Genomic DNA, 42,037 nt, shown 5'->3' on the forward strand with positions numbered 1-42,037 from the left:
CGGCCCCCACGCCACACCGCCACCTCACGCCTAGCTCCGCCCGATCGAGGACCAAGTGGGGGGCTCATGACGGATACCCTTGAGAAGCCTTATTGCGGAGACACGCGTGAGCGCCTGTCACCGATGGAAATTCAACCTTGCCCACCTGACATTCGCACCATAGTGACTAAAGGCTCGCGCGGATCTTCGGATTCGCGATATGGACGCCTCATGACTCTACCCTTGCAGGATCTCGCGCCAAGCTTGCAGAGCGAGGGGAAACCCGCAGCAAAGAAGAAGGTTGGGAAAACCCTCTCGCTCACCGAGAAGATCTACGGGCTTATTCGGACCGAAATTCTTACCTGCGAACTCGAACCAGGCCGGGAATTGTCGGAGGCCGAGCTCGCAACCCGGTTTGACGTCAGCAAGACGCCGGTGCGCGAGGCGCTCGCGACACTGAGATCAGAAGGCTTTGTCCGGACATTCCCGCGACGGGGCTATCAGGTCGTTCCCATCACCTTCGGCGACATGTCAGAACTGTTCGATTTGCGAACCATTCTGGAAGCAGGCGCCGCAGAACTTGCCTGCGCGCGTATCACGCCGGCCGAGATCGACCAACTGAACAGGCTGGCGGATGTCGTCTACGATCGCGCCGAACAAAAGAGTTTGAAGCGCTTCATTCGGGCAAACCGGGAATTCCACGCCGAGATCGCAAAAGCCTCCGGCAATGAACGCCTTCATGTTCTGCTCGTGCGGCAGATCGATGAACTGGAGCGTTTCTTCTACCTCGGAGCGCGTCTGCGCGATGTCAGCTCCCAGACGCAGAGCGACCATCACGCGATTGTTGAGGTTCTCAAAACGCGCGATCCGCAGGCCGCGCGGCAGATCATGATCCGGCACAATGACATCACGCGCGAGGGACTATTCCATGCGCTCGCATCTTCGCGCAGCATCGGACAGATCACGCTCTGACGACGCGTTTCGACAGGGTCGGAACGAAGACGCGGCTCTCCTCTTAGGCCGGAGCCGACGATCTTTCACCGATCGCGAACTCTGTTCCCTGCGGGCTTCGGTGCGTGTCGGTCACGCGCAGGCGCGCGCGGCTCTCGCCGATCGGCAGGTCAAGCAGGCTGACAAGACCCGACCGCATCGCCGGTAGCATCTTGGCCGCATAAACCATCATGGCTGCCGCGCCCTCGGCTGGTGGCGCAGCAGGCTGCACCGTGAGATTGAAGGACCGGCTCGCCCGGATGTCGATGACCTCCCGCGGACTCCGCCCATAGCTGGCGGGATCGAGAAACATCTCCAGTGTCATGCGAAGGACGGGTGCATCGGCCACGTAGCCGATCGCCGTCTGCGTGATGCCAACCACTTGGCCTAGACTGACTTCCCGGTGCGACAACTGGAGGGGCCGCGTCGCGAGAGTCGGCACAAGGTGATCGGTCATGCGGTCGACCGCGAGATCGAGGCATTCCGCCACCGCTGCGATCGACTCGGGGAAGCCCATATGGCCCTCGATCACATGGCTCGCCACCTGGGTCCGAAAGGCCTCTTCATTGAGGCCCAATCCAACGTGACCGAAATCAGACGGCCCGATGCCGCTGACATCGGCCACCCGGAGAATGTCCACCGCCGCTACGTTATGCACCGTGCGGGAGAGCAGGAGGGGAAGCGCCTCGAAACAGAACCCGGGGTTGATCCCGCAGCCAATGACATGGGTGGCCTGCGCGCGAGCCGCCGCGTCCAAGGCCTCGGCGGCATCGCCATAGCGGAGCCAGGGATGGAACATCCATTCGGCCGCCGTGATGACCGAATGGCCCTTTGCGAGGGCGGCGAGGATCTGCGTGGTGACGAGCGACGGGTCTGACGTGGTGGCATGAAATAGCGTGACCGGGCGAGGGTCCGTATAGTCGTCGAGGGTGGCCAGCACGCGGGCATCGCAGCGGCTGGCGGGAACGAGGTCGGAGACGGTTCGACCGACGAGGCTCGGGTCGGTATCGATCACCGCCACGATGTCGAAACGTCGCGACACGCCGATCGCGGTGGCGAGAGCGCGACCGAGGCTGCCGAAGCCCCACAGAATGGCAGGTCTCATGGGCCCAAGTCCTCAAGGTTCAGTCCAAGCGCCGCGCGTGTCGGAGCGAGCTCGACGATGGTGTGAGCGAGCAGTCCGTTGAGGCGGAACGGGTCCGTGGCAAGAAGCCCCTCGAGGTCATCACGGCTAATCCCACGCACCAACATGAAGCCGCCCGTCGGCGGTACAAGCCGGCCCGAAAGGAAGAAGGTCCCATTCGCGTAGTGCGTGTCGATCCACGCGCGGTGCTCCGGGAGACGATGCTGGATCGCCTCACTGGAGGCCAGATAGGTCGATGTGACAAGGAACATGCGCCCGCTCAGCGTCTGAGGACTGCTAATAGATATATCAAAAGAATATTTTTGATATAAAAATAGCCAGAGAATCGAAGCGTGTTGCCATAGGGCGGAGATGATCCAGTTTGCAGGCCGGTCTCGGTCCTCAGCTCGGCTATCTCGCATCGGCCTGACGGAGCTACAGGACGGCGGGTAGCACGGCGTTTGCTTGGTCAGGACAACTCGTTCGGATTGGGTCGCAATGCTAGAATTCTCGCCGATCCTCCCCTTCGCACCGTTGCTGTTCAAGGCAACGATGATGACGATCTTTCTTGCCGTCTCGTCGCAGGCGCTGGGCACCATCGGAGGCTTCCTGCTCGCGCTGGCCCGCCTGTCCTCCTATCGCCTGCTTTCCTATCCGGCCTTTGTATACATCTGGATCGTTCGAGGGACGCCCGCGCTGGTTCACCTCTTCATCATCTACTTCGGCCTGCCGACTATTGGCATCGCTTTCGAGCCCCTGCCGGCGGCGATCCTGGCGTTCTCGCTCAGCTCCGCCGCCTACAATGCCGAGGTCATCCGGGCCGGTCTGCAATCCGTGGCCTTCGGGCAGACCGAAGCGGCCCGTGCCGTGGGCATGACCTTCGGGGGCACGCTTCGACGGATCGTTCTCCCGCAGGCGATGAGGATCGTCGCACCGCCGTATATGTCGAATTTCATCGACCACGTGAAAGGTACGTCGCTGGCCTCCGTCGTCACGGTGCGCGAGCTGCTGCTTACGACGCAACTGATCTACTCGAACACCTTCCGGGCCATGGAGGCGCTGCTCGTGGCGGGCGCGATCTATCTCGCGCTGACGACAGTGCTGTCGGTCGGCCAGATTAGGCTTGAGCGGCACCTCGCCTTCGAGCGACGTCGCCCTTCAGCCCGACGATTGCGGCAACTCGGCCTCGATCCGACGTTGGGAGACGGTCAAGTCTTCGCGGCACCTAGCCTGCCGGGCTCAGCGCCCGATCCCGGACGCCGTGTGCTTGAGATTGCCGCGCTGAACAAGAGCTTCGGCGCCGTGAAGGCGCTGTCCGATATTAATCTTACGATTAGACAAGGCGAGGTCGTGTGCCTGCTTGGGCCGAGCGGCTCGGGCAAGAGCACCCTGCTCCGATCGATCAATCTTTTGGAAATGCCCGACGCCGGGCGCATCGGCATCAACACGCCAAGTGCCAGCTTCGATCTGACGTTCGGAGCCCTGGCCCCGGCCATCGTGGCGCGAGAACTGGTCCGCCTCAGGTCGAGCGTCGGCATGGTGTTCCAGCATTTCAATCTATGGCCCCACATGATGACCATCGAGAATGTCGCGGAAGCTCCGATCTGCGTGCGCCACGAGACAACGCGCCATGCGGGACTGACGGCTGCCGCGATGCTGACCCGCGTCGGTCTCGGCGGCAAGCTGACGACCTTTCCGGACCATCTCTCTGGCGGTCAACGCCAGCGCGTCGCGATCGCCAGGGCGCTCGCAATGCGTCCGGACATCATGCTGTTCGACGAACCGACGTCGGCGCTTGACCCGGAACTCGTCGGCGAGGTTCTTCAGGTCATCGAAGACGTGGCGGCGAGCGGCATGACGATGCTCGTCGCCACCCATGAGATGGGCTTTGCCCGAAAAGTAGCCGACAGGATCCTGTTTATGGACCAGGGCACAATCGTCGAGGATGCGCGCGCCGAAGATTTCTTCGAGCGCCCGCAGCGGGAGCGCAGCGTCCGGTTCCTCGAGGCCATCCTGCGCTGATCGGCGGCACAAAACTTGCAGATATATCAGTCGCCATCTCACCGGCGGTCTGCTGCTAAAAGGGAGCGGACATTCGATGCGCCGGGCCACTTGCGGACTTTTTGACGCTCTCTCCAGGTAGGACTCATGACGATGCCGACAATGACCAGATCCGGTGTGCTGTCTCTCGTTGCGCTGCTCGCCGGCCTCGCGCCGACTCTCGCGGCCGATCTCGCGACAATCAAGAAGGACGGCGTCCTGCCGGCCTTGACCACCGGGAACGACAAGCCGAACGTCTATATGGACGCCTCTGGAGAGCCCGTGGGCTTCGAGGTGGACATGTGCAACATGATCGCCGCCAAGCTCGGGGTGAAGCTGGACCTCAAGGTGCTGGCCTGGGAAGGCCTGCTGCCCTCGATCAGCTCAGGGCGCACCGCCATGATCTGTTCGGGTGTGAATATGACCAAGGCCCGAGCGCAGGCCTTCGACTTCACGGTCCCCTATTCGCGGACCGCCATCGTGGCGATGGTGCCGGCTGCGACCACGAACGTCAGCGGGCCGACCGATCTCGGCGGCAAGGTGGTCGGCGCCTGCATCGGGGCCGACGGCGAGGACGTGGTGCGCGAGATCGGCGGCTTCAAAGACGTGCGGGTCTACCCCGGCGTCGCCGAACTCTTTGCCGATATGCTGGCCAAGCGGGTGGATGTCGCGATCGTCGGCGACAAGCAGGCGGCAGGCTTCATGCAGAGCAGGCCGGGACAATTCAAGATCGTGGGAAAGCCTTACAAGGTCAATCTCGTTGGATATCCGCTCAGCAAGGGTTCTGCCGAAATGAAGAGCGCGGTCGACACCATCATCTCGGACGCCCGGAAAGACGGCACGCTGAACGCCATGGCGAAGAAGAGCTTCGACCTCGATGATTACGACGCGGCGCTCCCTCCCGTCGGCCAGGACGCAAGGTTCTGATCACCTGATACCGTCCTGCAAAAGCCTCAACGGGCTTGGTGGCCCTTCGCCCCCGCAAGGGGCTTTCGAACTGAAATATCGTCTGAAGACATGGTGCGGTTTCCCCCCCTCTCCACAAGGGAGAGGGAAATTTCAGGAAGCTCCACTGAGATGTGTGAACGCCGCCGCCACAAGCGGGAGCGAAGGTCAAAACCCGATTTTCAGCCGAGGGCGACCCGTCGAACTTCATGCGGCTTTGTAAATACTCTTCGACGCAGCCCGCCGAATTTCATTGCGACCCGCGCTCAGGGGTTCGGCGGCCGCCGATGCCGCTTCAGCGAGGAGGGGTCGGTGTCGACTACGGCCCAGGCCGAAACCCTGGCGAAATGCTCCGGTTCGTCAGCCTTCCAGAGCGCATGCGTGATGCCGTGGATCAGCGGTTCGATCCCGTAACGGAGACCCGACAGCGACGCACCCGAATGCGCGTTGGTGACGGTCGCGCCGTAGTTGAAACAATGCACGTGGGCCAGGACCGGGGTCCGTCCCGGCACCTTCTCGACCAAGGAGAGGTCGCGGTTCAGATAGGGGTAGGTCGCGAGCCAAGGGTCGGGCTGCTCCTCGGGGGCTGTGAAGACGTCGGTCCAGGTCGCGATATTGTCAGCCAGCGCGGCGAGTTCCCGCCGGTTGCGGGGATCCATGGAAAACCCACAGCCGATGAAGAGATGATCGTAGAGGGCCGTCGAACCGTCGCTCGCGGACACGCGGATCCCGTCGTGCGTCTGTTCGACGTCGCTCCAGGCGGCGCCCGGATGGAGCGAGAACGTCTCGAAGGCAGCGCAGCGATCCACACCATCCTGTGTCGGCGGCTGACCGAAGGCGAAGATTGTCTGGATCCACCGCCATTTGTCCGCGTCGTCCATCGACGCGTAATGACGGAGATAGCCGGCCTTCTCCAGGTAGCGAAACGGGTTGGCGGTCAGGATCTGGGGGCGCCGCATGTACATCGCGACATGCGCGGCGCCGAGTTCGAGCAGATCCGCCGTGCGATCCCAGGCCGTCGCGCCGGCCCCGAGGACGGCGATCCTCTGTCCTTTCCAGGCGAGGCTGTCGACATCGTCGGTACACAAGGTCCAGGAAGTCGATGGAAGTTTGTCGCGCACCATGGCCGGAACATGCCAACCGCCCACCCCTTCGAGGCCCGTCGCCAGCACGACCTTGCGGGCCGAGACAGGCGTCATGCCGTCGGTGAGGACGCGTACGAAGTCGCGGTCCTGTTCGAAACCACGGACCTCGACATCGTTGCAAACCGGAAGATCGAGCGCCGCGCGATACCAGTCGAGATAGGCCTGCCAGGCCTGACGCGGCCATTTTCCGAGTTGCTCCCACCCATCCTCCCCGAACACCGCCTCGAACCAGCTCCGCGGCGCCAGAGAGGGAATCCCCAGGTCCGGGCCGGTGACGTGTTTTGGCGAGCGCAGCGTCCACATGCGGGAATAGGTGATCCAGGGACCCTCGCGCCCCTTCGGCGCACGATCCAGAACGAGAATGTTGCCGACGCGCTCCCGGAGCAGACCAAAGGCAACAGCAAGCCCGCACTGACCGGCTCCGACGATCACCACATCATAGACATGGCGACCCTCCGGATGGCGGCGCGGCACCACCCACTCATCCTTCGGGTAGATCAGGATCTCGAGGTCGTGGTGCACTCTGCGCGTCAGCGCAACGAGGCGCGCATGGGCGTCGGCGCGCATCTCGGGCGCCGGTGGCGGGAGCAACCCAGCCCGCGCGGCGCGGTGAGGCACTCGCAAACGGACCGTCAGCCCATCGATATTCTCCTGGCACGCTTGCACGATCGTCTCGAAATCCACCACCTTTGGTCCTTCCGGCCGACCATGGTGGCAACATCGAAGCGAGGATGATGCCAACAGCCATCTCGACATTAAATACTGCGTAGAATATCAGTCAATATCTCAGAAGATCGGATGGTTGATAATGGGCGACAAGATCATGTGGGCGCGCCAGGAGGGCACGACCAAGACGTGGGTACATGAAGGTCAGGAGTTCAGCCATCGCCTGATCACCCAGAAAAAGCAGGGTTCGTCGATGTCCTTCCACATCACGACCTACATGCCTCATTTCGACGTGATGGTGGAAGGCGACGGCATCCACGAGGTGATCCTCTACTGCCTGCAGGGATGGTCGCGGCAGATCGTCGAGGCGACCGGCGAAGAGCGCATGTTCCGGCAGGGCGACGCCATGTACCTGCCCGTGACCTATCGCTACCGCCATATCATTGGCGACGCCGGGCTCGTCATCGCGGTCTGCGCCAATCCCAGCAAAGAAGATGGCGACATGTAGCGACTGCGGCGTGGCGCAGCCTGCGCTGCATCACGCTGGCTTTTTTCTTACCGCGACGGCTTCGCCAGGCCGGTTCGGTCTGGCGGGATCGAGTTCGTAGCGAAAGCCGCCTCTCCGTGCGCCCGCGATCGAGGCATCGAGGCAATTGAACAGGCCCGGTTCGGCACCGCAGACATCGTGGGTTGCGTTCACGATCGTGTTCGCCGCTCCGAACAGCGACAGAGCCGCTGGCCGGATGGCGGCCCGGATGTGATGTGCGCCCTCGATGTCGATCGTATCGGCAGCCTCGATGCCGAACCGTTCCGGCTGGTAGTACATCACGAGACGCGTGGTGATGACGGGCTCAGACCCACGCAGTCCGGTCGCGGTCTGCGTGATCCCGATGACACGGCCGGGCTCGATCATGCCGAGGCTGGGCGTCCCCGAATCGACAGGAAACTCCGCCACCTCCGTGCTCCAGCCCTCCTCGATCCGGTCGATGTCGAGGCTGAGATGCTCGGCGATCTTGGCGATCGACTCGGGCGCACCCATGTGGCCGACGATGCGGCCCGAGGCGATCTTCTGGGCGAATTCGTCCGGCCACAACGCGTAGCCGACATGGTCGATGTCGCCAGGGCCGGTGCCCGTGACATCGATCGCTCGCGTGATGGCCACACGTTTCACTCCCGAAGTCGCGCGGGCCAGTAGCAACGGGACGCTGTCGAAGCTGTACCCAGGGTTGATGCCGACCCCCGTGATCGTCACCCGGGCTGCCTTGGCGGCCTGATCGAGGCGATCCGCGAAAGCCGCATGACGCAAGGCGGGGTGAAACATCGCTTCCGAGGCCGAGATAACATTGAGCCTCGCCGCAAGGGCTTCGATCAACTGCCCCTCGATGTGGTCCGGCGCCGATTCGGTGAGATGGTAGAGGAGTTCGGCCTCCGATCCGCATGGCGCCAGGCAGGCCGACAAGCTGTCGTGCACTATGACGTCGCCTGCCTCGGCGAAGGCGGGGTAGAGTTCGGCGAGCCGTCGGCCCACCTTGTCGGGCGCATGGTCTACCGCGCCGACGACATGTATGAGGGGATAGCCGGTGGCGAGACAGTCGATCACCAGCGACCCGAGGGCGCCTAGACCGAACAGAATCACTCCGACAGGCCGGTCTCTCGCGTTGAATGTCGCGGGCTGCTCGCTCTGCATCGTCATGCACGTCGACCTTGCTACAGATATATCGTGTGATATTGCAGTAATCATTGTCTGCACCGGTGTCGAGAGAGATCTCCGACCATTGCGGCCGGCGCTTCGAGCCGGCGCCCGGAGATGCGATAGTCGAACGGATCGAGGATCACCGCGCTGATCGGAGAACAGCATGCAAAGTTTGGACGAGGCCAAGGGCGTCTACATCATCTCGGTCACACCCTTCACCGACGCGGGTGCGCTCGACCTGCAAAGCACCGACCGACTGGTCGATTTCTACCTCGAAAGCGGTGTCACGGGCATCACGGTCCTGGGTATGATGGGCGAGGCCCCCAAGTTGACGGCCGATGAAAGCCGCACCTTTACGCGCCATGTCCTGAGGCGGATCGGCGAAAGGGTTCCCGTCGTCGTCGGCGTATCGAGCCCCGGCTTCGCGGCTATGGGGGCGCTCGCGGAAAGCGTGATGGGTGACGGGGCAGCCGGCGTCATGGTGGCGCCGCCCGGGACGGTCCGGACGGATACCCAGATCCTCGATTATTTTTCCGGCGTGGCCGAGACGCTCGGCGCGATCCCCTGGGTGCTGCAGGATTTCCCGCTCGCGACCGGGGTGCAGATCGCCCCATCCGTGATCGCCTCACTGATCCACGCGATCCCTACCTGTCTAATGCTCAAGCACGAGGACTGGCCGGGACTGAACAAGATCACCACGTTGCGCCAGTCCATGGCGAAAGGCGACGTGCGTCGGATCAGCATTCTGGTCGGCAATGGCGGAGTGTTCCTGCCCGAGGAGCTCGCCCGAGGGGCCGATGGCGCTATGACGGGCTTTGCCTACCCCGAGATGATGGTCGAGGTGTGCAGACTCTTCGCAGCGGGTGCGAGCGAGCGTGCAAGCGACCTGTTCGACGCCTACCTCCCGCTGGCGCGCTACGAGCAGCAACCGGGCGCCGGTCTCGCGGTCCGCAAGCATGTGCTGGCCAAGCGCGGCATTATCGCATCTTCGGCCCTGCGCAAGCCCGGCAAGGCCTTGGCTGACCTCGAGATCGGCGAGGTCGGACGGCTCATCGAGCGGCAGGTCCGCCGCTTGGCGGAAATCGGCTGAAGACCCGTTCGCCATTTGCCCCCTCAGACACCGCGCCTCCCGACTGTTCAGTCGCGCTACAGAGAACAATCATGATATCGTTCGATGCTTTGTTTCCGGAGACGTATGCGCAATCGCGGGAGCGCATCCTCGCCTTGGCGCGGCGCCTCGGCCATCCCGTTCGAACCTATCAAGCACCGGGGAAAGGGCCGGCAGGCGAGACCCTGGCGACCGACGTCCTGTGGATCGGGCCACAGGAGGCGGAGGCAGTCGCCGTCCTGGTTTCGGCCACCCACGGGGTGGAAGGCTTCTGCGGGGCCGGAGCCCAATGCGATACTCTTGAACGGGATCCGGCGGCCAGCCTCCCTCCAGGCGTGGCCCTGCTCGTGGTCCACGCCATCAACCCGTTTGGCTTCGCCTGGCTCAGGCGAGTGACCATGGAAGGGGTCGACCTCAATCGCAACGGAGTTGATTTCGCCGCCTTGCCTCAGAATCCCGGCTTCGACCAGTACAGGCATGATTTCACGCCCCGGAGGCCCGGCAGTCCCGAGGCCGCGGCGGCGACTGCGCGGTTGAACGCCTTTCAGGCCGCAGTCGGTCCGGTCACCTACCAACTGGCACGCAACTCCGGGCAGTACGTCGACCCCAAGAACATCTTCTTCGGCGGCAGGGAGCCGACCTGGTCGCGCCGCACACTTGAGACGATCGTCGCGGATTACGACCTGCGCGCGCGCAAGCAGGTGGCCGTCGTCGACTATCACACCGGCCTCGGACCCTATGGCTATGGCGAGCCGATCTGCGGCACGCGACCTTCCGAACCCGGGAGCGCTCGGGGCCGACGCTGGTATGGCGACAGCATGACAGAACCAATGCGGGGCACATCGACCTCGGTCGTGATCCCGGGCCTTTCGCAATATATCTGGCTCCGGGAACTCGGGCCCGATGCGCTGACCTTCATCGCCCTTGAATACGGCACCTACCCGCCGGCGGTAATGGACGAAGCCACGTCAGCGGAACACTGGCTCGGCAACGAGCCGGCGCTCGATCCGAACAGCGAAGAGGCTCGCACCATCAAGGCCCGGTTCCGGCGCGCCTACTACCCGGACGAGTCGTCCTGGAAAGAGATGGTGATCTGGCGCAGCCGTCAGATCGTCCGCCAGACCCTTCAGGGCTTGGCCGAGGCCATCGTTTAGCCCGACCGACCGTCGAACCACCGCGAGGACCCGCGCGGCAAAAAGCGGCCATCCCCCTCGCGATTGGTGATGACACTCCCGTCCCAGGCGAGTTTGCCGCCCACATAGGTCCGCGACACGTGGCCGTCGAAGATGCGATCCTCGAACGGGCTCCAGTTGAGCTCGTCATGCGCCTCGGCGGCCCGCCATGGTGTCGGCCCAAGGCTGAAGATCGCGAGGTCGGCGTCGGCGCCTACACGGATCTCGCCCTTTTGCGGCCATAGACCGAAGAATCTGGCTGGCCTCTCGCACAATTGCTCCACGGTCGCGCGCGCAGCGTCGAACCCCTGCTTGCGCGCGCCGGTGAAGAAGGCCGGCAGCAGTGTCTCAAGGCCTGGCACTCCCGCCCCCGCATCGAAAATGGATGGTGTGAGTTTGTTGTCGATGGGCCAGCTCGAATGGTCCGAGCTGACGAAAGCCACACGTCCCGCCGCGATCTCCGCCCAGAGCGCGTCGGATTGCCCGGGCCGGATCGGCGGATTGACTTTCATCCGGGCGCCAAGCTCGGCACCGTCCCGGACGGGATCGAACCAAAGATAATGGACGCAGAGTTCGCCAGTCGCACGGAAACCGTCGCGCCTGTAGTTTTCGACCAGTTGAAAGCCCCGATTCGTGGTCAGGTGGACGATATGCGCATGGGCGCCTGCCGCAGCCCCGAGTTCGAGAAAATGCGCCGTCGCCGCAGCCTCAGCAGCCGGCGGTCGGCTCCCGGAATGCGCCGCGATGCCGTTTTGTCCAGCCTCTTTGAGGCGGGCTACGCGGGATCGCACGATCTCCTGATCCTCGTTGTGCAGCCCGAGCGGAATGTGGGTCCCGGCCAGTGTCTCGAACAGATCGAGCGTCAAGTCGGACGGGATCCGCGGAAAGCGCGTCGGGCTGCTTTCGAAACTCGAGATCTTGAAAGCCACGATCCCGCCTTCGATCAGTCGGTCGACCGCGTCGGTCCCCTGCCCCGGCATGACCGTCGCATAGAGCGCCACGTTGCAGTGCGCCCAGGTCTCGATCGCCGCGACTTTTTCCCGAAGGGTCTCAATCGAATCGAGCGGATGGGGGTTGTCGTAGGGCATGTCGACGATCGTGGTCACGCCCCCTGCGACGGCGGAGCGGGTCGTCGACGCGAGCCCGGGCAGGCCCTGAAAGCTGCCCGCATGGGTCTGGCCATCGATCACACCCGGCAGCACGAGGGCGTCCCCCGCGTCATGGTGCGAGGCCGCCGCCGGAGCTTCCCCACAACCGATCGCCGCGATTCGGCCGTCGCGGATCGCCAGCCAGCCACCGGGGAGCACCTCTCGGCCGGTGACGATCGTGCCTGAAATCACGGTATCCATCAGGCGGCTTTGGGTGTGAGCCGAAGGTCCAGCATGGTCGCCGCCATGGCGACGCCGGCCTGCACCGGGTCGACCACGGCCAGGCCCAACTCGGCCTCGACAGCCTCGCGATGAAGACCGAGCCCCGCGCAGCCCAGAATAATGACGTCGGCGCCATCCTGGTCGCGCAGCTTCCGGCCAACCCTGACGACCGTATCGACGATACCTTGCCCCACCAGATGGTCGAGGTTGGCGTCGATTGATCGATCACCGGCCAGCCGGGCGTCAAACTGGAGCGCCCTCAAGTAGCGGAAATGACGGGCGATCGACGAGGGTCCGAGCGACACGACGCCAAAACGCCGCCCGAGGCTGAGTGCCGTCAGGTAGGCGGCTTCGGCGATGCCCACCACAGGCTTGCCGGTCGCGGCACGCGCCTCTGTGAGGCCGGGGTCGGAGAAGCAGGCCACGACATAGGCGTCGGCAGGTCGTTGTGCGATCTCGTCCAAGATGTTGGGAATGACCTGGGCGACATGCGCGTCGCTCGAGATGAGGGCTGGCGATCGCGACAAGGTCGAGCACGCGATCCGATGCTGGGTCGCGGTTCTGACGATGCCGAGACAAGCATCCATCGAAGTCGTCATGGCCACCGAACTGTTTGGATTAATGACGAGGATTTCACCCAAACCGCATCTCCCGACCGCAATGGATCCCAAGCGGCCTATCGCCGACTTGACTTCAGATATATTAGTAAAAATATCATCGGGAAAGGGAAATCGGAACCCATGACGCATCAACCCCCGCGGTCAGACAGGTCTATCGCGATCGACGTGGACAGCCCATTTTGGGCGCTGACCGCGCCACCGGCGCCGAGCACCACACCGCTGCGCGAGGACGCTGCAGTGGACGTGGTGGTGGTCGGGGCCGGGCTTCTTGGATTGTCGACCGCGATCCACCTCGCGGAAAGCGGAGCTAGGGTGGCGGTAGTCGAGGCCCATGAGCCGGGTGCGGGTTCATCCGGACGCAACACGGGCTTCGTGATCCCGAACTTTCCTTCCCCGCTCGGGCCTGCGGCGGCCATCGATGCCTTCGGGGTCGAGGCTGGCGAATGGCTTGTGTCGAATGTCGGCGGTGCCGCCGATTTCCTGTTCCGTCTCACCGAGCGCCTCGGTATCGCCTGCGAGCAGGATCAGATCGGCTGGGCCCAGGCTGCCCATGCGGACGAGATGCTGAACGGCCTCGAAAGCATCGCCAAAGGGTGGCAGGCCCATGGCTTTCCGATCGAACTGCTCGACGCGGATGCCACTGCAGCGCTGCTCGGCTTCACACGTTACAGAGGCTGCATGATGTTTCGCCGCGGCGGCCAGTTAAATCCGCTGGCTTATGTGCGGGGCCTGGCGAATGCTGCGATTGACCTGGGTGTGGCCCTCTACACCCGATCGCCTGTCCTCGGCACCGAGCGGTCGGGACCGGATTGGGTGGTGCGAACGCCTTTGGCCCATCTGCGCGCGGGACAGGTTGTTCTGACCCTGAATGTCGCGACCGATGGTCTGATCAATCTCGGCCACGCACCCTTGCGCATTTCCCATATGCGGCAGACCGCGACCGCTCCCCTGCCCCCGACGAGCCCCTACAAGGGACCAAGCCTGCCGTTTTCCGACACGGCGCCCCATCCCAACTTCGCGCTCCGCACGACTCGTGATGGTCGGCTCGTGACCGGCGGCGATCCCGAACTCGCCCATCGCCGCCTCACCGGCCTCTTGCCGCCCGGCCAATCGATCGAGATCGCCTACACCTGGGGCGGCGACACGGCGCATACTGCCGATCTCCTGCCGCGTTTCGAAGAGCCGGCGCCGGGCCTATTTTCGGCGATCGGCTGCAATGGACGCGGAGTCGCCATGGCGTCGATGATGGGCGCGCTCGTCGCCGAGCACCTGTCCGACCCGCTTCGCTCCAAGGGATTGCTGCTCCGTTTAGGTCGACCGGTCCGAGGGTTCTGACCGCGAACGCCCGCCCTTTGCGCAGCCGCCCAAAAAGGAGGCGGTAAAGTTTCAGCACAATGATCAGGCATTGGAAATTGACACTGATATATCACCGAGTATCCTAGAGGCGGGTTTGCTGCTCTCGACGCGCCCGACGAAGGAAACCTGACAATGCTGACATCGTGCGTGAAATGGGCACCCCTGGCGGCGCTTCTGGCCTTTGCGGGCGGTGCGGAGGCGCAGAGCGCGGCAACGGCCACCGGTCCCCAAGTGTCCATCGATCTCCCGAAGCCGTGGCCCCTCCGCCATTTGGTTGCCACCGGCACGCTGACGATCGCCACCACCGGCAAGAGCGCGGGCGTGACCTTCGTGGATGAGAGCGGCAAGCTCGCCGGTGCCCGCATCGATCTCTGGACCAAGCTGGCCGACGATCTCGGCATCAAGCCCGATTTCGTCGTCATCGACTGGCCCGGCGTTCTCCCTGGGCTCGCCGCGAACCGTTTCGACATCGCCTGCGAGGGCGCTTCTTGGACAAAGGCACGGCTGGCCTCTCCCGACTTCTACATGACTCGTCCGCTCGAAGTGGCGATCAACGTCGGCGTGGCGCTGAAGAGTTCCGGCATCGCCACGTGGTCGGACGCGGCCGGGAAACGCCTTGGCGGCGTGAAAGGCGAGCAGGAACTCAAGGATCTGCTGGCGAAAGCCGGGGCGAAGACAGCCAGCCTCGAATTGCCGGGGGTTCCCGAAGCTCGACTCGCGCTTCTCAATGGACAATATGACGTCTACGGCACCGGCATGCAGGTTGCACAAACCCTGCTGAAGGGCGAGGACGGCGACAAGTTCATGATCCTCGGAGAGCCGACGGCAGTCGACGCGTCCGGGTTCTGCGTCAACAAGAACGAGGGTGACTTGGCCCAGGCCGTCAATGTCCTGCTGGCCAAATATTCGGTCGATGGCACCATGGCAAGCATCAACAAAAAATGGGACATGCCTGACACGACCGCGAATCTGGCCAAGCTCGGCTACTAGGGCACGCGCGACGTCTCCGACATCCGCTTCGCCATGCACCTGAATTTTTCGGTCTGGCTGACCCGCTGGCCTTATCTCTTGCAAGGAGCGGCGATCTCGCTCGAGATTGTCGTCATCGTTCTGCTTCTCAGCACGCCATTGGCGATGATCGCGGCGCTGGGCCTCGGCGCGACCAATCGCGCGATCCTGTACCCAATGATGGCGATCAGCTGGATTTTGCGTGGCATCCCGCCCCTCGTGATCTTGTTCGTCGCCTATTTCGTCGTGCCTCAGTTCGGTATCAGCCTGACGCCGCTCGTCGCCGCCATCGCGGGCTTCACGGCCTACAACACACTCGTCGTGGCCGAGTTGATCGTCGCGGGGTTCCGCTCCGTCGATCCCGGTCAACATGCGGCCATCGCGGCGCTGGGCCTTCCGCCGTTCCGGGCCTATCGAAGGGTGCTGCTGCCGCAGGCGCTGCCGTCGATCATCCCGCCCTACATTTCCTACAGCACCGACATGGTGAAGGGCACCGCACTCGCCGGCTCGATCGGCGTGCTCGAACTCGTCACGCGTGCCAATCAGGTCATCCTCGCGACCAATCGGCCCTTCGAGATCCTCCTCGGCATTGCCGCGCTCTACGGCATCGTCGATGCGGGATTGATGGGGCTGCAGGCTGCGGCCGAGCGCCTGTGGGCGCCCCACGCGAGACGGTGAGGGCAAGCGATGAGCTTCGATCTTGACCTGATCGTCCAAGCGCTACCGGAGCTTTTGCAGAGCGTCCTCGTGACGATCGAGCTCTTCGTGCTGCTGATGCTGATCGCCACCCCGATCTCGCTTCTCGTGGCGCTGGCCAGGGTGTCGTCGATGCTGGGCCTGCGCTGTGCCGCGGCCTGCTACGTAAATGGCATCCGGTGCATTCCCGTTCTCGTAATCCTCTATTTCACCTTCTACGGCCTGCCTCAATTGGGGCTTCGGATCGCACCTTTCACCGCGGCCCTTACTGGGCTCACGATCGGCACCGTGGCCTATCTGGCCGAGGACCTGCGCGCGGGCCTGACCGCCATCGATCCCGGGCAGTTCCAAGCCGCCGATGCTCTCGGGCTCGGCTATTGGTGGCGCACGCGACGCATCATCGTTCCGCAGGCACTGCCGGTGATGATCGGGCCCTACTTCACGCGCGCCATCGTGTCCCTGAAGGCGACTTCCATGGCCTCGATCGTGGCGGTCAACGAGGTCACGGGCGAAAGCATGGCGCTGTTGACCCAGACCTACCGCGCCCTCGAATTCCTCACCTTCGCGGCCATCACCTACCTCACGCTGAGCGCCGTTCTGGCGTTTGCTCAGGTGATCCTTCAACGCAAGGTAGCGCTGCCATGACGACTCGCTACCCTCGCCTCTGGTCGCCGATGGCGATCGGCCGTGTAACGATCCGCAATCGAGTCGTGCTGACGGGCCATGGGACCCGCATGGTCAAGGATGGCGAGGCCACGGCCATGATGCGCGCCTATTACGCGGAGCGCGCCAAGGGCGGGGTCGGCCTCCTGATGATCGGTACCCAGCAGGTCCATCCCTCATCACCCGGCCTCGGCCATCTGCTGTGCAACTACGACGATGCGATCATCCCCAGCCTCGCCGGCATCGCCGAGGCCGTCCATCGCCATGGCGCCAAGCTGTTCGGCTATATCGGGCATTTCGGGGCTTTCGCAGGCGCCACTCCGGCGGCGCCATGGGCACCTTCGGCCCTCTATAACCAGACGCTCGGAAGCCATGCGCACGCCATGTCCGTGGACGAGATCGCCGAACTGGTGGACGCACACGCCAAGGCCGCCCTTAGAAACCTCGAAGCTGGCCTCGATGGTATTGAGGTTCACACCGGTCATGGCTTGCTTTTGAACCAGTTCCTGTCGCCGCTGACCAACAAGCGGGACGACGCCTACGGCGGCACGCTCGACAGCCGGATGCGCTTTCCGCTCGAGGTTCTCGTCGCCGTGCGCCGTGCCGTCGGACCCGACATCCCGCTTGGAGTTCGCATCAGCGGCGAGGAGTTGATCAAGGGTGGTCTCACGGTCGACGAGATGACGATCGTGGTTCAGGGCATGATCCGGGCCGCGGCGATCGATTACGTCGACGTCTCCATGGGCAACGATTCGGACGACATGAGCGCCATGCGGCACCTGCCGCTGATGGACATGCCGTCAGCCCCTTACGCGGGGGTCGCAAAGTCGATTAGAAATGAGGTCGCGATCCCGATCATCCACGGGACCCGGATCGACAGGCCGGACGTCGCCGAAAGACTGCTCGAAAGCGGCGCCGCAGATTTCGCCGGTATGTGCCGTGGCTTGATCGCCGACCCGCACCTGCCGAACAAGGCGCGCGACGGCCGAACCGATGACATCACCCCCTGCGTGGGTTGCGATCAGGCCTGCATCGGCCATCTCGAAACGGGCCTTCCGATCTCCTGCGTCGGCAATCCCGTGACAGGCCGCGAGATTCAATGGGGCGAGATCCATCCGGCGGCAGTGCGCAAGAAACTGGTCGTGGTGGGCGGCGGGCCGGCCGGCATGGAGGCGGCGGCGGTCGCGGCCACGCGCGGCCATGTCGTGATCCTGTTCGAAGGCGAGGCGACGCTCGGGGGCGCCCTGCGGATCGCGGCCCAGGCCCCGAACCGGACGGGTTGGAAGCGCCTGATCGACGCGCAGGCGCGGCGTCTCCTGACCACCGGCGTCGACGTGCGGTTGTCGACGCGCGTCGACCTCGATCAAATCCGGGTCGAAAAGCCCGACGCGATTGTCGTGGCCACCGGGGCGGTGGCGGCGTTACCCGACCTACCCGGAGCGCATGCCAATATCCTCACCGAACGGGCGGTTCTCAGCGGTGCGGCAGTGGCACGAGGCGATGTCATGGTGCTCGATTTTCTGGACTCGGCGAGCGGCATCGGCGTTGCGAGCTTTCTGCGCGATCGCGGTCACCGGGTCGTGCTCGTCACGCAGGCGTCGCGGTTGGGAGACCGGCTGGTCAAGCCCACCCGAACCTGGTTGAGCAAGGTGCTGCATGGCAAGGGGGTGACGGTGCTCACGGAACACAGAGTGGTCCGACTCGATCCGGAAGGCGCGACCCTCGTCCACCTGCCGAGCGAGACCGAGGCGACTCTGTTAAACATCGCAACGGTTGTGGTGGCGGCGGCGCCACGTTCCGACCAAGCCTTGCTGGCTGCGATACGTAGGCTTGCAACGGAAGTTCACGTGATCGGGGATGGGGAAACACCACGCAACGTCGAGGCGGCTATCCTTGAAGGCCACGCTGTGGGTCACGCGCTATGACGCGCGACCGTGCCGCGAAGATATCGCGAGTCGAACTGGGATGACCATGATCGAATTGGCAGCCCTCTCCGAACATGGTGCGCACGAGAGCGCCGTCGTCAACGTTGCGCCGCTGCTCCGAATCAAGAAGCTCGTCAAACGCTACGGCCCGAAGACCGTTCTGCACGGCGTCGACCTGGATATTCCAGCCGGCAGGGTAGTGGCCCTGATCGGGGCCAGCGGATCCGGCAAGTCGACGCTGCTGCGCTGCGTAAACTATCTCGAAGTGCCAGAGCCCGGCAGCGAGATCTGGCTCGACGGGGAGCTGATTGGCCAGGATGCCCGGAGCACTCCGCCCCGTCTGCTCCAAGGCGCAGCGTTGCGACGCCAGCGCAGCCAGATTGGCATGGTGTTCCAGCACTTCAACCTGTTCCCGAACCTCACCGCACTCGAAAACATCACAGAAGCGCCGCTGGCGCACCGCCGGGCCACCAAAGCGGAAGCGCGGATGCAGGCGCAAGCCCTACTCGATCAGGTTGGACTGCACGACAAGGCGGCATCCTATCCCAGCCAATTGTCGGGCGGGCAGCAGCAACGGGTGGCTATTGCCAGGGCGCTGGCCATGAAGCCGAGGCTCATGCTCTTCGACGAGGTGACGTCAGCCCTCGACCCCGAGCTCGTCGACGAGGTATTGAAGGTCATGCTTCAACTCGCGCAAGACGGTATGACGATGGTGGTGGTGACCCACGAGATGGCCTTTGCGGCAGAGGTCGCAGACCGCGTCGTCTATATGGACCAGGGTCGGATCATCGAAGACGGCCCTCCCGGCTCCATCTTGCGCAACCCTCGACATCCTCGGACACAAGCCTTTCTTAAGCGCATGCTGAGGACGGGATGAGTAAGGCGAAGATCGACCAAAAAAAGCCGTTCAGAGTCTGTCCGAAGTCAGTTTTTTGCCTGATCACGCATGAATCTCGGCCAATTTCACGGTTCGATAAAACCTCCGGATTGGATCCATCCCGGCCTAAGTCAGTCGTTTGATGATGGCGGAGAGATCCTGTTCGCGGTAGAGTCTGTATTCGAATTGGGAGAGGGTGCGGGGAGGTGCTTGTCCCCCATGGCATGACTGGTGCTGGTGATAGCGGCTTTGATTGTAAAAGCGCCACCAAAACCGACCCCTGCTCTAAACACCGACCAATCATTGAGACTTCAGCGAACTTCTTGATCACTGAGGGTTCCTTATCGGCGCTGCACCCGAGCCCATGCGTGGTCGTCTCCGGTTGAAAGTTAGCGATCGGAGGCGGTCTTATGCAGTGAGGGCGGCTATCGTGGCGGAGCATCGGAGGCAATCAGAACATGGGTAGCCGCGAGATTTACAGTGCGAAGCTGGTTTGTCACGATTGAGGGGTGATCGGCTCCGTAAAGCTTTCTGAGGCCGAGAACCCTGTTTACGACCCGAATCCTCGGCGCGCGGTTGAAGAGGGCGCGCCGAAGCGTGAGCATCGCGGGCTTCGTCCTGGTGTGAAGGGCGGTCCAAATCCAGGCCACGGGGCGGAGCAAATCCAGGCCAACCCTACAACGGCCGGTGAGCCCGCAACAGATGAAATACGATCATGAACATAAAAGGTTAGCCAAGGGCACAGTCTAATCTAGTATCGTTCGTCTGGAGTCGGACGGGGCTGTTGATTTCCGCTGAGAAGTGACCCAGGCGGCTCGGATTTTTCCATCGAGAATTGACCCATGTTTTCACCTCCTTCCACGCGGTTTGCGTGGGGGGCATCGGAGTGATCGACATGGAGTTATTGAGCGTCATCCGACGCTGGCATTGCCGGGACTATTTCTCCCTTCGAGAGATCGCCCGGCGCACCGGTCTTTCGAGAAACACGGTTCGCAAGTACCTTCGCCAGGATAGCCTTGAGCCTCGGTTCAACACCCCCGGCCGTCCGAGCAAGCTCGACCCCTATGCGGAGAAGCTGTCGGCGATGCTTCGCGTCGAGACGGGGAAGTCGCGCAAGCAAAAGCGCACGATCAGGCAGTTGCACGTCGATCTCGTCGGGCTCGGCTATGGGGGTTCGTATAATCGGGTTGCGGCCTTTGCCCGTGACTGGAAGGCCGCCCGACAGCGCGAGCAACAGACCAGTGGTCGGGGCACGTTCGTTCCCCTGGCGTTTGTGCCGGGCGAAGCCTTTCAGTTCGACTGGTCAGAAGACTGGGCGATCCTCGCCGGCGAGCGGACCAAGCTGCAGATTGCCCACGTCAAACTGTCCTACAGCCGCGCCTTTACGCTCCGGGCCTATCCGCTGCAAACCCACGAGATGCTGTTTGACGCTCATAACCACGCCTTCCGGGTCCTGGGTGGTGTTCCGCAGCGCGGCATCTACGACAACATGAAGACCGCCGTCGATAAGGTCGGTCGCGGTGCTTAGAGGCGCCCTGACCCTCCGACGAGCAGTTGTGCGGCGGCTCCCATCGCTCCGAGATCGGCACCGAGATTGATGACGTTGGCTACGAGCAGAAGAACGACGACAACCCGGAGGAGCCACGCGGGGTAGTGCCGCCGGAGGTTGTGAGCGATGCCGGCGCCGGTGACCGCGCCGATGCGCGCGCAGACGGCCTGAAAGGCCACCATCATCGGCAAGCTGAACAGCATCGTCCAGGCGAGTCCGAACTCGAATTTCGCGCCGACTTGGCTGTAGGTGGCGATGCCGCTCGGGTCGTCATCGGCCGCACCGGTGACGAGACCCGGTCCGAGTTTCTTGAGGAATCCGACCGACTTCAGTGGAAGTCCACTCGGTTTCGGCACGACGGGAATGTTTGTCTCAGGCTGGAGCAGAAATTTTATCGCAGCCTCAGGATCAAGGGCAGCGCACGATCGCCGTGCAGCCGAGCTTGGACGTGCCACCCGATCTTCATCGGGCTTTTCGGGGACGATCGGTCTTCGCTCGAACCAACTTCGCCGAGCGTTCTGTCGCATCTGCTTCTCGCGTTCCGGTTGCCGCCGGAAGGATGCCCTCCGGCGGCCGGCGATCAGACGACCGCGATGTCGTTCTCGACGCCCGTCACGCCTGGGGCGCGCCACGCTGTATCGTCCGCGACCCACTTGTCGTCGAAGGTGGGCACGGTTCCGGTAAGGCGGACCGAGCCGCCCGTCGCGCTCACCGACACGTTGTCCTGGTAGGAAGACCACGACCGGTGCAGGGCGCGCTTGATGTCGGCCGAGATGTCGGTCGCGCTGGGGCGCGGCTTGAGCGTGATCTGGTCGGATACCCCCACCACGCCGGACAGGGGACGCAGGTCGTGCTCCGCCGCGTCCCTCTGATATTTCCAGTCGACCTGTCCGGTGAGGGTGAGCCAACCCTTCTCGACCTTAACCTTGACGGCGTCGTGCGGGACCGAGGTGTCCCACGCCAGTCGCTCGACGGCGGCGGCCGCGATTTCCTCGTCCGTTCGCTTGGTGTCGAAGGGAAGGCGGACTTCGAGTTCCTCGGCGACTGCCTTGACGCCCTTCACGCGCCCGGCCGCCTTCTCGGCGGCGTACTTTTCGGCGTAGGTCAGGACGTGGCCGCTGAGCGTCACGACGCCCTCCTTGGCGGCGACGCCGATATGGGCCGCGATCACGCTCGGCTCCCAGGCGAGTTCGTCCTGCACGGACTTTTGGAGCTGACTGTCGTTGTTCATGAGGTTTCCTCCTATGGAGATAATCGGCGCGCAGGCGCCATGGGCACCTCCCGTCAGGGAGATGCCGAGGTAAGCCGAAGCAACGCGGCCACTGTGTGATGCGGCTGATACCGTGACACCGAACCTAGCCGGATCGCTCGATCGAGGCGTGAACCGAGTTCGCGGAGCGACTATGCGCAAATGCGTTCGCCTAGGTTGGGGCAGGCGTGATCGCGTCCTGCCTCAGGGACCAACACCGCCTGCGACGGCCTGCCGCTGAGAACTGTCGATCGGCCGAGGACCTGGAGCGCATCAGTGCTGCAACGCACGTCGTCGGTTGGAAGGCAGGTTCCTCAAAGGCTACCTGATGACAGGCCTGCACGGCCTGCTCAACAGCTACGGAGCCTTCGTCCGCATATTGGACTCCATGTTCAGCCAGCGCCAAATGGCTGGAGGCGAGTCCGTCGCTCGTATGATCGCTTCGACGTTCCTCCCGCACCCCGGCGCTTTCCGATCCCGTTCATCACCTGCGGCCGGCAGTTCGGCTGGCCGTTTCGCCGGCTGCCAGTTCGATGATTTCCTCCGTGATCCCGTTTTGCCGCACGATTCTCTGGACCGATTGCAGCTCAGCCAGCTGACGCTCGATCTGGCTGTGGGCGGATGTCATCGATTGAAGGCGCGCTTCGTTCTCCGCCGCGAACGCGTGGAGGGCCGCCGTGCAGAGTTCGGCGTGGACGTAAGCCGCCGTCAGTTCGCCGATGAGTACGGTCGGTTCGAGCGTCACGAAGGGGTCGTTCCCCTTGGGGCTGGTCAAGGTGGTCAGGTCTATCGGGAAAAGGCGGCGGCGTTCGACGCGACAGCCGTGCCCGGGCTCCCACCGGCTGAACATCGCGTCGAGACGGTCGATGTCACCGGCGGCGATGCGTTGATAGAGCGCCTCGGCGATCACGTCCGCGAGCTTGGGAATGCCGTCCGAATGGGAGGGCATGGCGCCTGACCATTCAGGCGAGATGGCCCTCTCGCGAGCGACCGTCCCGCCACGCGTTCCTATGAGGTACAACTTGCAGTGGCCCAGATCCGCTCGGGCCGCATCGAGGAGGCGCTCGCTGAAGGCGCCGGCAAAACCCTGTTCGGCGCAGAACACGACCAGCGCGGAGCCGGTCTGCCGATGTGCGGGGTTTTTCGGACGGATCGCAGGCGGTAGGGATAGGGCCTGTCCGATCGCCGCCGCGATCGCGGCCGCATAGCTGTCGACGGAGGCGAGCTGGCCTCGGGCCTGCTGGGCGCGGGCGGCCGCGATGCCGCGCATCGCATTCACCACCGCACCGAGCTGCCGGATGCCGTCGATCCGGGCGCCGACCTCGGCGAGACGCTCGGTCACGCCGGCTTGGCCGATGTCGTGGCCGGCAGCAACGTCTTCACGTAGCGCTCCATCACGGCGCCTAGCGCATGCCTCGTCGCGTCGTCGAGCACACCTTTGTCTTCGATCTCTCGAACCTCCAAAGCGGCGTCCTTGTCGAGCGCATCGCGCAACCCTTTGCGGACCGCGTCCACGGTCGGCAACGGGATCGTATCGAGGAGGCCGAACTGCACTGCGAGCACCAGGGCGACTTCGTCGGCCAACCGCAGGGGCGAATGCTGCGGCTGTTCGAGGATCGCACGGATGCGGGCGCCCCGCGCGAGCTGCTTCTGGACCCGTGTGTCGGGCATGCCGCCGAACCGGGTGAACGCTTCCAGTTCGAGGAACTGGGCGTAGTCGAGGCGTAGCGTCTTGGCCGCGTCGCGAAGAGCACGGGCCTGGGTCTTGCCGCCGACGCGGCTCACGCTGGTGCCGACGTCGACCGCCGGCTTCTGGCCCTGGCGGAACAGCTTGGCGTCGAGCACGATCTGGCCATCCGTGATTGAGATCAGGTTGGTCGGAATGTAGGCGCTGAGATTGCCCGCATCCGTCTCCGCGATGGGGAGAGCCGTGAGCGACCCGCCGCCTTTTTCCTTCGAGAGCTTGGCGGCCCGCTCCAACAAGCGCGCATGCACGTAGAACACGTCGCCAGGATAGGCTTCGCGGCCGGGCGACTGGCGCGTCAGGAGCGCGATCTCGCGATGGGTCGCGGCGTGCTTGGTCAAGTCGTCGATCACGATCAGGGCGTGCTGACCGCGATCGCGGAAATACTCGGCCATCGTCATCGCGGCGAACGGCGCGATCCATTGCAGACCGGGGGAACTCGCGGCCTCGGCGAACACGATGATGCACCGCTCCGGGGCGCCGCCGGCGTGGATGGCGTCGATGGCGCGGCGGATGCTCGAACTCTTCTGGCCCACCGCGACGTAGACGCAGACCATGTCGCTCGATTTTTGGTTGATGATCGTGTCGATCGCGATCGTCGTCTTGCCGATGGCGCGGTCCCCGATAATGAGTTCACGCTGGCCCCGGCCAAGCGCGAAGAGCGCGTCGATCACGATCAGTCCCGTCTGGACGGGCTCGGTGACGAGGTCCCGGTCGATGATCGCCGGCGCCGGTCGCTCGATCGGCTCCTTGCCATCCGCCGCGATCGGCCCCTTGGCGTCGAGCGGCCGACCGCGCCAGCGATGAACACCATCGCGAGGATCGCGAAGATGTAGGCCTGGACGGCCCCGGTCAGCAGGTCGAGCGCCATGAGCGGGATCGGGACGAGGAAGCCGGCAAGCGACAGGACGATGCCGATCACGAAGACGCCGCTCATCACGTTGCCGAACAGGCGCACGAGGAGGGAGAAGGTGCGCGTCAGGCTCTCGATGAAGTTGAGCGGGATCATGACGGGATTGGGCGAGGCGAAGGTCGCGAGGTAACCGCGCAGGCCGCCGGCGCGGATGCCGAACCAGATCACCGCGACGAAAACGAGGAGCGCGAGGGCGGCATCGGTTTCGAGCTTGGCGGTGGGCGGTCCAACTCCCGGAACGAGCGACGACCAATTGGCCACGAAGATGAAAACGAACAACGTGCCGACGAAGGCACGATAAGGTCCCGGCTCCAGCTGCATGGTATCCCGGATCTGGCCGTCCACCGTGTCGACGACAAGTTCGAAGGCGGCCTGCGTCCTCGACGGGACGAGGGTCAGTCGACGCGTGACGAGGACACTGCCCAGGGTCAGGACCGCCATGATAGCCCAGGTGACGATCACGGCCGCCGTGATCGTCACCGGACCGACGTGGAAAAGCGCGAGGCTGGCGAGGGGAGATGTCACCACGTCCTCCGGCGGGTACGGCGGGTCACGACCGCGCGGGCCAGGAGCACGCCGGTGGCCGTCGCGAGCAGCGGTGGCGCGCCCTCAAAGCTGACCAATGTCAACACGCCCCCCAGAACCACGATCCGGCCGAGCATCGCGGCCATGGCCAGCGTCAGCCGGCCCCCATCGGCGAACAGGCGCGTGTTCCACCACAGACCGCCGAAGTGGAGGCCGCCAAGCACGAGGCCCATGGCACAATGGAAGGCGAGACTCAGGGCGATGAACCAGGAAGACCAGCCATGGAACGACCAGGCGCTCATGCGGTCTGCGTCCACTTCCAGGCCGACCAGCAACCGAGCGCGGCCCCGAGCATCAGCAGGGGAGCGGTGCAGAACAGACCGGAGTCGAAGGTGCGGTCGAGCCACCGTCCGGCGAAGACGCCAATCAGCATGGGCACCACGACGATCCAGCCCAGAACGCCGATTTGGGCCAGTCGCCTCGCGACGGAGGGTTCGCCGTCGCGCAGCCAGGCCCGGTGACGCGCGTCGTGAAGCCTGACGCCGGCGAGAAGTTGGTCATCATCGACCTGGTCGGGGAGCGGCGCCGTCATCCGAAGGTATCCGACGGCGTCCGTCCCGCTTGGAGATGACGCACGATCTCGCGAATTGCGCGCAGTTGCAGGCGGGTGCTGTCGACCCGCTCAGTCCGCTCCGCCTCGATCTCGTCGCGGAACCGGCTGACGACGGTCTTTTCGAGCGTCGCGATGTCATCCCCCGCGATCGCCTCACGGATGGCGATGGCGATGTCGCGTCCGGGCGTGACGGTCAGGACGCCGCGCCTCACGGCGCAGCATCGTTGCTTCCCCCCTGCTGCCGTCCAACTCACGACGGAGATCGTCAGGCTGGTGAGATATTCGGCGTGCCGCGGCAGGATTCCGAAGGCGCCGCTCGCGTCCTCTCCCCGGAACGCGAGGACGCTTTCCTCGTCGACGACGGTCGCAAGCGGCGTGTCGATGCGCAGCTTCACGACGGCCGATCCGTCTTTTTCGCGTCCGTCTCCTTCTGCCGTGCCTCGTCCAGGTTGCCGACCATGTAGAGCGAGCTTTCGGCCCATTCGTCGGTCTCGCCGTCCAGGATGGCTCGACAGCCGGCGATCGTTTCCGCACGGGGGACGCTTCGGCCGGGAGTTCCCGTGAAAGCCTCCGTCACGGCAAAGGGCTGGCTGAGGAAGCGTTGGAGCCTCCGGGCCCGCTTGACGGTCTCGCGATCAGCGGCACCGAGTTCCTCGACGCCGAGCAGGGCGATGATATCCTGGAGGTCCTTGAAGCGGGCCAGGGCCTCGCGGGCGCGCTCCGCGACCCGGTAGTGCTCCTCCCCGACGAGGATCGGATCCAGGAGCGCCGACGTGGAGGCGAGCGGATCGATGGCGGGGTAGAAGCCCGCGGCCGCGAGGTCGCGCGAGAGCACGATCATGCTGTCCATGTGGCTGGAGATCGCGGTCACGGCCGGATCGGTGAAGTCGTCGGCCGGGACGTAGACGGCCTGGATGGCCGTGACCGCCGCGCCGGCGACCGACGCGATGCGTTCCTGCAAGGCCGCGACCTCGGTCGCGAGCGTGGGCTGGTAGCCGATCCGGGACGGCAGGCGCCCCAGCAGGCTCGACAGTTCGGCGCCGGCCTGGACGAAGCGGAAGACGTTGTCCATCAGCAGCAGCACGTTCTGGTGCTTCTGGTCGCGGAAGAACTCGGCGATGGTCAGCGCCGTGAGCGGCACCCGCCAGCGCGCGCCGGGCGGCTCGTTCATCTGGCCGTAGACGAGCACCGTGCGGGCCAGCACGCCCGATCCCTGCATGTCGGTCAGCAGCTCATGGCCTTCGCGCGAGCGCTCCCCGACGCCGGCGAAGACCGAAATACCCTGGTACTTCTCGACCATGGCGTGGATCAGCTCCATGACGAGCACCGTCTTGCCGACGCCCGCGCCGCCGAACATCGCGGCCTTGCCGCCCTGGAGAAGCGGCGCAAGCAGGTCGATGACCTTGATCCCCGTCTCGAACACCGCGGTGCTGGACGTCTCGTCTTCCATGGAGGGTGGCGAATTGTGGATGCCGCGTCGGGGCGTCTCCGGCGGCAGTGGCGGCCCTCGGTCCCTGACGGTGCCGACGACGTCGAGGAGCCGCCCGAGCACGGCATCACCGACCGGGATCGAGATCGGACCACCGGTCGTGCGAACCCGCGTGCTGCGAGCGAGGCCTGCGGTGGCCTGCAAGGCAATGCATCGCACGGTAGAGGGATCGACGTGACTGTGAACTTCGAGGACGAGCGGTTCGGGACGGTCCCACTGCACGATGAGGGCGGTATCGATCGCGGGGAGGGCCGCGCCGGCAAAGGTCACGTCGACGACGGCGCCCCGAACCGAGATCACGCAACCTTTCGCCGGACCTTCGTTCATGTCAGTTCCAATTGTTCAGATATGTGGGCCGAAGCGGCGCGCCGCCAGTTGGGCGGGACGCTTGCAGCGGGGAAGACTTCGTTCGAGCGCAGGCGTCGTGCCCGACCCGCCGACGAGTTTCACACGGCCCACATACGCGTCGGAGAATACGTAGTGTACGGGGTCTGCGACCCCGACGTGATCAGCAAAGTCGGTGACCGAGAATGCGAAAACGCTCGGCGCATCCGCAGCGATCGAAAACTCCCAGGCTCGGATGCCGCGATCACCTCTGCAAGTTCGTCGGTTAGGCGTCCGACAACCCCATCGTGAACCTGTGTTCAACCGACAGGCGACCACGAAGAGATGGTTCATGATGTGCCCATCCAAATCCACCGCCCCGATGTCGGGCCTCACCGGAAGAAGTATTTTCGGACAGTAAGTATCGAATATTGCACGAGACGGACGTCGACGCGAAGACGTTGAATCGCTGAACCAGCCGACATCTCCCGATGAACAGCTTCGTCCCGGTGCGGTCCCTTTCCTGTGATCGACCCTGATTTATCTCAATAGTTATCTCTAACCTGAAAAGCACCGAGCGATCCCGGGTAGCGACTGTTCAAAAACGGAACCTGTCCGACTCAGGCGATCGTCGCGTGTCGAGGAAACACTATGCTGGATTGGGATGACCTGAGGTTCTTCCTCGCAATCGCTCGTCTCGGAACCCTTTCGAGCGCTGCGAAGCATTTGCACGTGGCCCAATCGACGGTGGGGAGACGTCTTGCATCGTTGGAAAGCAGCCTGGGCGTCCGCCTCCTGAACCGGACTCCGGAGGGATACTTGCCAACCTTGGCGGGCGACGACGTCCTTAGGCAGGCGGAACGGGTGGAGGCTGAGGCGCTCGCGTTGGAGCGGCAAGTGGTGGGACGCGACCTTCGCATGGCGGGCCATGTCCGAGTCACCTGTGCCGAGACGATCGCCTGCAACCTCGTTGCGCCCTGCCTTGGGACACTGCACGAAACGCAGCCCGACATCATGATAGATCTAATTCCCAACCCAAAAGAACTCAGCCTCTCGATGCGCGAGGCGGACATTTCAGTTCGGCTGCGGCAACCCGACCAACACGATCTCGTCGTACGCCGCATCGGCACGCTCGCCTTCGGACTCTACGCCAGCCCCGGCTACCTCGAACGGCACGGAGAATGCGACTACGACGCTGGCTGCGCCGGGCACCGTCTGATCACCCAATTGGAGGGCATCCAGGACGCGACGCAGACGGACTGGCTTGCCGAACTCGCACCCCGGGCGCGTATTGGCATGCAGACAAGCAGCCACGCCGCCGCGCTTGCTGCCGCCAAGCAAGGTGGAGGCTTGGCCAGCCTCGTCCGCTTCTGCGCGGACGGCGAACCCGGACTCGTCCGTCTCAAGACCCCACCACTCCCGTCCCTCATACCGAGCACGGGCATCTGGCAGGTGGTGCACAAGGACAATCGCGAAACGCCCCGCATTCGAGTCGCCCTCGATCACATCACGAAGTGGGTCCGCCAGCGCGGCGATGAACTCAATCCCGTGCAGGACGAACCCGAGCTTGCCCCGGCGGCATGACGGCGCTTCGTTCGCAGCGTCGATAGCGCCACGCGATTCCATGGCGTCGAGCACGACGCCTCCACCATTTATGAGGTCGAACCGGTGAAGCAGCACGCCCACGCCGTCGCATGAAATAATCACCACGAAGCCAAGGTCTTCCACTTCGACGCCGATCAGATGGACAAGGTGTCCTGCATCCCGCCAATCCCGACATCCATATCCACCACAAGGCGAATTCGATCAGAAGCGGCCATGCCGCCGAGGACAAGGACTATCTGCATGCCGTGGTCGAGGCGATCGGCCCGGCCCGCTACGTCTTGCTGACGGGACCCGGTTTGGCCAAGACTGCATTGAGCTTGTGCTCAACGTCGTGAAATATGCGTTTCCGAACGGCGGGCACGACTCTCGGATACTGGTCACCTATGAGGCGGACGGAGCGGATTGGAAGCTCACGATCTCCGACAACGGCGTCGGAAAGGCTTCACAAGTCGGGAAGTCGTGCGGCGGATTGGGAACGATGATCGTCGACTCGCTCATCCGGCAGTTGGGAGCCACCATGGATGTCGTGAGCGGGAAAACCGGTGTCAGCGTGTCGATCGTCTCGCCGACATTCAAGTTGCTTCTGCCACAAGCAGCATGAACCGCAACTCGACGGGCCACATGGAGGCTTTCGAACGGTCGTCCACGGCGGAGCGTCTTCAGGTCTTGTTGCTGGATAACGGGTACGCGGGACTCACGTCCTTAGCTGCGCCTTGCTGATACGCAGGACGATGGTGACGCCCTTCGAGAGCCATTCGAAGTCGATCGAGCCGCCGAGCTGGCCCGCGACGGCACCGGTGACCAAGCGGCTCCCGTATCCGTCGTTCCCCTTCGGCGCGATGACCTCGGGCCCGCCTCGCTCCCTCCAGGTGATCACCGCCTCCCGGTCGTCGGCGACACAGGAAACGTCGAGCGTCCTGGTCGCGGTCGAGAGGGCTCCGTACTTGATCGAATTCGTCGCCAGTTCGTGAACGACGAGGGCCAGGGCCGTGGCGGAGGCCTCGCCGACGACCAACTCGGGTACGGTGACCAGGACTCGGTCACCGCCGGGTCCGTCGCCGGCATAGGGAGCCAGCAGCAGCGCGAGCAGGTCGGCGAGATGGGCCGCCTTTTCCGGATCGCCGACCACCGGACGAACGAGGTCGTGCGCGCGGTTGAGGGCGGACAACCTCAGCCTGAAGTCCTTGGACATCTCCTTCGAAGTCTCGGTCGACCGTTCGGAAATCATCGCCAGGGCGGAAGCGATCGAGAACAGGTTATTGACCCTATGTGCCATCTCGCCGGCGATCATCTCGCGCGCGTCCTCCGCCATCTTGCGCTCGGTCACGTCGAGGAAGACCCCGAACATGATGCGGCCGACGATGTCCTGGTCGTCACCCCGTTCGCGTGCCGAGACCCACCGCAACTCCTTGCCGCACAGGATGCGGAACTCGACCTCATAGGCGCCGAGGGCTTCCCGCGTCGAGGCGAACGCGGCCCGCACCCTGTCGAGGTCCTCCGTGTGGATGTTCGCGGACAGATCGGTGAATGTGACCGGCCCGTCAGGGACCCCCCACAGGCCGTGGGCACGCTCGTCCGTCGAGATTGCGTCGGTGTCGACGTTCCAGGACCACAACGCGACCCCCGCCGCGTCGGTGGCAATGCGCAGCCGGTTCGCATCCCAGACGGCAGGGGGAGCCTTTTGCGCCGTTTCACGATCCCCGGCGCTCAGCAACGTCCCGAGGGCTTCGCCCAGCGTCACGCTCTTGAATGGCTTTTGCAGCATGGGATGTCGACGGTAGGCCTCCCCGATGCCTTTCGTTCCGTACTCGGTGGAGAAGACGAACGGCACGCCCCGCGCCGCAAGCGCATCCGCCACGGGATAACTCTTCTCGCCGTTGAGGTTCACGTCGAGCACCGCCGCGTCGATCTCCTCGGCGTCGATGATCGCCAGGGCTTGTTCGACCCGCGCGGCAGGACCGACGACCGCGCACCCGAGCTGTCCCAGCATGTCCTCCAACATCCACGAGACCATCACCTCGTCCTGGACGACGAGGATGCGCCGTCCGGACAGCTGCTCAGTCATGGCTCGTCCACCGATCCCCTTTCGGGTTCGGCATCGCGATCTCGCAAGTCACTCCCGTGGCCTCGAAGGCAAGCCGCACCTCGCCGTTCAGGTCCTGTGCCAAGCCACCCTTAATCAGCCGCCGGCCGAAACCCCTGAATGACGGTGGGATGACGGGAGGGCCGCCGCTTTCGCTCCAATGCAAACGGACCCGATCGCCGTTCGGCATGGGTTCGAGCCGCCACGACACGTCGACCGTTCCAACGCTGGTCGAGAGCGCGCCGTAGGTCATGGCGTTCGTTGCCAGCTCATGGAACGCCATCGTGAGGCTCAACGCCTCCTTCGGCCGGAGGGAAACGTCGTTCCCCTCGATCGAGATACGGGTCTCAATCCCCAGGGTCGCTAGCGTCTGGTCGAGGACCTCCCGAAGGCCAACCCTGTCCCAGTTTTCCGAGCCGAGCAGTCCATGGGTCTTCGACAGGGCGAGGATGCGTTCCTCGAAGGCTTCGATGGTCCGCTCGTCCGTCATGCCGCGCAACGTCTGCCCGGCGATCGCCAGCACGGTCGCGAGCGTGTTTTGCGTGCGGTGGTTGAGTTCGTCGAGCAGGAACCGGAGCCGCTCCTCCTCCCGCTTGTGCCACGTCACGTCCACGAACGAGGCGAAATGCTGCACGACGGCGCCGGCTTCGTCGCGGACTGGACTGATGAAGACGGAAACCCAGATCGCGTGGCCGTCCTTGCGGCGGAAGCGGACGGGCGTTTCAAGATCGCGCCCGCCTTCGAAGGCCGTCCGGATCTCCGTCAACGCCTCGGGGTCGGTACCCTGTAAGATGAGGAAGTCGAACTTCTGGCCAAGCACCTCTTGTTCGTCGTAACCAGTCAGGTTGAGGAAGGCCTGGTTGACGAAGACGATCGGATTGTCCGGCGCCCTGGCGTTGCAGAACACCATCGGCATTCGCGTCGTCTCGGCGGCGACAACGAAGGGACCCAGGGTTTCGCGAAACCCTTCGACGTCGGACCCGGCGATCTTCTGCTCGCCGGACTTATCGGCCTGGTCCGGCATGGTCGTCTCCCTCCGCGCCCTTTGAAGGAGGACCGCACGCGTCGAGGGGTTCCTCCCTGTCGAGGAGCCGCAGTGCCGCGCGAAAGATCTCGCTCGCCGTGCGATCGCGGCCGGGGACGACCCACGCGATGACCGAACGTTCCAGTTCCGGCATCAAGGACACGTTCATGGTTTTACGTTTTGGAATCGCGGTGGCTTCCACAAGGAGCCTAGTAAGGGCTGTGCCAAGCGTTGGCACAAGCTTCCGATCCTCTATCGGATCGCTGAGATTCGCTTAGTGACTATGCGTTTTTGCTACGAAGCGGAAGGCGATTGAGAATCCAGCATTGTTCTACGCCAGCCTGGCATCTGGCAACGAGGCTATGGACCACAAACTTCTCTGGTCGCGTGGCACCCGACGCGATCGGGATTGACGGATCGAAGGCGCCCACCAGGCGCCGTTACCCAAGTGGTCGAACGGCCGTTTGACCACGTTTCGCCTCAAGCGGCATCCGGAACGTGAAGCGAGTCTCGTCCGTATCCGAGGTGGCGACGAGCGTGCCGCCATGCGCCTTGGCGATCTCGCTGGCGATGTAGAGGCCCAGACCGAGGCCTTGTTGGCTCGGGCGCGCCTTCCCGCGGAAGAATGGTCTGAACAAGTCGTCCAAAGTCGCCGGCGGGATCGGCGTCCCCGCGTTGGCGACCCAGAGCACGAAGGCGTCGCCTTCCGTGCCCGCGCCGACCCTGACGGGAGCGCCGGGTTCGCCATGCGTCAGGGCGTTGCCAAGCAGGTTGGAGAACAACTGCGCGATCCGCACGTGGTCCACGGCGATCGCTCGGTCGGCGTCGAAGTCGAAACGGGCCATGATCTCGCGAGACGGGTCGACGGACGCCAATTCGTTCACGACCTGTTCAAGGACCGGCCGCAGCGGCTTGGCCCCCTCCAAGACCAGGTCCAGCCCGTTCCCCAGGCGGGCGCGGGCGAAGTCGAGCACGTTGTCGATCAGCCCGCTCATCCGCGTGACGCTGCCTTGCATCATCGCGAGGATCTGTCGACCCTTGTCGTTGAGCGGCTGGCGCGACAGGAGCCTGGCACCCGAGTCGACGGAGGCGACGGGGTTGCGCAGGTCGTGGCCGAGCACGGCGATGAACTGCTCGCGCAATTCGGAAAGCTGCCGCTCCTGAACGAGCGCGGCCTGCGACGTCCGGAGTTGGCGGTCGGTCTCGATGTGCGCGGCGATCAACTCGGCGAACAGCTTGAACATGCCGATCGTCTCGGGATTGTTCAGCCGGGCCGGACGCGGGTCGATGGCGCAGAGCGTTCCGAAGAACGTCTTGTCCTTCAGCATGATCGGCATCGAGATGTAGCTCTGGAACCCGTAGGCCAGTGGAGTGTGATGCGAGCAGTAGACGGGATCGTCGGCGACGTTGCTGATGACGACGGCCTCACGGTTCTGCCGGATCTCATGGCATATCGTGCTCTCGACCTTCAGCTCGCCGCCCGGACCGAGGCCGAAGTCGATGTTGTCGAGGACCTGGCAGGCGATCCAACGCTCCTCGGTGACGCGCGCGACGGCGGCAAAGCCCATCCCGGTCGTGCGGCAGACCACGTCCAGGATGGTCGACACGGCATCGATACGGCCGATCGTGTCGATGTCGCCTTGGAAGTCGTGGGGTTTGGTGGGGATCTCGCGCTGGCTTGACATGGGCGAACTCGCTTTTGGAGTCAGGCCAAGTCGGCGCGCTCGGACAATTGCATTCTGGCATAGCGTACAACCGTCGCGCTCCGACGTCGACGGGGTCGGGCGCAGGCATTTGAGGCAGCTGAAAACACCCAAGCTCACGTCACGTTTCGGCTGTCGCTCCACGACTGGACGTTGGTCGACGGCTATATGACAGTCGATGAATGGTCCCTGCATTACGGAGTTGCCTCGGCGAGCGCTTCGCGACCTAACCGAGGGGGGACACGATCACGGGGGATACGCATTGACGAACGTTGCTCCCTCGCCCCGACCGGGTTCGGCAAGCGGCCAAGCGGGAGCCATCACGATGCACCAAACCGACGACGCCGCGGCCAGACAAGCGGCCTTCGAGACGGAGGTCGCGGGCAGGTTCGGGCTCCTGCCCAACTTCTTCCAGAGCGCGTCCGAGGCGCCGGGGCTGATCGCCGAGCTTTGGGGATTCGCCAGGTCCGCCTACATCGACAACCCGCTGCCGCCACTCTTCAAGGAACGGCTGTTCGTCCACCTATCGCGCTTCTGCGAGGTCCGATATTGCATCGTGCGCCACGTCGGCTTCCTCATCGGCCAGGGACATCCCGCCGGCGATCCGGAGGCGAAGCCGCAAAGTGTCGGCGAGGTCGTGGCGTTGCTGAGGCAGCCGAGTATTCCGGGCGTCAAATCCCTGGACGCGAGCCTGTCCCGTCTCGAATCCTGCGACTCGCCCCTGGCCATTCCCCAGCCGGCCACGCAGGAAGAGGCCGACATCTTCGCAGCTGCGAGCGTCCTCTTCCTTCACCCGACCAAGTCCGACCGGGCGCGAGGCGCCCTCAGGACCGCGCTCGGGGGCGCGACGAACGAACTGCTGACGGCCTTCCTCGCGTTCATCAGGACGGCCCATTATTGGACCGAGACCCATCCCGAGATCGCGTTCGAAAGGGACGTGGAGGATCTCATGCGGATGCACGAGGACCTCGCCGCGCTGCTTCTGACGCCGACGGGGGCGCCCGCGCGGAAGTCGGACAGCGCCTCTACGACGAGTTGATCCTCCTGCGGCAGGAACGCGACGATCGCGCGGCCCTCAGGAAATCCCTGGCCGAGACCCAGGAAGCGCAGCGTCACCAACAGTTGCTGATCAACGAGCTGAACCACCGCGTGAAGAACACGCTCGCCATCATCCAGTCGATCGCGATGCAGACGCTCCGTGGCGAGGACACCTCGCCCGAGGTCCGCGAGGCGTTCATGGCCCGCCTGATGGCGCTCGCCGACGCCCACGACATCCTCACGGCCGAAAGCTGGGATGGGGCCGACCTCAGGGCTGTGATCGTCAAGGCAGCCGAGGTGCACCGGGACGCTGGCGGTCGAAGCCGCTGCCGCCTTTCGGGACCTCCAATCCGCCTCACGCCGAAGACGGCGGTCGCGTTATCCATGGCGTTCCACGAACTTGCGACGAACGCCACGAAGTACGGCTCGCTGTCCATCCCATCGGGCGAGGTCGACGTGGATTGGTCGGTCGAGCGATCGGGCGACGCGGACCGGCTGAGGCTCATCTGGACAGAGCGGGGCGGCCCAAACGTCGTCGAGCGGACCCGCAAGGGCTTCGGATCGCGCCTGATCGAGCGTGGATTGGCCGGCGAGCTTGCCGGGGAGCGAGGCTGGACTTTCGCCCTGCCGGGCTCGTCTGCACGATCACGGCACCGCTCCCATTCGAAACCGAAGGCTTTCAGGCGTGACGACGGCGACGCGGGTGCTCGTCGTCGAGGACGAGATGATGGTGGCCATGCTCGTAGAGGACATGCTCGTCGACATGGGCTTCGACGTCGTCGGGCCGGCATACCGGCTTAGCGACGGTTTGCGGCTTGCGGAGCGCGAGCCAATCGACATCGCCGTCCTGGACGTGAACCTGAACGGCGCACGGTCTTTCCCCATCGCCGCCGCCCTGGCCGAGCGTGGCATCCCGTTCGTGTTCGCAACCGATTATGGCACGATGGGCGTGGAGGCGGAGTTCCCCCACGTGCCGGTCGTGTCCAAGCCCTTCACCTCGGGCAGGCTCAGCGAGGCCTTCGCCAAGGTGAGACCGACCGAAGTTTGATGCCGGGGCCTCATCGATGCCCTTGGGGGCCGCCTACCTGCGGGAACGTCATTCACTGGATGAGCGGCTTCGCTTGGGCACCCGTCGAAGCGTGCTGGAAAGCTGCTCGGCTGAATAGGGCTTGTGCAGCAGCTCGAAGCCGTGCGCGCCCTCCTCGGCAAGGACGTGGCTGTACCCGCTCGCGAGGACGACAGGCAGGTCGGGCAGGCGACGCCGAAGTTCCTTGGCCAGTTCGATGCCGCCCATGCCGGGCATGACCACGTCCGAGAACACCACGTCGAAGTCGGCGCCGCGCGCGCCGATCCTGTCCAGGGCTTCCTCGGCGTTGGCGGCCCATGTCGTCTCGTATCCAAGGTCCTGGAGGACCTGGGTCGAGAAGCGGCCGACCTCCACGTTGTCCTCGACGACCAGCACCCGGCGGCCGGCCCCGCCCGGCGACGCGACCAGGGCGGGGCCAACGACATGAGGCTCCGCCGGACCCACCTCGACCTCGGGCAGGTACAGGGTGAAGGTGGTGCCGCGCCCCAGCGCGCTCTCCACGTCCACGTCGCCGCCCGACTGCTTGGTGAAGCCGAACACCTGCGACAGGCCGAGACCCGTCCCCTTGCCGACGTCCTTGGTCGTGAAGAACGGCTCGAAGATGCGCGCGATCTGCCCCTCCTCGATGCCGGCGCCGGTATCGGTCATCGAGATCGCCGCGAACGGTCCCGCCGCCCCCGCGTGCCCCCTGATGGGCGGCATGGTCGACCCGCGACGCAGTCGCATCGTCAGGACGCCGTCCCCCTCCATCGCGTCGCGGGCGTTGACGGCCATGTTGACGAGGGCCGTCTCGAACTGGCTGACGTCCGCCCGGACGAAGCAGGCATCATCGGGCAGTTCGGTCACGACGCGGATGCGGGCGCCCGTCACGGTGTCCAGCAGGTCCGCCACGCCGCGCAGTCGCGCCCCGACGTCGAAGACTTCGGGCTTGAGGGTCTGGCGCCGCGCGAAAGCCAGGAGCTGGCTCGTCAGTTTGGCGGCGCGGTCGACCGTGTCGGACACGGCGTCGATGTACCGCTTGCGGCGATCTTCGACGAGGTCCGGTCGGCGAAGGAGATCCACTGACGACCGGATGATGGTGAGCAGGTTGTTGAAGTCGTGCGCCACGCCGCCGGTGAGCTGTCCCACGGCCTCCATTTTCTGGGACTGCCGCACGGCTTCCTCGGCCTTGGCGAGCTTGGCCTGCTCGCGCAGCCTCTCCGTCACGTCGGTCACGAACTGGTAGGCGCCGATGCGCTCGCCCTTCGCGTTCCTGAGGGTCCGGAACTTCACTTCGTAATAGGGACGGACGCGGTCGGCCTCGCCATAGTCCTCGACGAACGTGAATTCGTCCCCGGCTAACCCTCGTCCCCAGCCCATCCTGACCTGTTCGCGGTGCTCGGGCTGGTCGGCCAGGAGATCCAGCATGTTGTCGCCGACCTTCGGTCGGACGCCGTAGACGCGCTCGAACTCGTCGGCGTTGGCCTGGTTGATGGCGAGGATGTTGTAGTCGAGGTCGCTGACCATGATCATCACGTCGGTCGTCTCGACGATGGTCGCGAGAATGTCTCGCTCGGCCGTCCTCGCCTGGACAAGCGAGTGGAGCCGCTCGTTCGCGTCCTGGAGCGCCGCCTTGCGCAGCACGTGTTCGGTGGTCTCGTTGGTTATGCAGAAGAGCCCGACGACGGCGCCGTTCTGGTCGCGGACGGGCGAGTAGGAGAAGGACCACCACGTCTTCTCGTCCTCGCCGTAGCGCGCCATGGTGACCGGCATGTCCTCATGCAGGCTGGCTTCGCCCGTCAACGCCTTCTCGGCCCATGGGCGAACGGCTTCCCAGGCGTCCGGCCAAAGCTCGGGCAGTGTCTTCCCGAGTGCGTGCGGCAGTCGGGGCCCGAGGATGGGACGGTATGCGTCGTTGAACAGGAAGACGAGTTCCGGCCCCCATGCCAGGTATATGGATTCGGGCGAGTCGACAATCAGGTTGACGGCGACGTGGAGCGCCGATGGCCAGCGGTCGATTGGCCCCAGGGGCGTGGTCGACCAGTCAGGGTCGCGAATGCGGGCCGCCATACCGAACTCGTCATTCCCGCGAGGGTGCGAGCTTGTCATCCGGTCAGGCGACAGTCGGCACGGAAGACTGGCAGGTCATTGGGGGCACATCCGCGGTCTGTTTCATGACGCCGATGATACCGCGAGCCGCCGGCTTCTCAAGCCTCCAACGCCTATGCCAGTCCGCCGGCAAGTCGCATGAAGGCCGGCTCGTTCCGGCGCCCCCGACGGTGTCGCCGTCGCCCTACGACTCTTCGTCTCCGGCTCGGGCTAGGCTTCAAGCGAGCCGCTCGGATCGACTGAGTGCAGAGGGTACGCTCCATGGATCTGCGACGTCGCGCCGTCGTCGCCAACGCCACGGGACCGTCCTCAAGATGCCGGCGGGAGCTAGATGAGCCGACCGATCGTCGTGTGGTGGACAGCGTAGGATCGAGCGATGTCGGTGATGGATTCGCCACGCTAGCGTCGGTCCAGGGCTTCCCGTCGCTGGTGGGCGGTCAGCTTCGGCCGTCGTCCGAGCCGAACGCCGCGCGCCTTCGCGCGCTCGCGTCCCTCTCCGGTCCTGACCAGGATCAGTTCCCGCTCGAACTCGGCCAACCCGCCAGGATCGTCACCATCAGCCGGCCGTGCGCCGTCGTGGTGTCGGCCCAGGTGTCCCGCAGTGAACGGAACCCGGCGCCTCTCTTCGCGACCTCGTCCAGGATGTTCAGCAGGTCCTGCGTGCTACGGGCGAGGCGATCCAGTCTGGTCACGAGCAGGACGTCGCCGGCCTGGACGGAGGCGACGGCCCGCGTCAGCGCGGCGCGGTCGGTCACCGCACCGGACACTTTCTCCTGGTGAACCGTCACGGCGCCGGCGGCCTTCAACTCGGCAACCTGCGCTTCGAGAGACTGCCCGTCCGTGCTCACCCTGGCATAACCGACATGGGCCATGAGTCGCTCCGATTTCGCACCGGAGATTCGCACAACATAAGCGCCTGATTCAATTGGGTCCGGTTCGCCGTGCGAATTTCCTCCAAACCGCGATTACACGAACGGCCGCTTTTGAGAAGGGACACAGTGCCGCTGAACGATCTCGATGGGCGCACTTCTGACCGACCGCTCTGCAGCTCGCAGTGGCCGTGAGAAGACGGTTCGCTCTGTATTGCAGATCGTGAAACACTGACAGCGACCTGTAAAGACGGTCAGACCAGGTAGATCTGTAGTCGAATTGAATGGCTTCGGAACGCTTGAAGCCGACGACAGGCCCCCGACCCATCGTTAGCGAAGCGGGCTTTGCACCAGGAGACCGGCGGCGACTGCGATGACGCATGTGATGGCCACCAGCGCCGCTCCGGCCGATACCGGCGACGCATGGCTGGCCTTCATCAACCCGTCGGGCAGGCGGAGCGACGTGCTTTTGCCCGATGTCTATTCGCCGGCGAGGACCCGCTTTGTCATCGAAGCGAAGAGTAGAGCGGCGAGGGCGCCCCAGCGGCTGTAGTGGGTGATTGTCGTCAGGAAATCCCAGGCCGTGCCGCGCAGGATGAGCAACAGAAAGGCGACGAGGAGCAAGGCTAGGCCGCGTGAAATCCAATCGGTGCCGCCGTGGCTGCGGACCGCGGTGCAAGCGATGAGCAGCAGCCAGTAGACGGCGAAGCCAATACCGGCCGTGACCCCGATCGCGCTGGCGCGATAACCCAGAGCCTCGGCGTAGTCCGCGCCGCCAAGCCGACTGGCAAACCAGTCGATCACCACGAAGGCGATCGCAAAATAGGGGATGGCCGCCAGCCAGACGCCGACGGCGACGGGCACGCACAGCGCGATCTTGCCGATATTCTTCATCGTGGTCTCCTCAAGACATGGACCGAGGCCGCCGGTCGCGGGCTCATGATCCAGGAGACGGAGGAGCAAAATTCTTTCGCGGGCCGACTTCGTTCGATACGGACGCCGTGGCTTGGCCAGCGAGCCGATGCGAAAAATCGATTGGCCTCCGTCTCCCTCGATGAGCCATCATTCAGAGGGGCTCTCGAAGGAGCATCGGTCCCATGCGCAAGCCTTTCCCGTTCAGCCGCCGGAGCCTGCCGGCTCTCGTCGCGGCCCCGATGATCTTTGGCGTGGTCACATTGTCCGCGCTCGCGTCACCCGCTTCGGCGGACACGTCCGTTTTCCCGCGGCACGATTATTGGCGGGGCTTCGCTGTGACGGCCAACGGCCATTCGGTCTTCGGCGTCGCCACCGAAATGACGCATGGCGGCACGGTGGTCTTCCAGGTCAGCAAGACCGGGCAATTCATTCTCACCAATCCCGAATGGGATTTGACGGTCGGCAATCGGCAGCCGGTCCGCATGCGGGTGGGCGGCACCGACTACACGGCGGCGGCCATCGCCCGGTCGCCGACCGAAGTGGAGGTTGTCGACATGGCGCCGGACACCCTCGACCTGTCGGACACGATGCCGGTCACGATCGACGTCGGCAACGGCAACGTGCATTGGACGCTGGACCTGAAAGGGTTCGACGCGGCGATGCAGGACGCCGTGAGGGCCTTCATGGGGACCTGATCTAAGAAGAAGAGCAGGAAGGCGGCCCCGAAGGATCGGCCAGGCTCTTGCTGATTTTTCGAGACGCCAGCGAGCCGCGGGCTGCTCAAGCCTGACTGAACATTCTACACTCTTATGCTGAGCAGCCCGCAGAGCGGGCGTGTCGAAGCATCGAGCACGTCTGAGGTACCTGCCGATCCTTGGACGCGGCCTCTGCGAGGCCTGCTCAGGATGAGGGGTCAGACTTCTTTCCGAGCAGCGTCTCGAAATCCAGCATGGTCAGGATCCCGAGGCGCGGGCCACCAACCTATGCGGGGATCTGGAGGTCCCCGCGTGCGGTCTATTTCGCGGCGCTCGGCCAGGGCGGGACCGATTTCGTCTGGCCCGGCCGCAAGCCCCCGACGTGGCGAAGCATCTCCCCGTACTTCGGATCGCCTCGCTTGTAGGTGAAGAATCCGTGGCCGGTGATACCCCTCGCCGGATCCCGTGCGATCAGGAAAAACGTGAGGGTGCCGTCCGACGCCATCTGCGCCGTTCCGATGCTCGCCTCCGTGGCGCGGGCATCGGCGCTCGCCGCACACACGGCCACCACGAGAACCGCGAGTATGAAGCGGCAAGGGTCTTTGGACACGGGTGTCTCCTCTCTCAATGTGGATGAGCACGCCGTGGAATGCCGCACGCGAGAATGGTCCGAATATGGAGAGCGGCTGGAATGACCTCCGCGTCTCCCAAAACCTCGCGACCCTCCGTCCTCAGAGATGATCGCCGCGCCGGGCTGCCGCCCGGTGCTGGCGGCTTCTCTCGAACGGAGACAGGTCATGACACCATTTCAGCAGATCGCACCGGATCTGGTCCGGGACGGTCTGGTCAAGAACAAGGAGTGGGTGCCGATCGCGGGTGATCGGGCGGCCCAATGCTTCTCCGATCCCGAACTGCAACGGGCGGCCGCGTTTCTCGCGGCGCTTCATCCCTTCGCCATCGACTATATCGAGCAGGCGCCAGCGCTCGTGCTCGCCGCGTTGGGGGCCCGCCGGCTGGTGACCCGACAGGGGCGCATGCACCTCGCGCAAAGCTTCATCGTGGTCTGCGAGCCGGGTCCGCGCCTGGGCAAATTGATGCGGCTCTATGGCCTCGCCCCAGAGCTTCGGGCCTTGAATGGTCACGTTCTT

The 42,037-nt window shown here is 64.4% G+C and carries 37 protein-coding genes and 5 pseudogenes; 20 read left to right on the top strand and 22 right to left on the bottom strand.

The genetic code is table 11. The features are described 5' to 3' along the window. The first annotated feature begins 210 nt into the window (after positions 1–210). On the top strand, positions 211–951 hold the full coding sequence (locus tag M8523_RS30045) for a GntR family transcriptional regulator (RefSeq protein WP_282588536.1): 741 nt from the start codon (positions 211–213) through the stop codon (positions 949–951). 43 nt (positions 952–994) lie between these two features. On the opposite strand, the gene M8523_RS30050 is transcribed toward M8523_RS30045, so the two are convergent. Together M8523_RS30050 and M8523_RS30055 are read right to left on the bottom strand one after the other, a co-directional pair. After that, positions 995–2,074, bottom strand: coding sequence for a hypothetical protein (locus M8523_RS30050; protein WP_282588537.1), 1,080 nt, complete (start codon positions 2,072–2,074; stop codon positions 995–997). After that, positions 2,071–2,364: a YciI family protein gene (locus tag M8523_RS30055; protein ID WP_282588538.1), complete on the bottom strand. Its 294-nt coding sequence runs from the start codon at positions 2,362–2,364 to the stop codon at positions 2,071–2,073. Before M8523_RS30055 ends, M8523_RS30050 begins: the two co-directional genes overlap by 4 nt. Before the next feature lie 226 nt (positions 2,365–2,590). Here M8523_RS30055 and M8523_RS30060 point away from each other — a divergent pair, with 226 nt between their 5' ends. Together M8523_RS30060 and M8523_RS30065 are read left to right on the top strand one after the other, a co-directional pair. After that, positions 2,591–4,114, top strand: a complete 1,524-nt coding sequence (locus tag M8523_RS30060) for an amino acid ABC transporter permease/ATP-binding protein (RefSeq protein WP_282588539.1) — start codon at positions 2,591–2,593, stop codon at positions 4,112–4,114. A gap of 141 nt (positions 4,115–4,255) precedes the next feature. Continuing rightward, positions 4,256–5,059, top strand: a complete 804-nt coding sequence (locus M8523_RS30065) for a substrate-binding periplasmic protein (protein ID WP_282588540.1) — start codon at positions 4,256–4,258, stop codon at positions 5,057–5,059. 284 nt (positions 5,060–5,343) lie between these two features. Here the strand turns inward: M8523_RS30065 and M8523_RS30070 are convergent, their stop codons facing one another. Next, complete coding sequence (locus tag M8523_RS30070) at positions 5,344–6,906, bottom strand: FAD/NAD(P)-binding protein (RefSeq protein ID WP_282588541.1); 1,563 nt, start codon at positions 6,904–6,906, stop codon at positions 5,344–5,346. Positions 6,907–7,030: 124 nt separating this feature from the next. Between M8523_RS30070 and M8523_RS30075 the strand changes: the two genes are divergently transcribed. Then, entirely contained in the window at positions 7,031–7,396 is a 366-nt protein-coding gene (locus M8523_RS30075) for a hypothetical protein (protein ID WP_282588542.1), read from the top strand. Positions 7,397–7,426: 30 nt separating this feature from the next. Here M8523_RS30075 and M8523_RS30080 read toward each other — a convergent pair whose 3' ends face one another. Then, a complete protein-coding gene (locus M8523_RS30080) occupies positions 7,427–8,581 on the bottom strand; it encodes a hypothetical protein (protein ID WP_282588543.1) in 1,155 nt (384 codons plus the stop codon). Positions 8,582–8,744: 163 nt separating this feature from the next. On the opposite strand from M8523_RS30080, the gene M8523_RS30085 reads away from it, so the two are divergent. Both M8523_RS30085 and M8523_RS30090 read left to right on the top strand, forming a co-directional pair. Then, the gene (locus M8523_RS30085; RefSeq protein WP_282588544.1) at positions 8,745–9,671 is read left to right on the top strand and encodes a dihydrodipicolinate synthase family protein; all 927 of its coding nucleotides are present in this window, start codon (positions 8,745–8,747) and stop codon (positions 9,669–9,671) included. Between the two features lie 71 nt (positions 9,672–9,742). Next, positions 9,743–10,843, top strand: coding sequence for a M14 family metallopeptidase (locus M8523_RS30090; protein WP_282588545.1), 1,101 nt, complete (start codon positions 9,743–9,745; stop codon positions 10,841–10,843). Here the strand turns inward: M8523_RS30090 and M8523_RS30095 are convergent. Both M8523_RS30095 and M8523_RS30100 read right to left on the bottom strand, forming a co-directional pair. Then, the gene (locus tag M8523_RS30095; RefSeq protein ID WP_282588546.1) at positions 10,840–12,210 is read right to left on the bottom strand and encodes a dihydroorotase; all 1,371 of its coding nucleotides are present in this window, start codon (positions 12,208–12,210) and stop codon (positions 10,840–10,842) included. The genes M8523_RS30090 and M8523_RS30095 overlap by 4 nt on opposite strands. Continuing rightward, entirely contained in the window at positions 12,210–12,872 is a 663-nt protein-coding gene (locus M8523_RS30100; protein WP_282588547.1) for an aspartate/glutamate racemase family protein, read from the bottom strand. The genes M8523_RS30095 and M8523_RS30100 overlap by 1 nt, the downstream gene beginning before the upstream one ends. Positions 12,873–12,971: 99 nt before the next feature. Between M8523_RS30100 and M8523_RS30105 the strand changes: the two genes are divergently transcribed. The 7 genes and pseudogenes from M8523_RS30105 to istA form a co-directional block, all read left to right on the top strand. Next, complete coding sequence (locus M8523_RS30105; protein ID WP_282588548.1) at positions 12,972–14,186, top strand: NAD(P)/FAD-dependent oxidoreductase; 1,215 nt, start codon at positions 12,972–12,974, stop codon at positions 14,184–14,186. A 153-nt stretch (positions 14,187–14,339) separates the two neighbouring features. Beyond that, complete coding sequence (locus tag M8523_RS30110) at positions 14,340–15,197, top strand: substrate-binding periplasmic protein (protein ID WP_282588549.1); 858 nt, start codon at positions 14,340–14,342, stop codon at positions 15,195–15,197. A gap of 33 nt (positions 15,198–15,230) precedes the next feature. Beyond that, entirely contained in the window at positions 15,231–15,893 is a 663-nt protein-coding gene (locus tag M8523_RS30115) for an amino acid ABC transporter permease (protein ID WP_282588550.1), read from the top strand. 9 nt (positions 15,894–15,902) lie between these two features. After that, positions 15,903–16,556, top strand: a complete 654-nt coding sequence (locus M8523_RS30120; RefSeq protein ID WP_282588551.1) for an amino acid ABC transporter permease — start codon at positions 15,903–15,905, stop codon at positions 16,554–16,556. Beyond that, positions 16,553–18,499 carry an oxidoreductase gene (locus M8523_RS30125; protein WP_282588552.1) on the top strand — a complete coding sequence of 649 codons (1,947 nt, stop codon included), beginning with the start codon at positions 16,553–16,555 and terminating at the stop codon, positions 18,497–18,499. The genes M8523_RS30120 and M8523_RS30125 overlap by 4 nt, the downstream gene beginning before the upstream one ends. Positions 18,500–18,539: 40 nt before the next feature. Continuing rightward, entirely contained in the window at positions 18,540–19,376 is an 837-nt protein-coding gene (locus tag M8523_RS30130) for an amino acid ABC transporter ATP-binding protein (protein WP_428351625.1), read from the top strand. Positions 19,377–20,271: 895 nt separating this feature from the next. Then, positions 20,272–20,898 (top strand): annotated as a pseudogene (gene istA, locus M8523_RS30135) (IS21 family transposase); the annotation flags it as partial. Positions 20,899–20,915: 17 nt separating this feature from the next. Here istA and M8523_RS30140 read toward each other — a convergent pair. The 9 genes and pseudogenes from M8523_RS30140 to atpD all read right to left on the bottom strand — a co-directional run. Further along, a pseudogene (locus M8523_RS30140) lies at positions 20,916–21,281 on the bottom strand (divalent metal cation transporter); the annotation flags it as partial. Positions 21,282–21,505: 224 nt separating this feature from the next. After that, positions 21,506–22,156 (bottom strand): BON domain-containing protein, encoded by a 651-nt coding sequence (locus M8523_RS30145; RefSeq protein ID WP_282588553.1) that lies wholly within the window; start codon positions 22,154–22,156, stop codon positions 21,506–21,508. A 502-nt stretch (positions 22,157–22,658) separates the two neighbouring features. Beyond that, complete coding sequence (locus tag M8523_RS30150) at positions 22,659–23,516, bottom strand: F0F1 ATP synthase subunit gamma (protein ID WP_282588554.1); 858 nt, start codon at positions 23,514–23,516, stop codon at positions 22,659–22,661. Continuing rightward, positions 23,513–24,712 (bottom strand): annotated as a pseudogene (locus tag M8523_RS30155) (F0F1 ATP synthase subunit alpha); the annotation flags it as partial. The pseudogene M8523_RS30155 and the gene M8523_RS30150, both read right to left, overlap by 4 nt. Then, entirely contained in the window at positions 24,595–25,356 is a 762-nt protein-coding gene (locus tag M8523_RS30160) for a F0F1 ATP synthase subunit A (RefSeq protein WP_282588555.1), read from the bottom strand. The gene M8523_RS30160 and the pseudogene M8523_RS30155, both read right to left, overlap by 118 nt. After that, complete coding sequence (locus M8523_RS30165; RefSeq protein ID WP_282588556.1) at positions 25,353–25,658, bottom strand: ATP synthase subunit I; 306 nt, start codon at positions 25,656–25,658, stop codon at positions 25,353–25,355. The genes M8523_RS30160 and M8523_RS30165 overlap by 4 nt, the downstream gene beginning before the upstream one ends. Then, positions 25,655–25,948: an AtpZ/AtpI family protein gene (locus tag M8523_RS30170; protein WP_282588557.1), complete on the bottom strand. Its 294-nt coding sequence runs from the start codon at positions 25,946–25,948 to the stop codon at positions 25,655–25,657. Before M8523_RS30170 ends, M8523_RS30165 begins: the two co-directional genes overlap by 4 nt. After that, positions 25,945–26,364, bottom strand: a complete 420-nt coding sequence (locus M8523_RS30175) for a F0F1 ATP synthase subunit epsilon (RefSeq protein WP_282588558.1) — start codon at positions 26,362–26,364, stop codon at positions 25,945–25,947. Before M8523_RS30175 ends, M8523_RS30170 begins: the two co-directional genes overlap by 4 nt. After that, a complete protein-coding gene (gene atpD, locus M8523_RS30180; RefSeq protein ID WP_282588559.1) occupies positions 26,361–27,785 on the bottom strand; it encodes a F0F1 ATP synthase subunit beta in 1,425 nt (474 codons plus the stop codon). Before atpD ends, M8523_RS30175 begins: the two co-directional genes overlap by 4 nt. 648 nt (positions 27,786–28,433) lie before the next feature. Between atpD and M8523_RS30185 the strand changes: the two genes are divergently transcribed. Both M8523_RS30185 and M8523_RS30190 read left to right on the top strand, forming a co-directional pair. Continuing rightward, positions 28,434–29,366: a LysR family transcriptional regulator gene (locus tag M8523_RS30185; RefSeq protein ID WP_282588560.1), complete on the top strand. Its 933-nt coding sequence runs from the start codon at positions 28,434–28,436 to the stop codon at positions 29,364–29,366. A gap of 322 nt (positions 29,367–29,688) precedes the next feature. Next, a pseudogene (locus tag M8523_RS30190) lies at positions 29,689–29,988 on the top strand (ATP-binding protein); the annotation flags it as partial. A gap of 93 nt (positions 29,989–30,081) precedes the next feature. Here the strand turns inward: M8523_RS30190 and M8523_RS30195 are convergent. The 3 genes from M8523_RS30195 to M8523_RS30210 all read right to left on the bottom strand — a co-directional run bounded on the left by M8523_RS30195 (position 30,082) and on the right by M8523_RS30210 (position 34,179). Beyond that, entirely contained in the window at positions 30,082–31,452 is a 1,371-nt protein-coding gene (locus M8523_RS30195) for a sensor histidine kinase (RefSeq protein WP_345894328.1), read from the bottom strand. Then, entirely contained in the window at positions 31,445–32,494 is a 1,050-nt protein-coding gene (locus M8523_RS30200; RefSeq protein WP_282588562.1) for an HWE histidine kinase domain-containing protein, read from the bottom strand. Before M8523_RS30200 ends, M8523_RS30195 begins: the two co-directional genes overlap by 8 nt. A gap of 440 nt (positions 32,495–32,934) precedes the next feature. Continuing rightward, positions 32,935–34,179: a GAF domain-containing sensor histidine kinase gene (locus M8523_RS30210; protein ID WP_282588563.1), complete on the bottom strand. Its 1,245-nt coding sequence runs from the start codon at positions 34,177–34,179 to the stop codon at positions 32,935–32,937. 343 nt (positions 34,180–34,522) lie between these two features. On the opposite strand from M8523_RS30210, the gene M8523_RS30215 reads away from it, so the two are divergent. From M8523_RS30215 to M8523_RS30225, 3 genes are read left to right on the top strand one after another with little or no spacing between them, the layout of a single operon-like run. Further along, positions 34,523–35,236: a hypothetical protein gene (locus M8523_RS30215; RefSeq protein WP_282588564.1), complete on the top strand. Its 714-nt coding sequence runs from the start codon at positions 34,523–34,525 to the stop codon at positions 35,234–35,236. Further along, the gene (locus M8523_RS30220) at positions 35,233–36,036 is read left to right on the top strand and encodes a sensor histidine kinase (RefSeq protein WP_282588565.1); all 804 of its coding nucleotides are present in this window, start codon (positions 35,233–35,235) and stop codon (positions 36,034–36,036) included. Before M8523_RS30215 ends, M8523_RS30220 begins: the two co-directional genes overlap by 4 nt. Next, positions 35,972–36,283, top strand: coding sequence for a response regulator (locus M8523_RS30225; protein WP_282588566.1), 312 nt, complete (start codon positions 35,972–35,974; stop codon positions 36,281–36,283). The genes M8523_RS30220 and M8523_RS30225 overlap by 65 nt, the downstream gene beginning before the upstream one ends. 48 nt (positions 36,284–36,331) lie before the next feature. On the opposite strand, the gene M8523_RS30230 is transcribed toward M8523_RS30225, so the two are convergent. The 3 genes from M8523_RS30230 to M8523_RS30240 all read right to left on the bottom strand — a co-directional run bounded on the left by M8523_RS30230 (position 36,332) and on the right by M8523_RS30240 (position 40,173). Then, positions 36,332–38,410 (bottom strand): hybrid sensor histidine kinase/response regulator, encoded by a 2,079-nt coding sequence (locus M8523_RS30230; RefSeq protein WP_428351632.1) that lies wholly within the window; start codon positions 38,408–38,410, stop codon positions 36,332–36,334. A 512-nt stretch (positions 38,411–38,922) separates the two neighbouring features. Next, positions 38,923–39,282 carry a recombinase family protein gene (locus M8523_RS30235; RefSeq protein WP_282588568.1) on the bottom strand — a complete coding sequence of 120 codons (360 nt, stop codon included), beginning with the start codon at positions 39,280–39,282 and terminating at the stop codon, positions 38,923–38,925. Between the two features lie 477 nt (positions 39,283–39,759). Further along, positions 39,760–40,173, bottom strand: coding sequence for a hypothetical protein (locus M8523_RS30240; protein ID WP_282588569.1), 414 nt, complete (start codon positions 40,171–40,173; stop codon positions 39,760–39,762). A gap of 203 nt (positions 40,174–40,376) precedes the next feature. On the opposite strand from M8523_RS30240, the gene M8523_RS30245 reads away from it, so the two are divergent. Next, positions 40,377–40,889 (top strand): hypothetical protein, encoded by a 513-nt coding sequence (locus M8523_RS30245; protein ID WP_282588570.1) that lies wholly within the window; start codon positions 40,377–40,379, stop codon positions 40,887–40,889. 319 nt (positions 40,890–41,208) lie between these two features. Here the strand turns inward: M8523_RS30245 and M8523_RS30250 are convergent, their stop codons facing one another. Continuing rightward, on the bottom strand, positions 41,209–41,499 hold the full coding sequence (locus tag M8523_RS30250) for a hypothetical protein (protein WP_282588571.1): 291 nt from the start codon (positions 41,497–41,499) through the stop codon (positions 41,209–41,211). A gap of 187 nt (positions 41,500–41,686) precedes the next feature. On the opposite strand from M8523_RS30250, the pseudogene M8523_RS30255 reads away from it, so the two are divergent. Further along, positions 41,687–42,037: pseudogene (locus M8523_RS30255) on the top strand (hypothetical protein); the annotation flags it as partial.

It is taken from the genome of Lichenifustis flavocetrariae, assembly GCF_026130545.1.
GTDB lineage: Bacteria > Pseudomonadota > Alphaproteobacteria > Rhizobiales > Beijerinckiaceae > Lichenihabitans > Lichenihabitans flavocetrariae.

Coding starts and splice junctions, on each gene's coding strand:
- M8523_RS30165 (WP_282588556.1), bottom strand. CDS start 25,658: ATGAGCGCCTGGTCGTTCCATGGCTGGTCTTCCTGGTTCATCGCCCTG.
- M8523_RS30245 (WP_282588570.1), top strand. CDS start 40,377: ATGCGCAAGCCTTTCCCGTTCAGCCGCCGGAGCCTGCCGGCTCTCGTC.
- M8523_RS30060 (WP_282588539.1), top strand. CDS start 2,591: ATGCTAGAATTCTCGCCGATCCTCCCCTTCGCACCGTTGCTGTTCAAG.
- M8523_RS30230 (WP_428351632.1), bottom strand. CDS start 38,410: ATGACAAGCTCGCACCCTCGCGGGAATGACGAGTTCGGTATGGCGGCC.
- M8523_RS30225 (WP_282588566.1), top strand. CDS start 35,972: ATGCTCGTAGAGGACATGCTCGTCGACATGGGCTTCGACGTCGTCGGG.
- M8523_RS30075 (WP_282588542.1), top strand. CDS start 7,031: ATGGGCGACAAGATCATGTGGGCGCGCCAGGAGGGCACGACCAAGACG.
- atpD (WP_282588559.1), bottom strand. CDS start 27,785: ATGAACGAAGGTCCGGCGAAAGGTTGCGTGATCTCGGTTCGGGGCGCC.
- M8523_RS30090 (WP_282588545.1), top strand. CDS start 9,743: ATGATATCGTTCGATGCTTTGTTTCCGGAGACGTATGCGCAATCGCGG.
- M8523_RS30170 (WP_282588557.1), bottom strand. CDS start 25,948: ATGACGGCGCCGCTCCCCGACCAGGTCGATGATGACCAACTTCTCGCC.
- M8523_RS30105 (WP_282588548.1), top strand. CDS start 12,972: ATGACGCATCAACCCCCGCGGTCAGACAGGTCTATCGCGATCGACGTG.
- M8523_RS30050 (WP_282588537.1), bottom strand. CDS start 2,074: ATGAGACCTGCCATTCTGTGGGGCTTCGGCAGCCTCGGTCGCGCTCTC.
- M8523_RS30235 (WP_282588568.1), bottom strand. CDS start 39,282: ATGGCCCATGTCGGTTATGCCAGGGTGAGCACGGACGGGCAGTCTCTC.
- M8523_RS30055 (WP_282588538.1), bottom strand. CDS start 2,364: ATGTTCCTTGTCACATCGACCTATCTGGCCTCCAGTGAGGCGATCCAG.
- M8523_RS30085 (WP_282588544.1), top strand. CDS start 8,745: ATGCAAAGTTTGGACGAGGCCAAGGGCGTCTACATCATCTCGGTCACA.
- M8523_RS30200 (WP_282588562.1), bottom strand. CDS start 32,494: ATGCCGGACCAGGCCGATAAGTCCGGCGAGCAGAAGATCGCCGGGTCC.
- M8523_RS30125 (WP_282588552.1), top strand. CDS start 16,553: ATGACGACTCGCTACCCTCGCCTCTGGTCGCCGATGGCGATCGGCCGT.
- M8523_RS30045 (WP_282588536.1), top strand. CDS start 211: ATGACTCTACCCTTGCAGGATCTCGCGCCAAGCTTGCAGAGCGAGGGG.
- M8523_RS30185 (WP_282588560.1), top strand. CDS start 28,434: ATGCTGGATTGGGATGACCTGAGGTTCTTCCTCGCAATCGCTCGTCTC.
- M8523_RS30195 (WP_345894328.1), bottom strand. CDS start 31,452: ATGACTGAGCAGCTGTCCGGACGGCGCATCCTCGTCGTCCAGGACGAG.
- M8523_RS30065 (WP_282588540.1), top strand. CDS start 4,256: ATGACCAGATCCGGTGTGCTGTCTCTCGTTGCGCTGCTCGCCGGCCTC.
- M8523_RS30110 (WP_282588549.1), top strand. CDS start 14,340: ATGCTGACATCGTGCGTGAAATGGGCACCCCTGGCGGCGCTTCTGGCC.
- M8523_RS30095 (WP_282588546.1), bottom strand. CDS start 12,210: ATGGATACCGTGATTTCAGGCACGATCGTCACCGGCCGAGAGGTGCTC.
- M8523_RS30115 (WP_282588550.1), top strand. CDS start 15,231: ATGCACCTGAATTTTTCGGTCTGGCTGACCCGCTGGCCTTATCTCTTG.
- M8523_RS30130 (WP_428351625.1), top strand. CDS start 18,540: ATGACCATGATCGAATTGGCAGCCCTCTCCGAACATGGTGCGCACGAG.
- M8523_RS30080 (WP_282588543.1), bottom strand. CDS start 8,581: ATGACGATGCAGAGCGAGCAGCCCGCGACATTCAACGCGAGAGACCGG.
- M8523_RS30120 (WP_282588551.1), top strand. CDS start 15,903: ATGAGCTTCGATCTTGACCTGATCGTCCAAGCGCTACCGGAGCTTTTG.
- M8523_RS30240 (WP_282588569.1), bottom strand. CDS start 40,173: ATGAAGAATATCGGCAAGATCGCGCTGTGCGTGCCCGTCGCCGTCGGC.
- M8523_RS30210 (WP_282588563.1), bottom strand. CDS start 34,179: ATGTCAAGCCAGCGCGAGATCCCCACCAAACCCCACGACTTCCAAGGC.
- M8523_RS30145 (WP_282588553.1), bottom strand. CDS start 22,156: ATGAACAACGACAGTCAGCTCCAAAAGTCCGTGCAGGACGAACTCGCC.
- M8523_RS30215 (WP_282588564.1), top strand. CDS start 34,523: ATGCACCAAACCGACGACGCCGCGGCCAGACAAGCGGCCTTCGAGACG.